Genomic DNA, 57671 nt, shown 5'->3' with positions numbered 1-57671 from the left:
GAAGCCGAGCTGGCGACCATGGAGAAAAAAGGCATGGCGACCGGTTTGTATGCCACGCACCCATTGAACGGGCGTCGTGTCCCTATCTTTGTCGCTAACTTTGTATTGATGGATTACGGCACTGGCGCCGTGATGGCGGTGCCTGCTCACGACCAACGCGACTTCGAATTTGCTCATAAGTACGCGCTGGATATCGAGCCGGTGATCCTCGATGAAAACGGCCATGCGCCCGATTTGTCAGAACAAGCGTATACCGAAAAAGGTAAGCTGTTTAACTCGGGTGAGTTTGACGGGTTAGATTTTAACGCGGCCTTCGATGCGATTGCGAGCAAGCTTGAATCGCTAGGTAAAGGCAAGAAAACGGTTAATTTCCGTTTACGTGATTGGGGCGTCTCTCGTCAGCGTTATTGGGGTGCGCCAATTCCGATGCTGAATACCGAAGACGGTGAGGTTGTTCCTGTCCCAACTGAGCAGCTGCCCGTCATCCTGCCAGAAGATGTGGTGATGGATGGTGTACAAAGCCCTATCAAAGCTGACAAGCAATGGGCACAAACGCAATATCAAGGTAAGCCAGCGCTGCGTGAAACCGACACTTTCGATACCTTTATGGAGTCGTCGTGGTACTACGCACGTTATTGCTCACCGCAAGCGGATCAAATGCTCGACCCAAGCGCCGCCAATTATTGGCTACCGGTCGATCAGTATATCGGTGGCATTGAGCACGCTTGTATGCACCTGTTGTATTCGCGCTTTTTCCATAAACTATTGCGCGATGAAAATATGGTCGATAGCGACGAGCCATTCAAGCAGTTACTCTGTCAGGGTATGGTGCTCGCCGATGCATTTTATTACACCGACGAAAAAGGGGTACGTGTTTGGGTCTCGCCGACTGATGTGACCGTTGAACGGGACACCAAAGGGCAAATTATTCATGCGGTCGACAGCCAAGGGAACGCCGTCACCCACGCAGGCATGACCAAGATGTCAAAGTCAAAGAACAACGGCATTGATCCCCAATTAATGGTGGAAAAATACGGTGCCGATACCATGCGTCTCTTTATGATGTTTGCCGCACCGGCGGACATGACGTTGGAATGGCAAGAGTCTGGCGTGGAAGGTTCACACCGTTTCTTACGCCGTGTTTGGAAACTGGTCTATGAGCACACCCACAAAGGCGACGTTACTGCGCTGGCAGTCGATACGCTCAATAATGATCAAAAAGCCTTGCGCCGTGATGTGCACAAAGCCATCGCCAAAGTCAGTGATGACATGGGCCGTCGTCAGACGTTCAACACCGCCATTGCCGCGATCATGGAGCTGATGAATCGCTTAGTTAAAGCGCCACAGGACAATGAACAAGACCGTGCTGTGTTAGACGAAGCACTCAAAGCCGTGGTATTGATGCTATATCCCATCACCCCGCACATCTGCTTTACGCTTTGGCAGGCCCTGGGCGAAACCGATATCGACAGTGCCGATTGGCCGCAAGCCGATAAAGCGGCCTTGGTCGAGGAGGAAAAGCTAATCATTGTGCAAGTAAACGGTAAGCTACGTGCCAAGATCACCGTGGCCGCCGACGCCGAGAAAGAAGCCGTTGAAGCACAAGCCATGTCAGACGAAAACGTGGTCAAATTTACCGACGGTAAAACGGTTCGCAAAGTCATTTATGTACCAGGGAAACTGGTTAATATTGTTGCTAACTAACAAGGAGCGATGGAGTGGATCTGTTTAACACTGTGCTTCGCTCCCTGCTCGTCGCGATGGTCTCACTGACCATCGCGTCTTGCGGGTTTGCCTTGCGTGGCAGCTATAATTTGCCCGATGAGGTAGACAAAGTGTCATTGACGAGTTTTGACCCCTATGGGGAGCTGACTCGCCAAATGCGCAACGCTTTGCGTCAACATAACGTTCAGATGGTGTCACCCTCTGACGACGTGGCGAATATCGAGTTGCTTAGCGAAAGTGATAGTGCACAAACTTTGTCGCTCTATCAAAACAGCCGAGTAGCAGAGAAAGAGTTTCGCTATGTTGCACGTTATCGTGTCACTGTGCCGGGGAAAGGTAGTTACACCTACAATACGACCTTGAGCCGTAACTTTCTCGATAACCCACTGACCGCGTTGGCCAAGTCAGTCGAGCAAAATAAGTTAGTCGCAGAAATGCGTACCGAGGCGACCCGTCAAATAATGCGTCAACTGTCTCAACTGAAAGGGGATATCGCCGCATTTGAGCGTCAGCAAGCGGAACAAGCGGCATTAGAGCAACTCGAACAGGGAGAGGCGCCCACTGAGCCCAATGTGATCATCGAAACGCGTCAAACTGAAACACAGCCCGCGCAATGATGAGAGCCTATCCAGAACAATTGGCGCAGCAGCTTAATCAGCCACTGCGTCAAACTTACTTAGTCTTTGGCACCGATCCTTTGTTAAAGCTCGAGTCTCGTGATGCCATTTGCCACGCGGCACGCTCACAAGGCTTTGAAGAGCATCATAAGTTTATGATTGATGGGCAATTAGATTGGCAAGAAGTGTTTGACTGCTGCCAAGCCCTCAGTTTGTTTTCCTCTCGGCAGATTATTGAATTGACCTGTCCTGAAAATGGCCTGAGCAGCGCCCAAGCCAAGCAACTGACCGAGCTTGCCAGCTATCTCCATCCTGATATTCTCTTGCTCGTTCAAGGCGAGCGGCTCAATAAAAAGCAAGAAAGTGCCAAGTGGTTTACCACGTTGGCAAAGCAAGCCTTGTATGTGGTTTGCCAAACCCCAGATGCACGTCACTTGCCCCGTTTTATTGAACAGCGCTGCCGCCATCTCGGGCTACAACCCGATCAACCCGCGCTGCAGTTGCTTGCCCAATGGCATGAAGGCAACTTACTCGCGCTGGTGCAAAGTTTACAAATCCTCCACTTACTTTATCCCGATGGTGCCCTTACCTTACCTCGGATTGAGAGTGCGTTGTCGCGGCATCATCACTTCACCCCTTTCCAACTGACCGATGCGCTACTTGCCGGTAAGGCCAATCGCGCGCAGCGTATTATCGAACAACTGCATGCCGAAGGCGAAGAGCCCACCTTGTTACTGCGTTTGATCCAAAAAGAACTCAAACAACTCTATACAATCCAAGAGCAAGGGCAACAAGGGCGACCACTCAACGTGCTATTCGATCAGTTGCGTGTTTGGCAAGCGCGTAGACCCATGATCACCGCAGCACTCAATCGGCTAAACAAAGTGCGTCTCGCCTCATTACTGCACCAGCTCGCTGAGTTAGAGATACAGTTAAAAACCGATTTTGGCAGTGACCCTTGGCCTAATCTGCACTATTTTTGTGCACTTATGTGCCAACCCGCCGAACCTCTGGCGCCCTAGCGTGTCCAAAGGGCTGCCAAGTGATATACTGCCACTGAATACAATCAGCACATACATCGAGGTTCTCTTTGCAAGCTACCGAATTAAAACAGTTTGTCGCCGACAAAGTCGATGAGTTAAAAGCCAGCGATATCGTGACGCTAGACGTACGAGATAAATCCTGCATTACTGACTTTTTAGTGCTTTGTACAGGCAATTCACGTCGCCATGTGGCTTCAATTGCCGATCACGTTTGTGAGCAAGCCCAAGCGGCTGATATTGGCGCCATGGGAACAGAAGGCAAAGATGACAGTGAGTGGGTCGTTGTCGATTTAGGCGACGTCATGGTTCACGTCATGCAAGAAGAACAACGCCAACTTTATCAACTGGAAAAACTCTGGAATTAATCCATGAAAATCCAGTTGATTGCAGTCGGCAATAAAATGCCCAAGTGGGTACAACAAGGCTTTGATGAGTATCAGCGCCGCTTTCCAAAAGACATGCCACTTGAGCTGGTTGAAGTGCCTGCCGGTAAACGCGGTAAAAATGCAGACATTGCCCGCATTTTACAAAAAGAAGGCGAAGCCATGCTCGCTGCGGTGAATCGAGGTAGTCGTATCGTTACCTTAGATATTCCCGGCAAGCCTTGGAATACGCCGCAATTAGCCAGTCAACTCGAAAAGTGGAAACTGGACGGGCGCGATGTCGCCATTTTAATTGGTGGCCCAGAAGGGTTGGCCCCCGACTGTAAAGCAGCCGCTGAGCAAAGCTGGTCACTTTCGCCTCTGACCCTGCCACACCCACTGGTTCGCGTCATCATGGCGGAGAGCCTGTATCGCGCTTGGAGTCTCACCACCAACCATCCTTATCATCGAGAATAACGACAGATGAAGCGCCAACGAGTTGAAATCCGAGACCACAGTACCGAGGCTGCGTTATTTGTGCGCCGCGCTATTGTCTCTTTTGTCGGCATTATGGCGCTTGTTGGAGCGTTGCTCACCAACCTTTATCATATTCAAGTAACCGAGCATCAAGACTACCAAACTCGCTCGAATGATAATCGTATTAAAGTGGTCCCTGTCGCGCCTAACCGTGGCCTCATTTATGACCGCCATGGAAAACTGCTGGCTGAAAACCGCCCGGTTTATCATTTAGAAGTGACCCCCGAGCAAGTCGATGATATGTCGGCAACCTTGGCCAAGCTTAAGCGCTTGTTGTCGCTGGATGACAAAGATATTGCACGTTTTCAACAAGAACGTCGCCGCTCTCGCCGTTTTAATGCCGTGGCACTCAAAACACAACTGACTGACAAAGAGGTCGCGATTTTTTCCGCCCACCAGCATCAATTTACCGGGGTTGAAATCAAAGCCTATCTAAAACGTCATTACCCATATGGCGATGCGTTGACGCACGTGCTGGGTTATGTCGCAAGAATTAATGATCGCGATATTGCCAAGTTGCGACAAAAAGACGTGCTCAATAACTACCGAGCGACGCGTGACATTGGCAAAATCGGGATAGAAAAATATTACGAGTCCGAGTTACACGGAAAAGCCGGCTATCAGGAAGTCGAAGTGAATAGCCGAGGTCGTGTGATCCGGACACTTAAGTACGTTCCCCCTGAGCCCGGTAAAGACTTAATCCTCAACCTCGATATTGATTTGCAGCTGTACGTGCGCGGTATTCTTGGCGATCGCCGTGGTGCAGTGGTGGTGGTTGATCCTAACACCTCCGGGATATTGGCCATGGTATCGACCCCAAGCTATGATCCGAACTTATTCGTCCACGGCATTTCGAGTAAACAGTATCAGCAATTACTCAATAATAAAGATCGTCCACTGGTGAATCGGGCGACCCTAGGCATTTATCCCCCCGCCTCAACGGTGAAGCCTTTTATCGCTGTCTCTGCGTTGGAAGAAGGCGTGATCACGACCCAGACCACCCGCAATGACCCTGGTTATTGGCGCATCCCTAATTCAGACACCCGTCCATTCCGTGACTGGCGTACCTGGGGCCATGGCCGCGTTAATATTGTTCAATCGATTGAAGAATCGGTTGATACGTTTTTCTATCAAATCGCCTACGACATGGGGATTGATAAATTATCATCATGGATGGGTCGATTCGGGTTTGGCCAATACACAGGCATTGATATTCAAGAAGAGAGCAGTGCCAATATGCCTAACCGAGAATGGAAAAGAAGCCGATATCGGCAACCTTGGTACAAGGGTGACACCATTCCGGTTGGTATTGGACAAGGCTACTGGACGGCGACACCCATGCAGATTGTTAAAGCACTTACGGTGTTGCTTAACCGTGGCGAAGTGAAAGCCCCAAAACTATTAATGAAAACCCGCGATGAAACGGGTGAACACAAACCGAAGGCTGAGCCATTTCCACCGATAAAAGGGGTAGAGGACAAGTATTGGGATGTGGGACTAAAAGGCATGCAATTAGTTAATCATGGGCGTAAAGGGACAGCGCGTCGTGCTTTCCGCTCCGCTGAGTATCTATCGGGAGGAAAATCGGGCACCGCTCAGGTCTTTGGCCTAGGCGAAAACGAAGAGTATAACGCCGATGAAATCGCCGAACATCTGCGCGATCATGCGCTATTTATGGGGTTCGCGCCTTTTGAAAATCCCGAAGTCGCGGTATCTATGGTGTTAGAAAATGCCGGTGGCGGGTCAAGCAATGGTGCGCCGATCGCGCGCCGTATCTTCGATCATATTCTAGTGGAAGACAAAGAGACGGAGGAGGAAAAATAATGAGTTCGTTAGCTCAAGCCAGCACCAAACGCTCTTTGTTTGACCGCTTACATCTCGATTTGCCCATGCTGATTGGTGTTTTGTTACTAATGGGCTTCGGGCTGGTGGTCATGTATAGCGCAAGCGGGCAAAGCCTGGCGATGATGGAACGCCAAGCCATTCGCATGACGCTGGCACTTGCCGTCATGTTTGCACTCGCCCAAGTTCCTCCTCGCCACTATGAGTTTTGGTCACCCTATTTATACGCCGTAGGCGTGGTGTTATTAGCGGCGGTATTATTCGTCGGAGAAACCGCCAAAGGGGCACAACGCTGGCTTGATCTGGGTTTTGTTACCTTTCAGCCTTCAGAAATCATTAAATTGGCGGTGCCTTTAATGCTGGCTCGCTTTATTGGTAAAGACCCCCTCCCCCCGAAAATATCTACTTTGCTGATCGCGCTATTCTTGTTGTTGGTCCCTACACTCATGATTGCCAAACAACCCGATTTAGGGACCTCTATATTGATCGCCGCATCCGGCATATTCGTGTTGTTCCTAGCCGGTATCAGTTGGAAAATCATCACCGCTGCTGTCGTCGCGCTTGCCAGCTTTATACCAGTACTTTGGTTTTTCCTGATGCACGATTACCAACGAACACGGGTGCTTACCTTGTTTAATCCTGAATCGGATCCGCTCGGTGCCGGCTATCACATTATCCAATCTAAGATCGCGATAGGCTCGGGCGGTTTAACCGGTAAAGGCTGGCTCCATGGAACACAGTCGCAGCTCGAGTTTCTCCCTGAACGCCATACTGATTTTATTTTTGCCGTCATCGCCGAAGAATGGGGGTTAGTGGGTGTTTGCGTGCTACTGGCTTTATATGTGTTTTTGATTGGGCGAGGGTTAATGTTGGCAAGCCGAGCACAAACCGCCTTTGGCCGTATGATGGCGGGCAGTATTGTGTTGAGCTTTTTTGTTTATGTTTTTGTCAACATTGGCATGGTCAGCGGTATTTTACCTGTGGTTGGGGTACCCTTACCTTTAATCAGCTATGGTGGCACCTCAATGGTCACGCTCATGGCGGGTTTTGGTATTCTCATGTCCATTCATACTCACCGTAAAATGTTATCCAGGGCATAAACATGCGAGCTATTCTTGTTGTTATTACTTCCCTTTTATTCAGCGCCTGTAGCAACCAGCAAGGGCGCTACGATATGCATAATGACAAAGCCCCAGAGCGGGTTCCACAAACCATTCATGTTGAGGACGCACACCCTAAATATGAGCCTTACAGCCTCGCGGGTAATAAGGATTACACGTTAAACGGGCAGTCATACAAGATTTTACGTAAGCCTAAGGGGTATCAACAAGCAGGAATTGCCTCCTGGTATGGAGAGAAGTTTCACGGCCATCGCACCTCCAATGGTGAGGTCTACGATATGTACTCCATGTCTGCGGCGCACAAAACCTTGCCCTTGCCGAGCTATGTCGAAGTCACTAACCAAAACAATGGCAAAAAAGCAGTTGTGCGTGTCAATGACCGCGGTCCTTTTCACAACCAACGCGTGATTGATCTTAGCTATGCTGCAGCGAAAAAGTTGGACGTGTTAAAAACCGGCACTGCGCCTGTCTCACTGCGGCTTATCTCCCCTGAAAAACCCAAGGCAGATGAATGGCACTCCGCCCGGCATCATGCCTATTATGTTCAACTGGCGGCGCTTTCAGATGGTTTAAAAGCCAATCAAACCGCGGAACAATTAGCAAAAAACCATGGTCTACCTACTCATATCGCGCGCCGTGACCAAGTTTATCGCGTACGTTTTGGTCCGTTTTACGACCGTGGCCAAGCACAACAAGCGATGCGCACAGCAAAACAGCACCAATTGCCGGGCGCCTTTATCGTCACCGAGGCACTTGTGAGTACTGACTCATCGGTAACAAGTGCCAAAACAGATAATCAATAAGTTAAAGAAATCGAGCCTGTCGCTCTCTACGCAATTTGGTATAGTGACAAATACAGTATCGACATCGATAACCGACAAAAGTACTAACAATGATGAATAAAACCGTTTTTCGCATACGCGCGCTGCTTTCCGCGGCTGTGCTTACCACAGCGACTGTCCAAGCCGCGCCCGCTGTCATCCCTGATGCACCGCAAATTGCGGCGAAAGGATATGTGCTCATGGATTACCATTCTGGCAAAGTATTGGCAGAATATAATGCTCATGAGCGCCTCAATCCAGCCAGCTTAACCAAAATGATGACCAGCTACGTCATCGGCCAAGAAGTCGAGCGTGGTAACATTTCAATGGATGATGATGTTGTCATTAGCGAAAACGCCTGGGCAAAAAATTACCCTGAATCGTCAAAAATGTTTATCGAGGTCGGCACCACGGTCAAAGCGGCCGATCTAAACCGCGGTATCATCATCCAATCCGGTAATGATGCCTGTGTGGCGATGGCAGAACATGTTGCGGGCTCTGAAGACGCCTTTGTCGATTTGATGAACCGCTGGGGCGAAAGCTTGGGCATGAACAGCTCGCATTTTTCTAATGTGCATGGTTTAGACTCTCAAAATTTGTATACCACCCCCTATGATATGGCGTTACTCGGCCAAGCGCTGATTCGTGATGTGCCAGAAGAGTATCGGATATATAAAGAAAAAGCCTTTACCTACAACGGCATTACTCAATACAACCGTAATGGCTTGCTCTGGGATAAAAGCCTGAATGTCGATGGCATTAAAACGGGCCACACTGATGGGGCCGGTTACAACCTCGTCACGTCAGCGACTGAGGGCGACATGCGCCTTATATCAGTTGTCATGGGGACGAAGAGTGCAAATGCCCGTAAGGCTGAGAGTAAAAAGCTGCTGAACTATGGTTTCCGTTTCTTTGAAACAGTTGCACCGCATAAGGCTAATGAAACCTTTGTCACTGAGAAAGTATGGATGGGTGATACAGACGAAGTCGCGCTGGGCGTCACCGAAGATACCTTTGTCACTCTTCCTCGCGGTAAAGCACGCGATTTGAAAGCGAGCTTTGTTTTAGAACAAACCCTCGAAGCGCCTATCAGTCAGGGCGACGTGGTCGGTAAGTTGTTCTATCAAGTTGATGATGAAGACATCGCTGAATATCCACTGGTTGCCCTCAACGATGTCGAAAAAGGCGGTATCTTTAGCCGTTTCATTGACTACATCGTGATGATGTTCAAAAACTTACTTGGATAACCTCTACTTTACGCCGCCCTCCAACCTCGTGGGCGGCTTGTTTTCTGACTCTTAGCCGATTAGTATTTCGCGTTAATCGTGATCAATCGCACAAACGTGTGTCTTAACAGACATACTGTTAGGAGTTTACATGCAAGAGCAACCAAAATTAAAAGACCTGCTGGAGTTTCCTTGCCAATTTACCTACAAGGTCGTGGGCCAAGCGAAACCTGAGCTACCGGATCAAGTGTTAAGCGTTATTCAACGCCATGCGCCGGGAGACTATAGCCCCGCCGTCAAACCGAGTGCAAAAGGCAACTATCACTCGGTGTCTATTACCATTAAAGCGACCTCCATTGAGCAAGTTGAGACGCTTTATAAAGAACTCAGCGATATTGATATCGTCCGTATGGTTCTTTAATTCAAATACCCACACGACTGGCGGCTTTTAATCACGCCGCCAGGCTCTATAATATCGCCACTGACAACAATATGGGAAATGGGTTTGCAGCACCAACTCGTTGTGAGACACCTCGGCCGTCAACCGTATTCACGTGTTTGGGAACAGATGCGTGACTTCACCGACACACGTGATGAACAGACCCAAGATGAGGTCTGGTTGGTTGAACATGACCCCGTTTTTACCCAAGGGCAAGCGGGAAAAACGGAACATATTTTGGTCCCGGGAGACATTCCAGTCGTACAATCAGACCGTGGGGGGCAAGTTACCTATCATGGTCCCGGTCAGCTGATTGCCTATTTCCTGATTAATCTTAAAAGAAAAAAAGTCGGTGTGCGGGCACTGGTTAGTCATATTGAAAATCTAGTCGTTGACACGCTGGCACACTTCCACGTCGACGCTTACGCGCGACCCGATGCACCTGGCGTTTACGTTAACGATGCAAAAATATGTTCTCTTGGGCTCCGCATCCGTCGCGGATGCTCATTCCACGGATTGGCACTAAACATCAATATGGATTTATCACCATTCCAGCGCATCAACCCATGTGGGTATGCCGGTATGGCCATGACGCAACTGAGCGATCAGGTTGATCACGTCACACTCGCTGACGTCCAACCTGTGCTGGTAGACACTTTAACTCAACAGTTAGGTTACTCTCAGGTTGAGTTTACAACGGAAAGCAGCGATTTATGAGCAAACCGATTCAGATGGAACGCGGCGTTAAATACCGCGACGCCGATAAAATGGCGCTTATCCCGGTCAAAAATATGCAGACCGAGCAAAAAGAAGTGCTGCGCAAGCCTGATTGGATGAAAATCAAGCTCCCGGCTGAAACTGCGCGTATAAAAGAAATTAAAGACGCGATGCGTAAAAATAACCTCCACTCGGTGTGTGAGGAAGCGTCGTGTCCTAACTTGGCTGAGTGCTTTAGCCACGGTACGGCAACCTTTATGATTCTAGGTGCCATCTGTACACGTCGTTGCCCTTTCTGTGATGTGGCCCATGGCCGCCCTGTGGCTCCTGACAGTGAAGAGCCAAAGCATTTGGCACAAACTATCAAGGACATGAAGCTACGTTATGTAGTGATCACCTCGGTGGATCGTGACGATCTCCGCGACGGCGGCGCTCAGCATTTTGTCGATTGCACCCGAGAGATCCGTGCGCTTAACCCTGATATTCAAATAGAGACACTGGTCCCTGACTTCCGTGGTCGTATGGATAAAGCCCTCGATATTTTGCGTGACAATCCACCCGATGTGTTCAACCACAACCTTGAAACGGCACCGCGTTTGTACCGAAAAGCGCGCCCCGGTGCTAATTATCAGTGGTCACTGGATCTGTTGCAAAAGTTTGGCGAAATGCATCCAGACGTACCAACCAAGTCAGGCTTGATGATGGGTCTCGGTGAGACCAAAGAAGAAATTGTTGAGGTGCTCAAAGACTTACGTGCGCATGGTGTCACAATGCTAACGCTAGGACAGTACCTCGCCCCAAGCCGTCACCACTTGCCGGTTGAGCGCTATGTGCCACCAGAAGAATTCGATGAACTAAAAGAAATCGCGTTAGATCTTGGCTTTACACATGCAGCTTGTGGCCCGTTTGTTCGCTCCTCTTATCATGCAGACTTACAAGCAAAAGGCGTTGAAGTGAAATAGTCTTATCGCGTGGGTACATGGTAAATAGTGGGTACACGGATAAATAAGAAAAAGCCGCAAGTGCTGAATGCACTTGCGGCTTTTCTAGTCGGTTATGACTGACTAACTTTCGCCATTATACGCGCGATAAGTAATCAGCCTTACCAACCCATTTATAGGTCGTTAGCTCTTCGAGTCCCATCGGACCGCGGGCATGGAGCTTTTGAGTGGATACCGCCACTTCAGCGCCAAGACCAAACTGCGCACCATCGGTAAAACGCGTTGATGCATTGACATACACAGCCGCCGATCCGGCACCGTTGATAAAGGCTTCAGCCGATTGTAAATCATTAGTCAGTATGGCATCGGAGTGACTCGCGTTATGGGTCCTCATGTGCGCAAGCGCCTGATCCACGTCATCAACAACAGCCACACCCAGTGTCGGCCCTAGCCACTCAGTATCAAAGTCACCCGTTTGTGCTTCACGTAACTGCTCAACACCATCCAGATAGGGTAATGCACTTGATGCGGCAACAACATTCAGCTTATGTTGATTAAACAGCGTGACTAAACGCGAGAACAACTGCGCAGCTACGTCCTTATGCACTAACAAGGTGTCTAATGCATTGCACGCTGATGGGCGATCTGCTTTTGCATTGAGGATCACCTCTGGCGCTCTATCAAGATCAGCACTGTGATCAACATACAGATGACTAATACCAAAACCACCGATAATGACAGGAATGGTACTGTTTTGCTTGCACATTTTATGCAGCCCTGCCCCACCACGGGGAATAATCATATCGACGTAATCATCAAGGGTCAGCAGTTCAGAGACGAGGGCGCGATCAGGCTTATCAATATACTGAACGGACGCGAGCGGAAGGCCCGCTTTTTCTAACCCAGTTTGGATCACATTCACCAGCACCTGGTTGGTTGCGAACGTTTCTTTGCCGCCGCGTAAAATGCTGGCGTTGCCGGTTTTCAAACATAATGCGGCAATATCGATGGTGACATTTGGACGCGCTTCATAAATCACACCAATCACGCCCAGAGGCTCACGTCGCTTGGATAATGACAGGCCATTTTCGAGCAGTTTATGATCGAACTGTTGACCGACAGGATCGGCTAATGCGATGACTTGCCTAACGTCTTTTGCCATATTGGTGAGACGTTCTGGGGTCAGTGTGAGTCTATCCAACATCGCGGCATCCATCTGTGCCTCGCGAGCGGCGGCAAGATCGATTTGGTTTGCGGCTAAAATGGCCGCCTGCTGTGCATCAAGTTCATCGGCAATGATCGCTAACGCCTGGTTTTTCGTCGCGGTCGATGTGATTGCCAGTTGGTAAGCGGCATCTTTTGCCGACTTACCCATCGTTTGTAAGCTCATCTGTTATTCGTCTCTTCTATTCTTCTCTGCTTGGATGTTATTCGTCGATGACCACAAGATCGTCGCGATGCATCGCAACCGGTCCATACTCATAGCCTAAAATATCTGCAATCTGTTGGCTATGTGCGCCGGCAATACGGCGCAAATCACGTGCGGCATAACGACAGATCCCCCGGGCCAGACACTTACCATCAACCGATTCAATACGTGCCACTTCGCCACGGACAAACTCGCCTTTCACAGCGACAATCCCTTTGCTCAACAAACTGCTTCCGTTTTGCGTCACTGCTGTGGCGGCACCGGCATCTACCACGATCTCGCCTGCTGGAGGAGGACCCGCCAAAATCCAACGCTTGCGGCTTTCTAACGGACTGTCTAAGGGTAAAAAGCGTGTCCCCGCATTATCACCGGCGGCAGCTTTTTGGATCACCTCCGGCTTACTGCCTGCTGCAATGGTGACTTCGACACCGGCTCGACGACCAATATCCGCCGCTTGCAGTTTGGTCGCCATACCTCCGGTGCCCAAGCCACCGACACTGCCTCCGGCTAATTTGCGTAAGGTTTCATCAATCGTGTGCACTTCACGAATTAATTCAGCGTCAGGATTCGCGCGAGGATCGGCGGTAAATAGGCCAGGCTGATCCGTTAAGAGCAAAAGCTTGTCAGCATCCGCTAAAATCGCGACCAGTGCCGACAAGTTATCATTGTCTCCAACTTTTATTTCAGCGGTGGCCACCGCATCGTTTTCGTTCACAATCGGGATGATACCGTTATCTAGCAACGCATGAAGCATGTCACGGGCATTGAGAAAACGTTCTCGGTGTTCTAAATCGGCGCGAGTTAATAACATTTGCCCAACCTGAAAGCCGTATAAACTAAACAGGTGTTCCCACGTTTGAATCAAACGACACTGGCCAACGGCGGCAAGCATTTGCTTATTTGCAACCGTATCGGCTAATACCGGATAACCAAGATGCTCTCGCCCTGCTGCAATGGCTGCAGATGAGACGATAATGACCTGATGGCCTTGTTGTCTTAACCTTGCACATTGGCGGACTAACTCAACCATATGTGCTTGATCCAGGCGCGTCGAGCCGCCCGTAAGCACACTGGTGCCCAATTTAACCACGAGAGTTTGCGAGGGAATGTTGGCTGCTAGGCCACCATCTTGAAATGCGTCTTGAATAGTCATGCTTGCCTGATCCACAAAAGCTTAGGTGTCTCTTTTATCAATCCCTTGCTCATTTAACAAGAGCTGGGATCAGGCAATTCACGGTTACTTGGCGCCCGTCAGTTTAGGCTCGGTGAGCGCGGCGCTGGGTGACAAGGATAGATCGAGCTCTTGGTCTAGCAAGGTATACAGCTTGGTATAAAAGTTAGTTAGCGTTTTGTCTACCGCTTCCCTCGCCTCTTGAGGAATTGACTCATTCACCCAATCCCCTTTGTGGTCATAAAGACCAAACCCATAGCGATAATTGAACCCGTCTTCGGTGGGGGCTAACTCAAACCACCATCCCCAGAATTCTCGCGCATCAGGATCTTTTTCCGCATCCACACATACGGACAGGCTATCAAAAAAGTAACGTTCTGGTGCCGATATCCCCTCTCGAAAATAGGGGCCCAAAGCCGTAAATCGCGTTTTTAATCGTCCATGTGAAAGCGTCGTTTTATCGCTCATCGTGTCCTCCAGTGGCACTTTAACGTCCTTGTACATGGTATATCATGCGGTTAACGTTCAGGTGAATGTCAATCCTTCGCTTTCGGCGGTAGATCACACCTTCGATGCGGGCCACCGCCTCTTATGATAGGTTTAAAGCATGTCTGTAAACCATTTGACGGTTTCTGTGAGTGCACGATGATAGCCATCGTGTAATGGCGTGTTTGGGAGGGTAACGGCTTTCCCTCCGCGACTGTATCGCGCGATCAACTGGTTATCTGACTCCGGACACACAGGATCATCTTTTAAGCTTAGCGCGAGAATCGGTACGTCTGTGCGGCGGCCAGTGAGCAGACCTTGATTTTTTAATGACCACGCTTGTAAGCGCGTTTTCAAGGTATCGATAGGCAGCCGGCGTCCTATGCGAGAGCCTAAGGTATCTAGGTACATGGGTGGCATTTTCTTCATTCTTGTCGCATCGGTGAGTAATGCATGCACAATCCCCCCCAGTGACGCACTGGCCTTGATACGATGTGGTTCTAAAAATGCCATCCGTACTGCTGGGTTAGCCCCAAAACGGATACCCATGGTGCCGACGCGATGGTGATCCGCCCATGGCACATCAGCGAGCTTATCAAGCATCGCCGCATGCAAGCGGCTGGTGTCTTCGTTTAAATGCCAGTGGCTGCTGTGGCCCACCGATGGCATATCAAGCGTCAGTACCGCGATATCGGCAGGAGCAAAGTAATCGACAAATAAGCGCCAGAGATCGGTTTGTAAACTATCAAGGCTGCCACTCAAGATCACAACCGGCAAGGTGGCGTCTGTACGTGGTAAATAGAGATACCCTTTTAACGTCTTACCGTCTAATTGCGTTTCGACAGTCTTCACCGTAAACGGCAGTTGTGACATTGCTTTTTCAAACGCTTTAAATGCCAAGGTTTCGGCCTGTAAGGCAAGGTTGTCCCCTTTAAGATGAGGGTAAGCCGCGATACCAAAGTAAGTACACGCCTGAAGCCACTGTTCACTCGCCTGCTCAGCCTTTCCTTCATCCGCCAACACTTTGGCTTTTTTTTGGTGTTGCATCCCTACCGCGGTCCACTCATAGTTCCAATTACCCGCTCGGTAACCTTCAACCGTATCCAATAACGCATCAACAGAACGGGTATTGTCAGAAGAGGCAATACGAGAAAAGATCGCTTCCATTTCGACCGGGTCGACCCCTTGCCAAGTCCACTGACCACGACGACGCATACGGTACCAACTCGATTCGCTGTCACCATCAAATGCCGAGTAATTGGCTTGCTGGCTTTGTTGAACTGCACCAAATAGTGTTGATGTTTCAGTAGCATGTTTGTGTTTAGCAAAAAGCGTCACCGATAGGTTTTGTGATTCTTTCTTGGACACACCCACTCCTAGGCTTTTTTGTAACGTGATGTTAGTTTAAACCATACACATAGCAAGACCATGATTTTCCGCACTTAATCACAGGAATAAAAACGCCGCGTGAAAACGCGGCGTTTTGGCTCAATCCGGTACGCTATTTACGTTGCCAACGGCATTTATTTTGCAATCGGATCAACATAGCTGACCGCCATATCCCAAGGCTGCTCAATCCAAGTATCTTGCGGAATATCAACGACGTAGTCATCAACAAGAGACTTGCCCGCTGGCTTCGCACTCACGGTCACAAAACGTGCTTTGGGGTAGAGTTGACGCACCATTTCAGCCGTCCCGCCCGTATCCACGAGATCGTCAACCACAATAAAACCGTCACCATCACCGGGCGCTTGCTTGACGACACGCATATCGCGTTGATGGTCGTGGTCATAACTGGAAATACAGACTGTGTCGACATGGCGAATACCCAGCTCACGGGCAAGAATGGCAGCAGGGACCAAACCACCGCGGGTAACGGCGATAATACCTTGCCATTGCTCTGCGGGAAGCAACTTTTCTGCCAATTGCCGGGTGTACATCTGCATATTGTCCCAGGTAATAATAAACTTAGTGCTCATGGTGAAAACCTCGTGGCGTCTCTCGCCTTATTTTAATGTCAATGTGGGCAAGTTGCTTTACACTAAGAAGACAAACTTGAGTAAGAACAACCCCGCCAAAATCCAGATACTGACAGGAACTTCTCGCCCTTTGCCCGCAAAGGTTTTTACGGCACAAAACGCAATAAAGCCAAGCCCAATACCGCTTGCTATTGAATAAGTCAGCGGCATCAGCAAACACACCACCACAACAGGCGCAGCCTCAGTCAGATCACGCCAATTAATGCTCACCAAACCTGACATCATCAAGATGGCCACATAAAATAAGGCGCCAGCAGTCGCATAGGCAGGCACCATACCTGCTAACGGTGCAAAAAAGAGCGCCAGTAAAAACAGAATACCAACAACCACAGCGGTCAATCCCGTGCGACCGCCAGCGGCAACCCCTGATACGCTCTCAATGTAAGACGTTGTGTTTGACGTGCCTAAAAGCGCCCCGACTGATGTCGCGGTACTATCTGCCAGTAATGCACGATTTAAGCGCGGTAGTTTACCATCTTTATCCAAAAGTTCCGCGCGCTGTGCCACACCCACTAAGGTTCCTGCAGTATCAAAAAGATCGACAAATAAAAATGCGAACACAATCGACACTAATCCCACTTCAAACGCGCCAGAAAAATCGAGTTGCATAAAGGTCGGCGCTAAACTCGGCGGCGCGGACATCACACCACCGTATGCCACATCACCGGCGATGACACCGATGATCGTGACCGCCAAAATGGCAATCATTACCGCCCCTTTCATTCCTCGGTGCACCAAACCGATGGTCAGAAAGAAACCAAGTGCCGCCATGGCGGGAGCAAAGGCTGTCACATCACCGAGCGCAACCAATGTTGCTGGGTGGTCAACGACAATCCCGGCGTTTTGCAACGCAATGAGCGCCAAAAAAAGTCCGATACCGGCTGATATACCGGTTCGTAGTGCCATTGGAATCGAATTAATGATCCATTCACGCACGCGCAAGACACTCAACAAAATGAAACATAACCCGGAGATAAATACGGCGGCTAACGCAACCTGCCAAGAGTGTCCCATTTGTAAAACCACGGTGTAGGTAAAAAAGGCATTCAGTCCCATCCCCGGCGCCTGTGCGACTGGATAGTTTGCCACAATCCCCATCACTAGACAGCCAACCGCTGCCGCTAGACAGGTCGCGACAAAGACAGCGCCTTTATCCATGCCTGCCTCAGCCAAAATAGAGGGATTGACGAAAATGATATACGCCATGGTTAAAAAAGTGGTGAACCCGGCGATGACTTCAGTACGAAGATCGGTGCCGTGGGCTTTAAGTTGAAATAAACGCTCTAACATCGGTTTTGTCCCAAACTAAAAAGTGATGTATCGCTAGATACCAAAAGGAAAACGTTTGCGTATTTAAAATTGGCGCAAATCTTACCGATCGATCGCTAAAATTTCCAGCGCTAAAATCATTTAGTAGTGACGAGGAGGTAGAGGAAGAGAACATTCTGTGGCAGCGCGTCGATATAACTAGACAAGTACGATTTATAGACAAAAAACTTATAAAAAAAACGCCACACATTGTGTGGCGCCAGAATAAAAGCTTTTGCTTTCTGGATCAGAAATTTCTCTGTAAGAGCGGGGGAATCATAAAACTTACTTGCGGTAGCCGAACGAAGCCGGATACGTAAAACCTTTGGTGTAGACTGACTGCTGATTCCAGTAGTAGCTCGATACCATGCCTTCCATTTTTACCTCTCTCAAGTTTAAACCAATGTTGTTCACATTTATCTCGGTTCCTTGGAGGCGAATGCTCGGGTTCACTCCATGAACAACTGGCAAGCGATGTTGCCAATGTCTAGATAATATACCAAAGGTAATTTATTTACAAGCTTTAAGGTGATGGGAGTCACAAAAAGTTCATATATGTAATTTAATTACAATAATAACGCCTAGTTTGATTGGCATAGCGGGTTTTTATCCATGTCTGTTGCCGTGATAGCGACAGTGATATGCTTGGGTTTGTTTTTCCATTTCAGTGAGACCTGCTGCATAAAAGGTCAACCATAAAATATAATGGAGTTTATCGTGTCTGACATTAGCCAATTATCACCGCGCCCTGTTTGGGCGTTTTTCGACCAAATCTGTGCTATCCCTCATCCTTCTTATCATGAGTCACAGTTAGCCCAGTTTATTATCGATTGGGCAAAGGGACGTGGTTTAGCGGTTCGTCAGGATAACGCCGGTAACCTATTCATTCGTAAACCAGCCACTCCCGGCATGGAGAACCGCAAGGGCGTAGTCTTACAAGCCCACCTCGATATGGTGCCTCAGAAGAATGAAAATACCGATCACGATTTTACCCGCGATCCTATTCGTCCCTATGTGGATGGGGAGTGGGTCACTGCCGATGGCACCACGTTAGGTGCGGATAACGGTATGGGGATGGCATCCTGCCTTGCTGTTCTCGATGCCGATGATATCGAGCACGGTCCACTTGAAGTATTGCTCACCACCAACGAAGAAGCAGGTATGGATGGCGCGTTTGGGCTTGAAGCAGGCTGGCTAACAGGTGACATACTGCTCAATACCGACTCAGAGCAAGAAGGGGAAGTGTACATGGGCTGCGCGGGTGGCGTGGATGCCAGTATGCATTTTCCACTCGAGCGACAAGCGATAGAGGAAGATCTGGCACGCTTTACGATTGGCATTAAAGGATTAAAAGGGGGCCACTCGGGCGTGGATATTCACACGGGCCGAGCGAATGCCAATAAATTATTAGCCCGTTTTCTGAGCCATCATCTTGATGATGTCGACATGAGCCTACTCGCGATACGTGGTGGTACATTACGCAATGCCATTCCTCGTGAAGCGTTTGCCGATATTGCCGTGCCTGCATCGCAAAAAGACGCACTGGCTGGCGCTGTTGACCGGTTCGCGACGCTGCTACAAGACGAGTTAGGCCGCTTGGAAGAGCAAGTGACCTTGGTAATGGAATCCACTGACAATGCAACTAATCCTCTCACACGCGCCGTCCAATCACGTTTATTAGCGGCCTTAAATGCTGCGCCTAACGGGGTAGTGAGAATGAGTGATGATGTCCCTGGCGTGGTCGAAACATCACTTAACCTCGGCGTGATTAATACTGAGGAAGATAAAATTACCGCCTTATTTCTGATCCGTTCATTGATCGACTCAGGCCGTGAAAACGTGCAAAGCATGCTGCAATCACTGGCAAGCTTAGCGAATGTTAATGTCGAGTTTTCAGGCGCCTACCCAGGTTGGAAACCGGATCCCGATTCAGAGATTATGCATATTTTCCGCGATACCTATGAAGGAATCTATCAGCGTAAACCTGACATCATGGTCATTCATGCGGGGCTAGAGTGTGGCCTATTTAAACAGCCCTATCCCAACATGGATATGATTTCATTTGGTCCGACTATCAAGTTTCCGCACTCTCCCGATGAGAAAGTAAATATCGATAGTGTTGGGCACTATTGGCAACAAATGCAGGCGATTTTAAAAGCGATTCCAGTTAAAACGGCCTAGCCGAGTAGACTCAGTTGGGGGGCGGTATCGTCTCCCAACCCAACCGACAAACCAATCAGGCGAATACCTCGCCCTTCCCCTCGATAAAAGGCTTCGTGTAACAAGGTATCAAACAAGGCGCGGTCCAAGGACTCACATCGGTGTGCGACCGTGGTGGTTTGAAAGTCATTAAACTTCATTTTGATCCCTTGCCGGCAAATTCGTCCCCCTGCATCAGCTTTTTCTAATCGCGTCAGCAATTCATCGTATAAACGATCAATCCACGGCAAACAGGCATCAAGCAAGTTTAGATCCTCAGACAAGGTTTTTTCGACTCCGACGGATTTCCGTATACGCTCAACTTGCACCTCACGTCGGTCAATGCCATGAGCACGCTGCCAAAGCACGGAACCAAATTTACCAAAGCGCTGGACAAGCATTGATGGATCCGCGGTTTGAATATCATGGCAGGTAAACAGATTCCATTCATGCAACTTGGTCAAGGTGACCCGTCCCACACCAGGAATAGACTGTAAAGGGAGATCGCGAACAAAGTGTTCAACTTGGTCGGGTGACACCACGCAAATACCATCGGGTTTGTTTTTATCCGACGCTACTTTGGCGATAAATTTAATCGGCGCCACGCCCGCTGAGGCCGTTAATCCTAACTCATGACGAATGTCTCGCCGAATTGCTTCGGCTATTAAGGTTGCAGAATTTTGATAACATTGAGTCTCAGAGACATCGAGGTAGGCTTCATCAAGGGAAAGCGGTTCTATGGTATCGGTATAGCGATGAAAAATAGCATGCAACTGTTGAGAGATGCGACGATATTTCGCCATGTCGCCACGCATCACTGTCAAGCCGGGACACAGCTTTAATGCTTGAGCGGTGGCCATCGCAGAACGTATGCCAAACCGCCGCGCGGGATAATTACAGGTAGCAATGACACCGCGTCCATCGGCAGAGCCACCAATGGCTAAAGGAATAGACTGTAAAGCCGGATTATCGCGCATTTCTACTGCGGCATAAAAACAATCCATATCAATATGAATGATTTTTCTGCTCATGCTCCGGCCTTTTCATCAGAGTTCAGACGGGTTAGCCACGCGCTTTATAAAATGACGCGTTGGCAAAACACGTTAGATGATTTGATTTTTTTTCCACTCACGCGTTTTCTCCGCCCGTGCTTCGCGTTTTTTTCGTGCATCGCACGGCTCTGGGCAGTCACACTCTTTTTCAATACCGATCGCCCCCAAGCCACCACAGCTGCCGCTGATGGTTTTTTGCTGAACGATATAGCCGATCGCCATACCCGCAATGACAAGGAGAAAGATTGCGAAGGTGATAAGAAAGACTGACATAATTGCTCACCTATTATTGGTCGTGATGCTCAGCGCCCTGAGATGCGCTGAGCGAGTAACACGCATTACGCGTGCTTTACATCGTACTGCCTCAACGGCACTGACGCTGTACATAAAGACACTAACGCTGCAAATAAGGTTTAAACGCCTCTGACGCGATTTCTTCAAACCCATCGTCTGTTTTTACTACCATAAATACAGGAATATTCGCTTTGTTGGCTAATTCCATCGCTTTATCTGGCCCAAGTACCATGAAGCCCGTGGCTAAGCCATCAGCCGTCATACAAGACGGATCAAGCACGGTTACTGAGACCAAGTGATGATTGATCGGACGTCCTGTCGCAGGATCGATAATGTGCGAATAACGCATACCATCACTTTCAAAGTAGTTGCGATAGTCGCCAGATGTGGCAACCGCCATATCGCCTGGCTCGACGATCTCTTGTACTGACTGCGCTCCCGCACTCGGTTTCTCAATCGCGATACGCCAAGGCACTTGATCTTGGTTCATACCTTTTAATTGTAACTCACCACCAATCTCAACCAAATAGTTATCGAGTCCTAAATCGCCAAGGTAGTTCGCCACAACATCCACCCCGTACCCTTTCGCAATGGTTGATAAGTCAACATACAAGTCAGGGTTGGTTTTTATGAGTCGACGCCCGTCTACACTAAGGTGTTCTAAGCCCGTCATCGCCATCCGTGACGCTATCTCTTCATCACTGGGAATAGTCTCCGGTCGCTTTTCTGGCCCAAAACTCCAAAGGTTAACCAGTGGCCCCACTGTGACATCAAGCGCGCCTTGGGTAAATTGATTCAGCCGAATCGCCTCGTTAATCACGGTGATTGTCGCTGGAGAGACAGAAACAGGTGAGTTCGCTTGGTGCTGATTGAATTGACTCAATTCGGAGTCTGTTCGGTAAGTCGACATCTGATCGTTGACTGTTTCTAAACGCTGATCGATAGCCGCTTGAACGACATCCTGCGAGGGAGTAGCGTCCGTCGCGATATATTTGATCGAATAATAGGTCCCCATCGTCTCGCCCGTAAGATGCACAAGCTCAGGGGCGCGCTCACAACCGACAAGGCCTGCAACCACGGCAACGACTGTTGCACAGCGTAACCAAAACTTCTTCATAGTGGTGTCCTTCGACATCAGGTTTATACGTAAAATGGCTGGCCCTTGGGCCAGCCATTACAAGGTCAGACAAACAATCAGTGCCTATCCGCCGAAATCATCCAACATGATGTTTTCGTCTTCAACACCAAGATCTTTAAGCAAGCCAATCACGGCAGCGTTCATCATTGGTGGCCCACACATGTAATACTCGCAGTCTTCCGGTGCTTCATGGTCTTTCAGATAGTTTTCATAAAGCACATTATGGATAAAGCCAGTATCACCCTCCCAGTTATCTTCTGGTAGCGGGTCGGACAGTGCGCAATACCAGTTGAAGTTCTCATTTTGCTCTTGGAGCATATCGAAATCTTCAACGTAGAACATTTCACGTTTAGACCGCGCGCCATACCAGAACGTAATCTTACGATCCGTGTTAAGGCGTTTGAGCTGGTCAAAGATATGTGAGCGCATTGGCGCCATACCTGCACCACCGCCGATAAAGACCATCTCCGCGTCAGTGTCTTTGGCGAAAAACTCCCCAAATGGACCCGAGATAGTGCACTTGTCACCAGGCTTTAATGACCAAATGTAAGAAGACATCTGGCCCGGTGGTACGTCTGGGTTACGCGGTGGTGGCGTCGCCACACGTACGTTAAGCATGATAATACCCTCTTCTTCAGGGTAGTTAGCCATGGAGTACGCACGAATAATGTCTTCATCTACCTTAGACTCATAACGGAAAAGGTTGAACTTCTCCCAGTCTTCACGGTATTCCTCAGGAATATCAAAATCCGAGTACTTAATGTGGTGTGGTGGCGCCTCAATTTGAATATAACCACCGGCACGGAAAGGTACCGATTCACCATCTGGAATACGTAATTTAAGCTCTTTGATAAACGTGGCTTGGTTATCGTTAGAAATAACTTCACAATCCCACTTCTTCACACCAAAGATCTCTTCTGGCAGCTCAATCTTCATATCTTGCTTAATAGCAACTTGACACGATAGACGCTCACCTTCACGCGCTTCACCTTTGGTAATGTGATCAAGCTCGGTCGGTAGAATGTCACCACCGCCTTCTTTAATCTTCACACGACATTGACCGCATGAACCACCGCCACCACAGGCAGAAGACACAAATACACCAGCACCAGCCAGTGCGCCAAGCAGTTTTCCGCCTGGCTGAGTGACGATCGCTTTTTCAGGATCGTCATTAATATCGATTGTGATGTCTCCGGTTGGTACCAGCTTCGATTTGGCGAATAAAATCACCATCACCAATGCCAGTATTATCAGAGTAAACATCACCACACCAAGAATAATGTCCATTGACTATTCCTTTCCTCGCAGTTTACCCGGCTTACAGTTGCACACCAGAGAAAGACATAAAGCCCAATGCCATCAGACCTACTGAGATAAAGGTGATCCCTAATCCTCGTAGTGCAGGTGGCACATCTGAATACTTCATTTTCTCGCGGATCCCCGCCAGCGCGACGATGGCTAACATCCAGCCCACACCCGAACCAAAGCCATAAACGACCGACTCGGCGAAGTTGTAATCACGTTGTACCATAAATGATACGCCACCAAAGATGGCACAGTTCACTGTAATCAACGGTAGGAAAATACCGAGTGCGTTGTAGAGCGGCGGGAAGAACCGATCCAATACCATCTCCAAGATTTGTACCAAAGCAGCAATAACACCGATAAAGGTCACAAAGTTCAGAAAGCTCAGATCCACCCCTTTAACCAACGCATCTTCACGTAGGATAAGGTTGTAAACCAGGTTGTTAACCGGTACCGAAATAGTCAGTACCACCACAACAGCGACACCGAGGCCGAACGCCGTTTTCACTTTCTTAGACACCGCCAAGAAAGTACACATGCCGAGGAAGAATGCCAACGCCATGTTCTCAATAAAGATTGAGCGCACCAGCAGGCTTAGATAGTGTTCCATGTGCTGTTACTCCTTCGCTTCAACTTGTTCTGGTTTGAAGGTACGCACAATCCAAATCAAAAAGCCGATGAGGAAGAATGCAGAGGGGGCTAACAGCATCATGCCGTTAGGCTGATACCAACCACCTTCGCTGACAACCGGCAGGATTGATACGCCAAAGACAGAGCCAGAGCCCAGAAGCTCGCGGAAGAAAGCCACTGTCATCAGAACAAAACCATAACCCAACGCGTTACCAATACCATCCATGAATGACGGTAATGGCGATGACTTCATTGCATAGGCTTCTGCGCGTCCCATCACGATACAGTTGGTGATGATCAGCCCCACGAAGACCGAAAGCTGCTTAGAGATGTCATAAACAAACGCTTTCAGCGTTTCGTCAACCACGATAACTAATGAAGCGATGATCGCCATTTGAACGATGATACGTACACTATTAGGAATGTGGTTGCGAATCAGCGACACGAAAAAGTTCGACATTGCGGTAACGAACATCACCGCCAGTGTCATGACAAAGGCTGTCTGCATCTGCGTAGTCACCGCTAGTGCCGAACACACCCCGAGAACCTGTAAGGCAATCGGGTTGTTGTCTAGCACCGGCGATAGCAGATTTTTCTTCAGTTCTTTCGCTTCAGCCATTGGTCAGGCCTCCCTCACGAACTTTTGCTAAGAACGGGCCGAAACCCTGCTCACCTAGCCAGAAATTAAATTGATTCTGAACACCGTTACTGGTCAGCGTTGCACCAGAAAGCGCGTCAATGCCGTGCTCGCTTCCTTCAGGTGCGCCGCCTTTGACGATTCGAATGGCTGGCTCGCCTTGCTCGTTGAACAGTTTTTTACCATCCCACTTCGCGCGCCATTTCGGGTTTTCGACCTCGCCACCTAAGCCAGGGGTTTCACCTTGCTCATAGTAAACGATATCAGCAACCGTGTTACCATCCGGCTCAACCGCGACAAACGCGTACATCATACTCCATAGGCCTGAGCCTTTTACGGGGAGAATGAGGCGCTGTACGTCACCAGCATCATTTTTTACGACGTAGACTTTAGCAACATCAGCACGACGGCCAATGTCTGCTACATTCTCTTCACCGCTTAGCTTTTTCGAGAGGCTAGGATCTTTCGCGGCTGCGCGCTGATCATAATCAGCTGCATCAGCAACATTGACGGCATCCGGGCTGACATAGTCGCCCTTTTCAAGGCTGACTAAGCGCGCTTCAATATACTTGTTGTAAGCATCGTTAATCGCACTCTTACCACCCGCCACATCGACACCTGCGACCGAAAGGATGTTCTTTTGTACGTCTAATTTTGCGTTCATTTGTTGCAAAGGACGTAACGCCACCGCTGCACCAGACACCACGATTGAGCACACTAAGCTCAACGCGATAACAACGATCAGCGTCTTTTTAATACTATCGTTACTACTTGCCATTACGAGCCAGTCTCCGTTTGATGTTGCCCTGAATCACCAAGTTATCAAAGAGAGGTGCAAACAGGTTAGCGAACAAGATCGCCAGCATCATACCTTCTGGATATGCTGGGTTTACCACACGAATGATCACTGCCATGGCACCGATCAATGCGCCATACCACCATTTCGCTTTATTGGTAAACGCAGCAGATACCGGGTCTGTTGCCATGAACATCATACCGAATGCAAAACCACCCAGCACCAAGTGCCAGTAGAACGGCATGCTGAACATCGGGTTGGTATCTGAACCAATCAGATTAAACAAGGTCGCCGCAACGGCCATGCCCAAAAAGGTACCCAAGATGATGCGCCATGACGCGATCCGCATGTATACCAAGGCTGCACCACCAACTAAGATGGCAATGGTCGAGACTTCACCAATTGAACCTGGGATATTACCAATAAAGGCATCCATCCAAGTCATGGTTTGACCACTCACATTGTGCATCAGTGCTGATTGGCCACCGGTATACCATTGACTGAGCGCGGTTGCACCTGAGTAACCATCGGCTGCGGTCCATACCAAATCACCCGAGATCTGTGCTGGATAGGCAAAGAACAAGAACGCACGACCTGCCAATGCTGGGTTTAAGAAGTTACGACCCGTTCCGCCAAAGATCTCTTTTGCAACGACCACACCAAAGGTGATACCGAGCGCGGCTTGCCATAATGGCAATGTCGGCGGCACGATGAGGGCAAACAAAATGGATGTAACAAAGAAACCTTCGTTCACTTCGTGTTTACGCACGATGCAGAAAAGTACTTCCCAGAAACCACCCACAATAAAGACGGTGGCATAAATAGGCAGGAAGTAGGTGGCACCGAGAATGGTTTTGGTCCCCCAGCTTGCAGCCGCTAGCGGCCCAGCGATGGACTCGGTTAACCAATAATGCCAGTTTCCACTAATGACTTGCGCAAGCTGATCGCCTGAATACAAGTCCATCAAGCCCATAATCGCTTGGTTACCTGTGTTGTACATCCCCCAGAACATCGCTGGGAACACCGCAAGCCAAACCATGATCATGATGCGTTTCAAATCGATACTGTCACGCACATGCGCGCCGGCTTTGGTCACCATACCTGGCGTGTATAAAATGGTCGCAACCGCTTCATACAAGGCAAACCACTTTTCGTGTTTACCGCCTGGCTCAAAGTGTGGCTCGATTTGCTCTAAAAAGTTTTTCAGGCTCATCTGTTACCCTTCCTTCTCAATTTTTTCCAGGCTCTCGCGGAGCATTGGACCAAATTCGTACTTGCCTGGGCAGACAAAGGTACAAAGGGCCAAATCTTCAGGATCTAACTCCAGCGCGCCTAGCTGTTGCATGCTATCTGTATCGCCGGCACAGATATCACGCAGCAACATGGTTGGCTCGATATCTAGCGGCATCACTCGCTCATAATTACCGATCGGCACCATGGAACGATCACTGCCATTGGTGGAGGTGGTTAAATTGAAAAGCTGACCTTTAAACAAATGGCCAAGATAAGCGCGCGTCACTGAGAAGCGATTTTTACCGGGTGCTAGCCAGCCAAATAGTTCTTTCTCGTTACCTTCGCGAAGTACCGAGACCTGCATATGGAAACGACCTAGATAGGCATGTGGGCCAGTAGCTTTGGTACCAGATAACACAGAGCCAGAAATCACACGGCTTTCGCCAGCCATTAGCTCGCCATCTACCAGCTCATCGAGATTAGCGCCAAGCTGGGTACGAATGAGGCGTGGCTGACTGACCATAGGACCCGCAATAGACACAACACGGTCCGTATGGATTTCACCGGCTAGGAATAGATGCCCAAACGCAATCACATCTTGATAGTTGAGATGCCACACCTGCTTTTCCATATCAACAGAACGCAAGTAATGGATATGGGTACCAACCAGTCCTGCTGGGTGAGGACCAGCAAAAACGTGTTGTTCGACATTAGATTGCTTGCTGGTTGGGAGCTCAACGTCCGCTTTGCACACAAAGACAGATTTGTCCGTGAGGCGCGATACGACGTCTAAACCAGCCACGAAGGCCTCTTTTTGTTCATCAATGATCACTTTAGGATCCGCGGCGAGCGGATTGGWGTCCATTGCGTTAACAAAAATAGCTTCGGGTTCAGCATCAATCGCTGGAGAACGGCTGAACGGTCGGGTGCGGAGCGCGGTCCACATCCCAGACTCAACCAGTTGATCAACAACGGCTTGACGGTCTAGCGAGGCTAATTGCGACGCTTCGTACTTATTGAAGGTAACTTGCTCATTTCCATCGACTTCAATGACGACAGACTGAAGAACACGCTTGGCACCGCGATTGACTTCAACCACTTTACCAGCTGCGGGCGCAGTAAATTTGACGCCAGGGTTTTTCTTATCTTCGAAAACCACTTGGCCTTTCTTCACTACATCACCCACTCGCGCATGCATAGTGGGGCGCATTCCAACGTACTCTTCGCCAAGCAAGGCGACTTTCTTGATGGCTGGACCATCACTTATCACCTGAGTAGGAGTCCCTGCGATGGGGATATCCAAACCCTTTTTTATTGTAATCATACGCACTTGCACTACATTAACGGGAAAAAGAATTCTGTTATTGCGCAGTTAAAGACACGACTTTCGACTGAATGGCGGCCTAAAGGCACACCGTCGCAACATCCTGCTAACCATTTCATCACACAAAGGCAACCTAGGTTAGTCTTTAAGCACGATATTCTATCACTAACCCCAGCACTGATTCTATGGATATTGTCACTAGGGCGTGGCAATTATCCATACCTGTACAAACAATGCGCGTTGTAACTTCACAGTTTTACTGTTGTTTTTTTACGCGTTGCAGACAGCTGTTGACCGAGACAGTCACGGATTAACACTTGTCTGGCCGTAATCAATACCAAGCAGACACCAGGCCTTTATGTAAGAAATTGTTGCCATGAGGTAAAAGATAAAATCATGTCCACTCTCACTGGTCTAAGACGCATTCACGTCACCACCCCGACATGCCGGAGAGTCAGGCGCTTGGGTCTGCGCTTGCCATTCTTGCGGTGAATAGGTGTGAATCGCAAGCGCGTGAACCTCACCCGCCAATTCATCCGCGAGTGTGCTATTCACCGCTCTATGGCGCTGAATAAGCCGCTGGTCGCTGAATAGCTCCGAGACAACCACCACCTTGAAATGACTTTCCGCGCCTTCAGGCACATTGTGCATATAACTTTCGTTGTGTACCTCAAGGTGGGCCGGCGTGAAAGCCCGCGTCAGTTTTTCTGTTATTTCTGTTTCAATTTTCATGACGTCCCCAAAATCTCCGGGCGACCTGCCCAGATTTTAGCCGTTATTGATAAAATTGCGAATCGAGTGATGGATCAAGCAACGACAGGCAGTTTGCCCTCGTTTACATTGCAGTTATCGCTTGAGTGCGACAATATACGCAGTCCGTAACCCCCGATGCAAACGCGCCAATGAAAACACTACTCCCGATTCCAGGTAGCGAATCAGCCTTGACGCTACACCGTTACCCGCAGCGAAAAAATGAGACGCTACAAGCCTTCGATGCCGCCGATGAGTATATGATTGCGCACGCGAGCACATGGTCAGTAGGTAAAAATGCGCGAATATTGATCATTAATGATCAATTTGGCGCACTCAGTTGCTGGGCCAGCCAGCAAGGATTTGATGTTTTTCAAGTCAGCGATTCGGTTATTTCGCAGCAAGCGACGATTGAGAATCTGGCACACAATGATCTCGCGGGTATCACTCAGCTTACCAGCTTAGATACCTTACCGGCGGATATCGATGCGGTGATGTTACGCGTACCGAAAAGCAGTAAAATGCTCACTTGGCAACTTCAGCAACTCGCTAGTGTCACTGATGCGCATACGCTTGTGCTAGCGAGTGCTAAAGCGAAAGAGATCCATACCTCGACCCTTAATCAGTTTGAGCATTGGCTGGGGGCAACAACCACCTCGCTGGCGAAGAAAAAAGCGCGTTTGATTTTTACCACACCGACCAAGCAACTGGTACCGCAGCCCGATCCGGTCAACGATGTCGACGTACCAGAATTCTCGATGCGACTGGCTAACTGGCCCAATGTTTTCTCGGCCAAGAAACTCGATATTGCCGCGTATTTAATGCTGCCGCACATTCCGAGTCAGGCACATTTAAAACGCATTGTCGATTTAGGCTGCGGTAACGGCGTATTGGCATTACAAGCGGCACGAAATAATCCAGCGGCGTTCATTTATGCGGTCGATGAAAGCCATATGGCCGTCGCCAGCGCAAAACACAATCTGAATCGCCATGATATCGACTCACGCCGTTTTCTCTGTGAGGCCAGAGATTGCCTCACCGGTTTTGAGCATACAGATATCGATCTTGTGCTCTGTAACCCACCCTTCCACCAGCAGCAAACCATTACCGATCATATTGCTTGGCAAATGTTTTGTGACGCAAAACGTGTTCTGACCACGAATGGCGAGCTTTTAGTCATTGGCAATCGTCATCTCGGCTATCATACTAAGCTTAAACGTCTTTTTGGTCATGTCACTGTCGTTGCGTCGAATAAAAAATTCGTTATTCTCAAGGCAGTCAATGCCTAATATTAAGAAAAGGAAGCCGAACCCCATGAAAAAACTGATTATTGCTATCGCTGTATTAGTCCTTGCTGGCTGTTCGACACCCCGTGAGCCACAGCTGACTATCGCACCCTCTCCGGCGTCATCCAATCAGCAGCAAGTCAACAATCTTCCGGTCGTGGTGAAGAGTAAAGACTTACGTACCGCACAATTCGTTGCGGTTATCGATAGCGGTCGCTCCAATGTCAAACCGCTGCACGCCAGCCAGAATTTGCGTGTGGTATTAGAAGACACGCTGTCTCGTCAACTGTCATCACAAGGGTTTCGAGTGGTTGCCAATGGCCCGGGAGTGTTGCGCCTCGACATTCTTGATGCCTTAGTCCGAGTCAAACACACCGTGTTTAAACATGACATGGAAGCATCGGTCCAATTACAGCTCGTTGCTGAATCCCCTGAGGGTCGCTTTGTTAAGCGTTATACCGGGAAATCGACGCAAAGCGGTGTAAGCAGTGCATCACCTGATGATATAGAACTGGCGCTGAATAACTTGCTTGAAGCGGTGTTACAAGACATTGCCGACGACGAGCAACTCCTTGATCATATGAAAGCACACTTTTAAGCATGGTATGTCGTTCGCTTCTCTGGATTCTTGTGCTGGTCATCACGCCAGTGCAAGCCAGTGTCATGGTTAAAGTCGAAACCACCTTGGGTGATTTTGCGGTAAAACTAAACCCACAAAAAGCGCCTAAAACCGTGGCCAACTTTTTGCGTTATGTTGACGATGGCAGTTATGTCGGGACGCAGTTTCATCGCGTGATCCCACGATTTGTCGTGCAAGGCGGCGGGTTTGATAAAGCCCTGAATCGCCGACCAAGCTACGAGCCGGTAGACAATGAATCATCTAACGGTTTGAAGAATCGGCGAGCGACAATCGCCATGGCACGTACGCAAGAGCCCGACTCCGCCACCCGGCAGTTTTATATCAACATCCGTGATAATGGCTTTTTAGACGCCACGCCCAATAAAGTGGGATATACGGTTTTTGGTCGAGTCGTGGAGGGCTTTAATACGCTCCAAACGATGACCGAGCAACCCACAGTGACCGTCCCGAGCAAACGCATGCAAGATGTACCGCAACAGCCGATTGTTATCACCAATATCTACCGGATGTCCTCTCAATAGCGACAAGTAGGCTAACCACTATGCTGTCATCCAAGTTCAAAACGACATTGGCGCCCTACGCCGATCGTCGTTTACTTTTTGTTTTCTTAATGGGTTGCTGTAGTGGCTTTCCCTGGGTGTTGATTGGCTCCAACTTAAATGGTTGGTTGGCCGACGAAGGCCTATCACGCACCGCGATTGGTCTATTTGGTTCGGTTTTCGTCCTGTATGCGGTCAACTTTTTATGGGCGCCATTACTCGACCGCATTAAGATCCCTTTTCTATCTCAGCGCTTGGGTCAGCGCCGCAGTTGGATTTTTTCGACTCAAGCTATTATGTTGATTGCCACCTTGGCGTTGTCACAACTTGACTTACAAGGGCTTAAAGCGGTCGACCCTTGGGTTACTACCGTGGTGTTATCCTCACTTATCTTTGCGATTGCATTGGCCTCTTCCACCCAGGATATTGCCATTGACGCCTTTCGGATTGATAACTTTGCTGAACATGAGACTGACAAGTTCCCGCTAGCATCAGCGATGTCTGTGATTGGTTGGTGGACCGGCTATTCGGTGCCAGGTTATGTTGGCTTTGTTAACGCCGATGCCATCGGTTGGAATCATGTTTATGTGATCATGGCAGGCTTTATCGGCTTAATGGCATTGGCGACGCTGTATGTGAAAGAACCAGAAAGTGACCGCGAACAGCGCCAAGATGCCGCCACTCGCCACTATTTGGCGCAAGGATACAGTGGCTTGCGTGCGTGGCTGGCGGTCACCGTGGTCGAGCCCTTTGCCGAGTTTTTCCGTCGCAATGGGGTGAAAGTAGCATTAACCCTGTTGCTGTTTGTATTTTTATTCAAACTGGGTGAAGCCTTCCTCGGACGGATGTCGATCGTGTTTTATAAAGATGTTGGCTTTACCAATGAACAAATTGGTTACTACTCCAAACTTGTCGGTTGGGGCCTCACCGTGGTCTACACCCTGATTGGTAGTTATATCAATTTGCGTTTCGGGGTGATTAAAGGGCTGTTTATTGGTGGCGTGGCCATGGCCTCCAGCAACCTGATGTTTGCCTGGCTGGCGATGGTTGGGCCCAACGAGCACCTGCTGCTGGGCGCAATCTTAGTCGATAACTTTACGTCAGCGTTTGCAACCATTGCGTTCGTGTCATTCTTAACCTTCTTAACGGGTCGTGCGTTTTCAGCCACTCAGTACGCCCTCTTAGCGTCGTTGGGAAATCTAGGCCGCACCACGGTCGCCTCCTTTAGTGGCATGATGGTAGACTGGTTGGATAGCTGGTCAACATTTTTCGTAATAACCGCTCTAATGGTGATTCCTGGGCTGGTCATGCTGATCTATATTGGCAGGCAATTCCGCCAATCCTCGTCACAAAACAATCAAGCACCTGGACACTGCCCAGATTCACGTCGCAACTGACCCCACGTATCACAGTGGAGTGCAAAGTTTTGCTCTCCACTGTCGTCTAATTATTAATAAAGATCACATAAAACTGTCATGTAAACCGTTACAACTTGCAGCTGATCACAGCCTATTTGTGTGTCTATATTTATTGCATTCTTTATAGTGAACTTAATCAATATACTGCTCTTAATGAACGCATACCGCGTAATTAACACCCAGCAGAGGCAGTCACTATGAAAAAATCCCTACTCGCACTCGCCGTTATCGCCGCAAGCAGCGTATCTGTTGCCAATGCCGCCGATTACTCCGATGACATTTACAAAAATGATCATAAATGGCTTCAGTTTAATGCTATGTATGCCATCGATGAAAAAGCACAGTTCGACTTTGGCGAAGGTACAGAGAAAGACCATAACTACCTAGAAATGGAGTTTGGCGGCCGCAAAGGCGTGGTCGATCTTTATGGTTATGTCGATATTTTTGACTTGGGTGAAGACGATAGCAGCAACAACAATAAAAAGGGTCAGTCCAAGCTGTTCATGAAGCTCGCACCCCGCTTCTCGATTGATGGAATCACCGGGCAAGATTTGTCATTTGGCCCCGTACAAGAAGTCTACTTCTCGACCTTGTTTAACTGGGATGGGGGTAACGATATTGTTAATAATTCATTCTGGGGGGTTGGTGCCGATGTTGAACTGCCTTGGTTTGGCAAAGTGGGCATGAACCTTTATGGCTTGTATGACATCAACAAAAAAGATTGGAATGGCTATCAATTCTCGACCAACTGGTTTAAACCTTTCCACTTCTTTGACAACGGCAGCTTCCTGTCTTACCAAGGTTATATCGATTACCAATTTGGTGGTGACGAAAACTTTAAAGGCAATGATATCGAGACGACTCATGGCGGCGCGATGTTTAACGGCCTATACTGGCATTCAGATAATTACGCCCTTGGTTATGGCCTAAAAGCTTACAACGATGTGTACTTACTCAAGGATGGTGGCAAACCGAGTTTAAACGTAGATAGCTCAGGCATTTCTCACTACCTAAACGCCACCTACAAATTCTAACTGACTAGCGCGTCGGCCCTCGTCGGCGCGCTGCTTTCCTGCTTTGCCCTTCATCCTCTATGGTTATGATACACTGAGGTTTTAACCAAGCAGGCGATGTGATGAGGATTACCCTAATTGGTGCTGGCGCCATTGGCACATTATGGGCGGTGAAACTAACCCAAGCAGGACATAGCGTTAATCTGGTCACGCGAGACCACGCAAGTGAACGCACCCTTTCTTTAGACGGCGCATTGTTCACCTTACCCGCCAACCAAACCGCTTTGATGCAACAAAGCGATCTCTGGTTAGTCTGCACCAAAGCCTATGATATCCAAGCCGCATTGCTTCCCTATCTATCCTATTTACACCCAGAGACTCTGGTTGTACTTATGCATAATGGAATGGGACCACATCAATGGCTGGCAACACAGTTACCTGACGCCCAACCTCTGCTGCTTGCTACCACATCTCATGGTGTCTGTCGCACCCGTACCGGTGATTGTCAGCACACCGGGCATGGACCAACCGCTATTGGGCCAGGTAATCAAGCCGGCCATGCCTGCACCTTTATTGCTGAGGTGTTTGATCATGCCCTTCCCACCGCGACGTGGAAGCGCGACATTTTTCAGTCACTTTGGTATAAACTGGCGATCAACAGCGTAATTAATCCACTGACCGCGGTGCATGGCATTCAAAATGGTGAGTTGCTCAAAGTTGACTACGATCCTATCATTCGCGAACTGTGCCAAGAGTTAGCCAATGTGATGCGCGCTGAAGGCGTCCACACCTCTGTGACAGAGATCCGCCAACAGATTGATACCGTGGTAAAAGCAACCGCAAACAACTATTCATCCATGAATCGTGATGTCTTCTATCAACGTCCGACAGAGCTCGAATACATTACCGGTTATGTGTTGCAGCGCGCGGCCGAACACCACATATCGGCCCCGCATCATCACCAGCTCTATCAGGCGGTACAACAAGGTCAACGGCATAAGGAATCCTCATGAGTCAACAACGTCTCCTCATTTGTATGGCCCCCGGCAGCGAAGAAATAGAAGCAGTCACCGTGATTGACGTGATGCGACGAGCGGGGTTTGACGTGACTGTCGCCAGTGCGGCACCTGATGGAACGCTCACCCTCACCGGCTCTCGTGGGGTGGTGATCGTCTGTGACACCACACTCGCCGCGGTGGCCGATCAACCATTTGATTGCGTGGTTTTACCAGGTGGCATCGACGGCGCACAATGTTTAGGTGACAGCACGCTGGTAACAGAGATCATTAAGCAGCAGCAAAGCGATCAGGCTTGGGTCGCGGCGATTTGTGCGGCGCCGGCTTTAGTTCTTCAACGCCACCAGCTGTTCCCTCGATCTCATATGAGCTGCCATCCGAGTGTCAGTGAGCAGATCCCCGAACAATGGCTCAGTCGGCGCCGAGTGATGACCGATTATGATCACCGTTTAATTACTAGTCAGGGACCCGGCTCAGCGATGGAGTTCGCGATTGAAATCGTGCATGTACTTGGCGGCAAAAAGCTGGCCTGGCAGGTCGCTGAGCCTATGATGCCGTTGCCTCAATTGCATTATGAGAAAAAATTCAGCGAAGGATAAATCGGCTCAGCGCCTAATCGCAAACAGGCAGCCGATTGGGCTGCCTGTTTTTTACGTTCACAATGATTAAACCCGATAGACTTTCACATTATCAAAGCCCATATCTTTGAGGTACAGGGCTTGCAGTCGACTCATTACGCCACGTTCACAATAGAGCAAATAGGTTTTACTTTGGTCAAGATCACCGAACTGCGTCGCCAACTTAAAGAAGGGAATATGAGCGACGTTCGCACCTTCAACCTTAAGTGGTTTGTCTTCTTGCTCTTCGCGGCTGCGAATATCTAAAACGACGGAATCTTTTTCAACCTCGTTGACCCATTCCGCTTCTGGCGCTTTCTCTTTGCTTAGCGCTTCAATGGCACGGATATCCATGATCGTTGCCTGATCAACCGCTTGTTCTAATAAGCTAAAGTCAAACTTTGACTCCTCATGCTCTAACTTGGCTTTTTCCGCTTTGACCGTGGGCTTTTTCGAAATCACCCCACAGTACTCAGGCATGGTTTTAGCAAAATCTTCGGTGCCAATTTTGCGTGCTGTATCAATAATATCTTCTTTGTCCCAGTTGATCAGCGGGCGCAAAATCAGGCTATCAGTGACGTTATCAATCATGCGCAAGTTAGTGAGTGTCTGACTAGATACTTGGCCCAAAGCCTCGCCAGTTACCAAGGCCTGAATACCGAAGCGCTCTGCGACCATGCTCGCCGCACGCACAAACATGCGTTTCAACACCACGCCCATCTGACCGTTATCAACGTTTTCGAGAATGCTATTAACCACCGGCTCGAAATCAATCGAAATAAATTTCACTTTAGCCGAGGAACCAAATTTATTCCAAAGGTAGTGAGAAACCTGCTGCACACCCGTTTCATGAGATTTGCCGCCAAGATTAAAAAAGCAATAATGAACCTTACTACCACGTTTTATATGCAGGTAACTCGACACCCCTGAGTCGAAGCCGCCCGATATCAAGCTCAGTACGTCTTCTTGCGTACCCAGCGGGAAGCCGCCTAAGCCGGTATGACGATGCTTCACCAAGTTCAGCTTATCGTGGTCAACTTCCATCATCACGGTTACGTCAGGCTTTTTCAGCTGTACGCTTGCCGACGGAACAGCTTGGTTTAACCCACCGCCCACATAGCGTTCAAGCTCAATAGAACTAAAGTCATGCTTGCCGCGGCGTTTGGCTCGGACACAAAAGGTTTTTCCTTCAATTTGATCACGCACACCCTCTAAAGTGAGTGTATAAATATGATGCAAATCGTTAAACAGTGTCTGCTCTACCTCAAGCACAGTTTGGACGCCAGGCGTGTTAGTTAGCACATCCAGCACCAGCTGACGCTCGTCCGGTTGTTTTAATGTCACCTCAATGTGATCCCGACGGTTATATACCGCCGTATTACCAGTTCGACGCTTTAGAATATTACGAATATTGCATTCGAGGATTTTAGTAAAACGCTTTCTGACTGACTCGCTTTTGACGATCACCTCAGGGTGAATTTTAACAATAAACTTCATAACCGGTTCGATACAGCTGGAAATAAAGCCGCGGATTATACAATAACCAAGGCGCCGCTGAAACCGGCTATTTTTGTGTCTATTAAACGGCAATAAGGCGACGCTCACGCATCGGAATCGATAAGTCGTGACCGTCGCAGAGGATGTTAAGGGATGGGATCAGCCACATCATCAGCAGAGATCTCGTCTGAAAAGCTCGGTTTCCCTTGCATCACAGCGATTTCTACACGCCGGTTGGCGGCTCGGTTGTCGGGAGAGCTATTCGGAGCTCGTGGCTGGGTGTCGGCCAAGCCTTCTACCTTCATCCGCAAATGGTTAAAGCCGGGCACTTTTTCCATTTCCTGTGCCACTGAGACCGCACGCTGTGCGGAGATGTCCCAGTTAGATCGATATAGCTCAGACTCTAGCGGTGTGCTGTCGGTATGGCCTGACACTTTAATTTCTCCAGGAACATCTTTTACCAACTGCGCAATTTGGCGCACCATGGGGCGGAACTTAGGCTGCAAAAACGCAGAATTGGGAGGAAACGCCCCCTTTTCTTGAACGCGGATAACCAGCTGCTGACCTAGGTTTTCAACCTCGATAGCGCCTTCTTCTATCTCGCGCTGCAACGCCTGCATCAAGGCTTTTTGTAACTGCTCGAGTTGCTCTTGCATCCGTTGTTGTTCAAGCTGTGAAGCAACCTGAGCACTCGATCCACCTTCTTTGTCAGAGGTTGTCCGCTGAGATCCGCCAGAGCGATCATCTTGCCCCTCTTGAAAGTCCAAAGTGCGCTGCGTCATGTCAATGGTTTGCTGCATGATCACTTCAATGGGCGTCGGCTCTGGGCGGCCAGGGCGAAACTCTTGTGCAATCACACTGGTCCCTTTAGGAATATCTTTCACCTCAAGGACGTTTTGTACCCCAAACGCAAATTTCATCGAGCCAGCGATTTGCTTAAATTTGAGCACGTCCATTTCTGAAAAGGACAACAGAAGGACGAAAAAGCACATGAGCAGTGACATCAAGTCTGCAAACGTCCCCATCCAAGGCGGTAAGCCGGGAGGCGGGCATTTGCATTCCTCTTCTTCTTCTTGCTGTTGTGCCATGAGGACTCCTTAAATCTCGCTATTTTTGATGTTCAACGCAGACGCTTTAATTATCGACATCCACTGCACGCTTGCCTTCATTGAGGTAATTTTTCAAAAAGCCATCAATCACACGTGGGTTTTGACCATCYTGAATCGCGAGTAAGCCGTCCATAATAAGACGACGGTTTAACTTCTCTTGTTCTTTGCGTAGTGCGAGCTTGTTGGCAATCGGGGTCGCCACCATATTTGCCAGCATCGCCCCGTACATAGTCGTCAGCAAAGCCACTGCCATTGCCGGGCCGATGGCCTTAGGATCATCCATGTTAGAAAGCATGGCAACCAGACCAATCAAGGTCCCGATCATCCCCATTGCTGGGGCGACATCCGCTAACGCGTTATAAAAACCAATACCGTGATCATGCCGCTCTTCCGTCAAGCTGATATCTTTCTTCAAGGTGGCACGGACCACATCCGCATCATGGCCATCAACGAGCAAGTCGACACCTTTTTGCATAAACGAGTTATTCACTTCCATTTCTTCGAGGGCGAGAAACCCGCCTTTACGAGCAGCATCTGCCATTTCGATAATCTTGGCAATCAAATCTTCCGGGTCATCAGACTTAAACATAAAAGCCTTACCCGCGATTTTAAAGCTGCCAAAAAATTGCCCCATCGTGTATTTGGTTAAGACAACAAATAGACTGCCCCCGATAACGATCAACACAGATGGAACGTCAAAATACATGTTCATGGTGCCGCCCAGCAGCATCGCCATGACAACGAATGCGAACGAACCAAGCATGCCGATGAGCGTCGCTATATCCACGTCAGTCTCCCTTAACTACCATTAAGTCATTGTTGTTCATTTTCAGGGTATTGGTTATATCGGCAACCAATCCTTTAGGTTTAGCGTAAATCCGTCAATATTAATAAGGATAACATGCCATTTACCGCTTGGGGTAAGAACACAAAATCGGCCTCTGCGGTTTGACCACTTTTCACCGCTGAGTTACCGTCTAGCCTTTCTTTTCTAATTTTATGGCATCATGGCTGTGAAGAAACCAGAAAATATGACCTTTGAGGACACGCTCAAAGAGTTAGACAGTATCGTTGGCGCGTTAGAGTCCGGCGAACTGCCGCTTGATACGGCAATGAAACGCTTCGAGCGTGGTATCACCTTAACCCGTCAAGGGCAAAAAACCTTGGCGGACGCCGAGCAACGGGTCGAGATCTTGCTTTCGCAAGAAGACGATGGGCCACTGACTGAGTTTTCCCCCCAAGACGATGACTAGTACTGTTGCAAAAGATACGCTGCGCGAGACGCAAACGCGAAGTAACCGACAACTTGAATCCTGGCTTTATACCCTAGACCATCAGGAACAACCTCTTATTCAAGCGATGCGCCATGGCTTGTTATTGGGAGGAAAACGGATTCGCCCGTTTTTAACCTATGCGACGGGGCAACTTTTCGGTATACCGCTTGCGCAGCTCGACACACCCGCAGTAGCAGTAGAATGTATTCATGCTTATTCATTAATCCATGACGATTTACCGGCGATGGACAACGACAGTTTGCGCCGTGGTCAGCCGACTTGTCATGTTGCATTCGATGAAGCGACGGCGATTCTCGCCGGTGATGCGCTACAAACACTGGCTTTTACCGTGCTTGCTGAAGGTGAACTCAATCCAAATGCCCAACCATACCGTATCGATATGGTGAAAGTATTGGCCAATGCAAGCGGCGCATCCGGGATGTGTCTGGGTCAATCACTTGATTTAGCCGCAGAAGGCCGAGCCGTTGATTTATATGCCTTGAAGCAAATTCATCGTAATAAAACCGGTGCACTCATTAAAGCGGCGGTACGATTGGGGGCCTATGCGGCTGGGGAGACTGGGGTGAAACACCTCGGATCGTTAGACCGATTTGCGGATGCTATCGGGCTCGCATTCCAAGTTCAGGATGATATTTTGGACATCACCAGCGATACGCAAACGCTTGGAAAGCCTCAAGGTTCCGATGTGAATGCGGAGAAGAGCACCTACCCTGCTTTACTGGGGCTGGCTGGCGCGCAAGAAAAAGCGACGCAACTTTACCAAGAAGCACTACACGCCTTGGAGGCGATCCCCTACAATACCGAGCAACTGGAAGTTTTTGCCCGATATATCATCGAGCGCAACAACTAGCATGATTAATAAAAGCGCCGAACCATTATGACATTGGATATATCAAAATACCCAACCCTCGCGCTTGCTGATACGCCTGAAGAGTTACGCACCTTACCGCGTGACCACTTGCCTCAGTTGTGCGAGGAGTTACGTACCTATTTACTTAACACAGTGAGCCATTCCAGCGGCCATTTTGCCTCAGGGCTGGGAACGGTGGAACTCACTGTGGCGCTGCATTATGTCTATAATACGCCATTTGACCATCTTGTTTGGGATGTAGGGCATCAAGCTTACCCCCACAAAATCTTAACCGGACGGCGGGAGCAGATGCCCACGATCCGGAAAAAAGATGGCCTTCACCCCTTCCCTTGGCGAGAAGAAAGCCCTTACGATGTGCTGTCAGTCGGGCACTCTTCGACCTCAATCAGCGCAGCACTCGGGATGGCTATCTGCGCGGAAAAAGAAGGGCAGAACCGGCGCGTAGTCAGTGTGATTGGCGACGGCGCCATCACCGCGGGGATGGCTTTTGAAGCCATGAATCACGCTGGGGATGTGAAGCCCGATATGTTGGTCGTACTGAATGACAATGAGATGTCTATCTCAGAAAATGTCGGCGCCTTGAATAATCATTTTGCGCAATTGCTTTCTGGCAATGTCTATACCAGCATTCGCGAAGGCGGCAAAAAAGTGCTCTCCGGCGCCCCCCCGATTAAAGAATTGGTACGTCGTGCGGAAGAACACCTCAAAGGCATGGTCGTGCCTGGCACCATGTTTGAAGAGTTAGGCTTTAATTACATTGGTCCGATTGATGGGCACGATGTCGAAGAGCTGGTCAAAACCCTTAAAAATATGCGCCACCTAAAAGGTCCGCAATTTTTACATGTGATGACCAAAAAAGGCAAAGGTTACGCGCCGGCAGAAAACGATCCGATTGGCTATCATGCTGTCCCCAAGTTTGATCCGAGCGTGCATACGTTACCTAAGTCTAAGCCTTCCAGCCCCAGCTTTTCCAATGTGTTTGGTGATTGGCTTTGTGATATGGCCGAACAAGATGACAAATTGTTAGCCATCACGCCAGCCATGCGAGAAGGGTCTGGCATGGTCCGCTTTTCTAAGGCACACCCAGATAAATATTTTGATGTCGCTATCGCGGAACAACACTCGGTAACGCTTGCCGCGGGTATGGCGATTGGCACCTATCATCCGGTGGTCGCGATTTATTCGACCTTTCTACAACGCGCTTATGATCAGCTCATTCATGATGTCGCGATCATGAATCTTCCGGTGTTATTTGCGATTGATCGCGGTGGTATTGTCGGCGCCGACGGTCAAACTCACCAAGGTGCGTTTGATTTAAGTTACTTACGATGCATCCCAAATTTGGTTGTCATGACGCCCAGTGATGAAAACGAATGCCGTCAAATGCTGTATACCGGTCATATTCATGATGGTCCCGCCGCAGTGCGATACCCACGAGGCAGCGGGATGGGCGCTGTTATTGAAGATAAAATGCAAGCTATCCCCGTGGGTAAGGGTGTGGTCAAACGTCAAGGCGAGTGCATCGCGATCCTTAACTTTGGTACCTTGCTGCCAAGCGCATTAGAAGCGGCAGAAGCGCTCAATGCAACGGTTGTCGATATGCGCTTTGCTAAGCCTCTTGATCACACACTGATCGAGGAGATGGCAAAAGCCCATGACTGCTTGGTAACCGTGGAAGAGAATGCGGTAGCGGGCGGCGCTGGCTCTGGCGTCATTGAAACATTGATGGCGCAAGGCACGGTGAAACCCGTCCTGCAAATAGGCTTACCCGATCGTTTTATTTCGCAAGGCACACAACAAGAAATCCATGCCGATATCGAATTAGACAGCACCGGCATTGAAGCCCAAATCCGGCGCTACCTCGCTAAGCTAGGTTAAGCTAAGCCCCTGAAACTAAAAAAACCGCTAGTACTTAGCGGTTTTTTTGTTTTTCCAAACGATTAATTTGATGACTTGGCGTCTGGCTACTTGGCTTCTGACGACTTAATGGCTTGGTTACTTAATGACCTAGTTACTTAGTTACTTAGTGCCAAAAAGTTACTTAGTGCCAAAAATCTTATCGCCAGCATCGCCCAAACCAGGAACAATATAGCCGTTATCATCTAACTTCTCATCAATGGCAGCAGTATAAAGCTCCACATCAGGATGTGCTTTTTTCAGTGCTTCGATCCCTTCAGGCGCTGAGACCAAAACCAAAACCTTAATTTGCTGACAGCCCTGCTCTTTCAACAAATCGATCGTCGCAATCATAGAGCCACCGGTTGCTAACATCGGATCCACGACCAAGGCCATTCGCTCATCGATGTTGCTCGCCAGCTTATGAAAATAAGGCACAGGTTCAAGGGTTTCTTCGTCACGATAGACACCCACGACACTGATCCGCGCGCCAGGAACGTGCTCTAAGACACCATCCATCATACCGAGTCCAGCACGAAGGATAGGCACCACAGTCACTTTTTTACCTTTAATTTGGTCGACATCAACCGGGCCATCCCAGCCATCGATCGTCACTTTTTCTGTATCGAAGTCTGAGGTGGCTTCATAAGTCAACAGGCTACCTACTTCGGTGGCAAGCTCACGAAACCGCTTGGTGCTGATATCACGTTCACGCATCAAGCCGATTTTATGTTTGACTAACGGGTGCCTTACTTCCACGACCTTCATCTTAGACTCCTTACAAAAAACAAATTCTCGGTAGTATACATGAAAGTAATTTGCTAGCGTAGAGATAGCGCTTGATATATCGTTTAGAATCTCACCAAACTGCTTACGCAAACGTTTTCCTTTCACTGAATGCGCTGATAGAATAGCGCCGACTTTTGATTTCCAACTCCGGCGAGGAATTGCAGTGAGCGGTAAACAATCATCTCTTAGCTATAAAGATGCAGGTGTCGACATTGATGCCGGCAACGCACTGGTCGATCGTATTAAAGGTGTGGTGAAACAAACACATCGCCCTGAAGTGATGGGAGGACTAGGCGGTTTTGGTGCACTTTGTTCATTGCCAACCAAATACAAAGAGCCCGTACTGGTGTCTGGTACGGATGGCGTTGGAACCAAGCTACGCCTTGCATTGGACGCGAATAAACATGACACAATTGGCATCGATTTGGTGGCGATGTGTGTCAACGATCTGATTGTGCAAGGCGCAGAGCCGTTATTTTTTCTTGATTACTATGCCACAGGAAAGCTCGACGTCGACGTCGCTGCCAATGTCGTGACCGGAATCGCACACGGCTGCCAACAAGCCGGCTGTGCCTTGATCGGCGGCGAAACCGCTGAAATGCCGGGAATGTATAGTGGCGACGATTATGATGTCGCTGGCTTTTGTGTCGGGGTGGCGGAAAAGTCGGCGCTGATTGATGGCAGCAATGTCGGCGATGGCGATGCACTGATTGGCCTTGCGTCCAGTGGTCCGCACTCAAACGGTTATTCCCTGATCCGTAAAATCCTCGATGTGAGCCAAGCGGATCTCAGCACGCCATTGGCCGGTCAACCGCTTATCGAACATTTGTTGGCACCGACCCGTATTTACGTCAAATCTGTCTTAGCGCTGCAGGAGCAAACCTCAATTCACGCGGTGTCGCATATCACAGGTGGCGGTTTTTGGGAGAACATTCCCCGCGTATTACCTGCAGGGACAAAAGCAGTGATCGACAATAACAGCTGGCAGTGGCCTGCAATTTTTGACTGGCTGCAAGAAAAAGGCAATGTCAGCGATTACGAAATGCTACGTACGTTTAATTGTGGTGTTGGCTTGGTCATTGCGCTACCACAAACCGAAGCAGAGAAAGCAATTGCTTTACTCAATGAAGCAGGAGAAACCGCTTGGCAACTGGGTCATATTGCCCATGCAAACGCTAATGAAGCGCAAGTGGAGCTCACAGAATGAAACGCATTGTTGTGTTAATTTCTGGTAGTGGCTCAAACCTGCAAGCGCTCATTGATCAGTTTCATCAGGGGCATCAGGCACGCATCGTTGCTGTTATCGCCAATAAAGCAAACGTGTATGGCCTAACACGTGCCGAGCAAGCCGATATTCCCGCTCAGGTCGTTGCTAATACAGCGTATGCCAGCCGCGAAGACTATGACGCGGCTTTGGTTCGGGCTATCGATGTTCATCAACCCGACTTAGTGGTATTGGCTGGCTTTATGCGTATTTTAACCCCAGGTTTTGTCAGCCATTACGCAGGGCGGATGCTGAATATTCACCCATCACTGCTCCCTAAATACACGGGACTACATACCCACCAGCGCGCGATTGATGCTGGCGACAAAGAGCATGGGACGTCGGTACATTTTGTCACGGAAGAACTTGATGGTGGGCCTGTGATATTACAAGCTCGCGTCCCTATCTTTGCCGATGATGAGATTGATTCCGTCGCCGCCCGTGTTCAACAACAAGAACACCGAATCTATCCATTAGTGGTTAAATGGTTTATTGATGGACGGCTTAAAATGGAAGCTGGGAAAGCTTGGTTGGACAATCAACCACTCGGTCCTTCAGGCCATGCAGCTGACGATTGACCGGCATTGCGATGAACAGGCGCCTCGGCGCCTGTTCGATCATGATGTGGCGACGCTCGCTTGGTTCGAGCAATAGACCTCGCCAAAGTGGAACACGCAGTACTCCCCTTCTTGCATCTTATGCCAGCTCTCATTATTGGTCAGCGGCTGCGTCGCAATCACTGAAACAATATCATCCGGCGTTGTCTGCTCGTGAAAATCAACTGTCATTTCTTGATCGATCAAACTCGCTCGACCAAATGGCGCACGACGTGTAATCCAATGCAGATTATTGGTGCAATACGCCATCACATAATCGCCATCGCTAAACAGCATATTATATACGCCAAGCGCGCGCAGTCGGTCACAGCGTGAAGCAATAAAATCAAACACCTCACACATGTTGTCCGGTTGCTTTGGATAATGCTTAAACAGCTCGTTTAACAACCAACAAAAGGCCTTTTCACTATCGGTCTCTCCCACGGGTTTGAAATGTCCCGTCTCGAGACTTTCAAACCCAGAGAGTTGGCCATTATGGGCAAAGGTCCAATGGCGTCCCCAAATTTCTCGCGTAAAAGGATGTGTGTTTTCCAAGCTCACGCCGCCTCGGTTCGCTTGACGAATATGACTAACGACCGAACAGCTTTTGATCGGATAACTGGTTACAAGCTCCGCGACTTTAGATTGACTGCTGGGGGCCGGATCTTTAAAGGTACGAAATCCTTTACCCTCATAAAAAGTAATCCCCCAACCATCACGATGCGGACCTGTTTTTCCGCCCCGTTGAATTAAGCCGGTAAAACTAAAACAGATATCCGTAGGGACGTTGGCACTCATGCCAAGCAACTCACACATTCTTTCGTCTACCTCTGCGAATTATGCTGCCATTTCCTTTTCCACCAATTGGATCAGAATATGGATAATTTTGATATGAACTTCTTGAATGCGATCAGCATAACCAAAGTGTGGAACCCGAATTTCGATGTCCGCTAGCCCGGCCATTTTGCCGCCATCTTTTCCCGTTAGCATGATTGTTTTCATGCCCTTTTTCTGAGCCGCTTCCATCGCGTTTAAGATGTTTCCTGAATTCCCCGAGGTCGATAGGCCAAACAGAACGTCCCCCTTCATACCCACGGCTTCAACATAACGGGAGAAAACATACTCGTAGCCAAAGTCGTTGGAGACACAGGAAATATGACTCGGATCGGAAATGGCAATCGCCGGGTAGCCTGGACGGTTTTCGCGGTAACGCCCGGTGAGTTCTTCAGCAAAATGCATCGCATCACAATGTGAGCCACCATTACCACAAGACAACACCTTGCCGCTGGCCTTAAAACTATCAGCAAGGAGTGTCGCCGCTTTTTCAATCTGCTGGATGTTATTGTCATCACTCAAAAATGCGGTTAACACATCGGCTGCTTCTGAAAGCTCACCGCGAATAAGATCTTGGTACATGGCACCTTCCCACTGTTAACAAATATCACGCCCATTAGGCATCAGTCAGTTCAACTGTCAGTGTACCCGTATCGTTTTAGGGCTGTCGACTACCGTTATCATCCAGCAAGCGAGCTCGGTCACGTTTGCTTGAATGGCAACCTATCTTTCCATTTGTGCAATAACTGCAGTGAAGATTTTCTGACCTTGCAGGCCAGGTCACACCGTATGATTTTACAATTATTTAATTTTTTGGTTACATTGAGTGGTACGACCTCTTACCACGACGCGTAAGAGCCTAATTAAACCGAAGGAGATGACGTGATGGCAACAGGGTTATATATCGTCGCCATGCTAATACTGGCCGGCGTACTCGCATACCATCGTGCTAAGTTGCTGGTATCGACTGCCGTACTGGCAGCCGGATTAGTTGTAGGGACAGTCATAGGGAGTGTGGGGCAAATTACTTGGTTAATTTTTGCCGTCATTGCTCTACCACTAAATATTGTGACATTTCGTCGCAATTGGCTGAGTAAGCCTGCATTTAAAGCCTTTAAATCCGTGATGCCAGAAATGTCAGCAACGGAGAAAGAAGCGATCGACGCAGGCACCGTCTGGTGGGAAGCCGATTTATTCCGCGGCGCCCCGGATTGGAACAAATTGCATGATATTCCGGCCCCCACACTTAGCGCTGAAGAACAAGCCTTCCTCGATGGACCTGTCAATGAGGTCTGTCGCATGGTTGATGACTACCAGGTCACGCACGAGCTTGCCGATCTTCCCGAAGAGGTGTGGCAGTATCTGAAGGACAATAAGTTCTTCGCCATGATCATCAAAAAACAATATGGTGGCCTAGAGTTTTCCGCATATGCACAGTCTTTAGTACTGCAAAAACTGTCGGGGGTTTCTGGTGTACTGTCGTCAACCGTGGGTGTTCCTAACTCGCTCGGCCCTGGTGAACTACTTCAGCATTATGGTACCGAGGATCAGAAAGACCACTACCTCCCTCGCCTTGCCCAGGGTAAGGAGATCCCTTGTTTTGCATTAACCAGCCCAGAAGCCGGTTCGGATGCGGGCTCTATTCCAGACTACGGCGTAGTGACCAAAGGCGTTTGGAACGGTGAAGAAGTCCTGGGAATGAAAATCACCTGGAACAAACGCTATATCACGCTTGCACCGGTAGCGACTGTCTTAGGCTTGGCATTTAAGCTACGCGACCCCGATCATTTACTCGGTGATCAAGACGAGCTCGGCATCACTTGCGCATTGATCCCAACCGATATGGAAGGTGTGCAAATTGGTCGCCGCCATTTCCCATTGAACGTGCCTTTCCAAAATGGCCCGACTCAAGGTAACGAAGTCTTTGTTCCGATGGACTTTATTATTGGCGGGCAAAAAATGGCCGGTCAAGGCTGGCGCATGTTGATGGAGTGCCTGTCTATTGGTCGCGGTATCACGCTGCCTTCAAATACCACGGGTGGGCTTAAATCGGCTGCACTTGCAACCGGCGCTTACGCACGTATTCGTCGTCAGTTCAAATTGCCAATTGGCAAAATGGAAGGGATCGAAGAGCCGCTGGCTCGCATCGCGGGTAATGCCTATGTTATGGATGCCGCGAGTGCGTTGACCGTGACAGGGATTGATGCAGGCGAAAAACCCTCTGTTATCTCGGCAATCGTCAAATATCACTGTACTCACCGTAGCCAGCAGAGCGTCATTGATGCGATGGATGTTATTGGTGGTAAAGGCATCTGTTTAGGGCCGAAAAACTATTTGGGCCGGAATTACCAGGGCTCACCGATTGCTATCACCGTGGAAGGTGCGAATATTCTGACCCGCTCAATGATTATCTTTGGCCAGGGGGCGATTCGTTGTCACCCATTTGTCTTAGATGAGATTCGTGCGAGCGAGAATAGCGATCAGCAAGCGGCACTTGCAGCATTTGACAAAGCACTGTTCGGTCACGTCGGCTTTGTATTTAGCAATGTTGCTCGCACCCTTTGGCTTGGTTTAACCGATGGACGTTTCTCGAAAGCACCACGCAAAGACGCGACACGTCGTTACTACCAGCAGATGAATCGCTACAGCTCTGCGCTGGCACTGCTTGCTGATGTCTCTATGGCGGTATTGGGCGGTAACCTGAAACGTAAAGAGCGCTTATCGGCGCGCTTGGGGGATGTGCTTAGCCAGCTCTACTTAGCATCCGCGACCATGAAGCGTTACGCTGACGAAGGCTACCAGACCGAGGATCTTCCTTTGGTTCATTGGGGCATGCAAGACGCGATGTACCAAACAGAGCAAGCATTGGATGGTTTCCTCGCAAACTTCCCGAATCGTGTGATTGCCGGGTTAGTAAGAGCCTTGGTGTTCCCTCTTGGTAGAGGACGCCGCCAGCCGGGTGATCGTCTGGATGGTAAATTGGCAGTGATTTTACAATCACCTAGTGCGACGCGTGACCGGATTGGTCGTGGTCAATTCTTTGAGCCAGGCAATGCGATCGGCAATATCGAGAAAGCGTTGCATGACATCCTCAAGGCTGAGCCTATCCATAAGAAGGTCTGTGACGGTCTTGGCGAGAAGTTGCCGTTCATGTTCCTGGATCAAGTAGCCGATAAAGGGTTACACGCTGGCGTCATTTCCGAGCAAGAAGCCGACTTGCTGCGAGAAGCCGAGCAAGGTCGACTCGAAACAATCAATGTCGATGACTTTGATCCTGCAGAGTTACCTGCCGCGTCAGTCAAAGAAAACAAGATGCATAATGCGGCATAACCGCACTGTATTTTGAGCGCACCGCTAAAAGAGAGGGATTTCCCTCTCTTTTTTTATCCTTAACCACGGCTAAATTTTATCATTCGCCACGGTTAAACATTTTTATTCGATCCATCGATATCCAGCTCATCCGTCTCTTCACTTGCCTCCTTTGACTCCGCGTCTTTATCGGGTGGCGGAGCTTCAAGCTCTTGCGCGGCTTCAGCTAATTTTCGTGCTTTACGCTTTTTCAGCACAAACCAGGTTGCGGCGCCAATCAAGATGACAAGCAAATTACCTAAGCCAATAATAATGAGAGACGTTGTACGTGCTTCAGCCTGCTCTCTTTCTCGTCTCCGTGCCTCGGCGGCCTCCATCATTGCCTGCTCACGCGCTTCGCGCTCTGCTTCAGCTTGTTCTAGCGCTTCGTAATCTGTAACAGCAAAAGTTTGCTCTGGTAAGGGGAAAACCAGGGAGCGACCCGACAATTGGTCTGTCGCGTATAGAGTTGAGCGCCATTTATATTGCCCAGGCGTACTCGCATAAGGAATATCGAGCGAGAGTGTCTCTGACTTTTCCTCACTATTTTTTTGATAAACCGTTGTCTTGCCTTCGGTATCAGTAAACTTGGCATGAACAGACACGCTGCCGGGCTCAATGCTAGCTTGTTCCATTTGGATAGTTAACTGATGCGGCTCATCATCTATTTGGCTTTGCTTAAAAGTCGCCATGAGTGGCGTCGGGTAAACGAGGACTTCTTGCTCAAGGGTACGAAAGAAGATCCCATTTCCCGATGTCACACGTGCTCGATACTTACCTGGCATCACATCAATAGGAAGCGAAACAGTAAAGATCCCATCATTAGGCGCTTCATCCAGCCCTGTTCCATCATCACTAAACTGGCCGAGTGATTTTGGCTGAGGACGTTGGTCAGGATTAAGCGAGGCAGGATCGTCAACAAACTCAGAAAAACTAACGGTGAGATCCACACGCCGAATAAAGTCTCGCAGATTAAGGGGGTCATCACCTAACATTAATCGTGCGGTGAATTTAATCGCTTCACCTTGATAAAGCCGACTGGGCAAATCTTCCACTTTCATGCGCAAGTCGCTCAGCACTTTCACTTTGTTATCAGGGCTAACGCGACCAATGGCTTGCCACGGCCCGGGCATCGGACCGCTAATCGATACAATGTCCATATCAGCCTCTTGATGCCAAGAGACATTATCGGGATGCCGCCATGCATAATATTTGCTTCCGTCAGGCCGAACCAAGACCACGGGCATGCTGGGTTTTTCTCGATAAATGACAAACGCAGCACGCTCAATCGTGGGGTCAACGCGAAAGCGGTTTTCCAGCAGCCGGATTTCTTGCTCGTTGGCGTGTGCCAATAAAGGGAAACAAAAACAAACTGCCCACCACCGCTTTCTCATGCCTGCTCCTACTGCCGCCAAAGACAGCTGCCGTTTTGTTCAATAAAGTCTAACCGCGCTTCATGCGCACTCATTTCATCGGCCGATGCAGGGATGACCTTTAGCGATTTCTGACGCTTAACCGTTCTCGGCGCCATTGGGCTTGCATTATCAGTGTCGGTCCCTGCATTAAAGGATAAATCTGTTTGTCCACCCGTCATTAACAGATAGACGTCAGCTAGTATCTCCGCATCCAGTAAAGCCCCGTGTAATGTGCGCCTTGAGTTATCAATGCCATAGCGATCACACAATACATCCAAGTTATTACGTTTGCCTGGGAAGATTTTCTTCGCCATTGCCAAGGTATCTGTGACTGTGCAAATCTCATTGGTTCGCACCGATACCCCGAGGTTTTTAAACTCATGGTCCATAAACCCCACATCAAAGGGCGCATTATGAGCAATCAACTCAGCACCTTGAATAAAGTCGACGAAGGCCTGATGCACGTGCGTATAGGCAGGCTTATCTGCTAAAAATGCATCAGTAATACCATGCACTGAAATCGCTTCAGGGTCGATCGCGCGCGTGGGTTTGATATAGGCATGAAAGTGCCGACCGGTGAGTTTGCGATTGATAATCTCAACGGCACCGATTTCTATAATATTGTGACCTCGGTAGTGAGGCCCACCTTCGCGGTTCATACCTGTGGTTTCGGTATCTAACACGATGAGACGATCGTAATTCGCTTTCATGGCAATAACTGTGTCAAACTTGGCTCAGATGAATAGCCTATAGTATCAAAGATGACCAAGCAGGTAGAAATTTTCACAGATGGTTCATGCCTCGGTAACCCAGGTCCTGGGGGGTATGGTGTGGTAATGCGCTATAAGCAGCATGAAAAAACGCTGAGTGCTGGGTTTACCCTCACCACCAACAACCGCATGGAGTTGATGGCCGCGATTGTCGGGTTACAAGCGTTAAAAGATTCCTGCGAAGTGGTTCTGACCACGGACAGCCAATACGTTCGCCAAGGAATTACCCAGTGGATCCATAACTGGAAAAAGCGCCAGTGGAAAACGGCGGATAAGAAGCCGGTTAAAAATGCCGACCTGTGGCAGCAATTAGATCAGGTGGCAGCCAACCACCAGATCACGTGGAACTGGGTAAAAGGCCACGCCGGTCACCCTGAAAATGAACGTTGTGATGAGCTCGCGCGTCAAGCCGCTAACCAACCAACCGAAACAGACGAAGGCTATCAGCCTCCTGCATAAAAGCATGGTGCGCTAACCGCCGTTAGGTACAACTCCCCCTAGCGGCGATACCGCTTGCTTTAGTTTCCAACGGGGCTTAATCGGTTTAAGTGGATAACTGCGTTTTCGCGCCATAATAAGATAAATAGATCCTAACGCGGGCGTTATCATACTGGCGCTACTTTCAACCCACGCATGGCGAGCGTTGGGGCGTTGTGTTGGCCATAGACCCATTTGATGTGCGGTAATGATTTCATAGTTCATGACACTTAACCAATCTTTGACGCGCAGCGGTGAAAACATTCGTCCTCCCCAAGGTAGGCGCTGATGTCGACCTCTAATCAGCTTTTTCATCCCCAGGAGACTGGTTGGATTAACGCCAGAAAGAATCAAACAACCATCGTCAATCATCACGCGATCGACCTCTCTTAGTAATCGGTGCGGGTCGTCGCTATAATCAAGTTGGTGTGCGAGTAAACAGACATCAAAGGACTTTTGGATAAACGGTAAGGCATAGTGGGCAGCCGTGAGGTTACGCATCGGATTGTGTTTATCGACACAGACTTGGTGTTGAATGTTACACTGTTTACTAACTAGCTCGCAGCTTAATCCACCTAATTTAAGCAAATGGTAGCCGAATAAAGTAGGCAGGCACTCATCCAGCCGAGTTTGCAATTGGGTGCGCGCCCAATCACCGTAGGCAATCTGGTCCCATGTATAGGGATAGTCAAACTGATGTTCAATGCGCGCTGGTTTCATTATTAAGGCTCATTCTATCGCTGGAGAACCCAATGCTTCACGTCAAAAGCATACCTGCATTTAACGATAATTACATATGGCTCATTATTAGTGAAGATAATCGATGCGCCGTGGTCGATCCCGGTGAAGCAAGTCAGGTTATTGACTATCTCAAAGCAAATACGTTGACACTGTCTTGTATTCTTATCACACATCACCACTGGGATCATACGAATGGTATTGAGGAGCTTGTCCGTTTCGCACCCAGCGCCCAAGTTATCGGACCGGAGATCAAACCTATCCCGCGCTTAAGTATGGCAGTGGGAGATGGCGATCAGATTGATGTTTTCGATCATCGATTTTTAGTGGTCGGAGTTGAAGGACATACTGATGATCACATCGCTTTTGTTGGCGATGGGAAGCTGTTTTGTGGTGATGCGCTATTCTCTGCTGGCTGTGGCCGCTTGCTTGGGGGCACCGCAGCACAAGCGCTAAATTCGCTTAAGAAGCTAGCCTCCTTGCCGATTGAAACAGAGGTCTATTGCGCCCACGAGTATACCGCTGCCAATGTTGCCTTCGCACTCACTGTCGAACCTGAAAACGATGATCTCCATTTGTATCGCGAAGAAGTCAACCGATTACGCGCTCAGGAAAAACAAACACTACCGAGCACCATTGGACGCGAAAAACGTATCAATCCGTTTTTGCGCATTCATGAGCCAAGCGTAATTCAAGCGGTCAGCGGGCGTGCGCAAAATAACACTGAATTAGAAGTTTTCCGCGCGTTACGTCAGTGGAAGGACGAATTTTGAGCTGAGTCTCTTGTCATCAGTGAGACCAGCCCCTATCATCATCGGCTATTTTGGACGAAGGTTTTTATGCCATGAAGTACCGTTTAGTTTTATTGAGCACACTGTTGCTGAGCGGCTGTCAGTCAACGGGTGACACTCAAGACACGGATACCGCCCACAAAGCGCCTCCTATTGCGGGCCAGAAGGCTTCATCTGCGCCCACAGAGACCGCAGTAACACCAGAGAAAGCGGTACCTAACCAACCCACGGTACTCTCACCGCAAAAACAAGAGGATGTTTGGCAGCGGATCAGTATGCAACTCTCCTTGCCTGTCCCAAATAATGCATCGGTGAGGCGGTATCGAAATTGGTATTTAAACTACCCTAATCACCTCGCAACCGTGACTGAGCGCGCGACGCCCTTTTTACACCTTATTGTTGAAAAAGTAGAAGCTCGTAATATGCCACTCGAGCTGGCACTGCTGCCTGTTGTTGAAAGCTCGTTTGATCAGTTTGCCTATTCTCATGGTAGAGCCGCGGGCTTATGGCAGTTTGTTCCTGCTACGGGGCGACGCTTTGGCTTAGAACAAAACTGGTGGTATGACGGCCGACGTGATGTGGCCCAATCAACCGATGCCGCACTTGATTACCTCGAGTACTTGCACGGCATGTTTGATGGCAACTGGTTACACGCAATCGCGGCGTACAATTCCGGCGAAGGGCGCGTATCAAGAGCGATCCGACGTAACGAGCAGCGCGGAAAACCGACCGATTTCTGGCACCTTGATCTTCCTAAAGAGACCAGCAGTTATGTGCCCAAACTCATCGCACTGGGTGACGTGCTGCGCAATAAAAACAAATACGGTTTAGATCTCCCTGAAATCCCTAACCAACCAGTGTTAACCATGGTCGATCCGGGTATGCAAATGGATCTCGCGTTAGCAGCTAACTATGCGGGTTTGACTGTGTCAGAACTGCAAAGCCTTAATCCAGCCTATAACCACTGGGCAACGTCTCCATCGGGCCCAACTCACCTTTTACTGCCGAATGATAAGGTGGCGCGCTTCAATACCGAGCTCGCGAAAAATAAGAATCAGGGACTTCGTGTCGAACGCTATGCGGTTAAGTCGGGCGATAGCCTAAGTGAGATAGCAGACCAGTATAATACCACGGTAAAAGTACTCAAACGCGCGAATCAGTTACGCTCATCACGCATTCGTGTGGGTCAACGCTTAATGATCCCGGTATCGCTCAAAGATGAGTCTCAATACACGCTAAGTGCTCCTCAACGGTTGGCCGCCTTGCAGGCTGCCGAGCGTGATGGTTATAAGCGTACTCACACAGTACGTCAGGGAGATAGTTTTTGGACGATTGCGCGTCGTTATGACGTGGATTATCGCCAACTCGCGAAGTGGAACGGCATGAGTCCTCGCGACACCTTAAGCATTGGTCAACAGCTCGTTGTGTGGGATAAAGAAAACAATGCACAACGTATTCGCACAATCACCTACCGTATTCGCCAAGGTGATTCACTGAGCACGATTGCACATCGATATAAGGTATCCGTGTCAGATTTAATCAAATGGAACCAACTGCGCCAGAACGCATATATCCAACCGGGACAACAGTTGACACTTCATATTGATATTTCACGGAGTAGTGGCTCATGATGCAAGCCTCAACCAATCCATTTTATGCCTTACGTGACACCGTACTCCGACCAAGTGCGTGTTTCGCCGCACTAAGTCAACGACCAGCGTGGGGCTGGGTTGCTTATTTACTAATGTGCTTGAGCGCGATTGCGTTTTGGAGTGCTTATTTTGATCACACGGATGTATCAACCCTTCAGCAAGCACTGGCTCAACAGCTGTCCATGCCTCAAGCAGAAGCGGAAAAGTGGTTACAACGAGAAACACTCCTAGCCTCTGAAGTATTGGGAGATTGGTTTGGTCGTGCCGCGGCAATTTTTGCCTTAGCCCTTTGGTTCCGGTTATCCACCAAGCAAGAGGCACCTAACTTTGGCTATCGTCACTGGTTAGCGGCATCCTGCTTTATTTTCCTGCCGGCAGTCATTGGTGATTTAGCAAGCTATACCAATATGACACTCGCACCGAGCTTTATCCTTCCGGCTCATGCTGATCTCAATAGTCTGAATGGCCTGCTCAAGCTACCGCTGACATCACCCTGGACAGCCTGGGCAGCCAGTTTACCCTTGCTCCTACCATGGTACTGGGTCCTCAGTATTACCGCTATTGGTACCTGGACACCATTAAATCAAGGTAAAGCCATTGTTGTCGCCACTCTCCCCTGGGTAGCTGTTTTCGGTGGCTGGGCGATCATCATTGCTGTGAGTTAATCCATTACAGCTATGGGTTAATGCATCACACGCGACGAGCGCTCACCCTAGCACCTTAAGTTGTGCCTCCATCGCCGCATGATCGGAGGCACCATTATCAATCGCACTGGCCTGCTCCACGGTCAATCCGCGATAGAATATATGATCCAACGGCAGCCCAAACTTAGTCATCCGCTGGTCCGGTTGAAAATGCATTTCTTGTAAAGACAAACGCGACACCATCGCTCTGACTGCTTCTAATCGCCGTTGCGACCACGTATTAAAATCCCCTGCCAAGATAATCGGTCCATCAACACGTAACAAGGCTTGCTCAAGCGCTGCTAATTGCTTTTTATAAGCCGCCATCGCGTAAGTGAAGTTAATGCTATGAATATTGACCACAGCCAGTCGCTGACCATTGGAAAGCTGATACTCACTGTACAGTGCACTTTTGGGCAAGCGTAAATAGGGCTCTACCGCTGTATAAGCGCAGCTATGGAGAGGATTAACCTGAGAAAGATTCATAACCCCAGCGACCGCATCTTGCATCGCAAACGCATAGGCTTGATCATAATGAAGTGATGACTGTGTAATCCAGCGCGCGAGTTGAGGGCCAAAACTCGCTTCCTGTAATAGCATAAGACGATGCGGATCTCGATACTGCGTCAATGCTGTATCCCATTGTGGCCGCTGCTGTTTGTAAATGTTCCAAACCAGCAAAGAGAAATGGCCTTGTTCATCCAGCGGTAATGAATGGGTATAATCAACACATTGGCGATAAATACCAGAGACAGTGTGTAACTGTGACCCATCGGGGACAGTAAAGTAACCATTGACACCCACTATGGCCGTTGGGACTAAAATGGCGCTTCCCCAGGCCACTACCTTGCCAATACGTCGTTTCATTACTTAATTACCACCATAAAGCTCACCACTGAAAGTATAGGTTGCCCCTACATCGGGCGCCGATTTTGCGATCGTTAATGCCTAAATACAAGTGATAAACACACCTTATCACTTGCCGCACACTTGATGTCAGAGATAGGATAGAAAAGCAATGATAACAAGGTGTATTCATGGAGCGACGCCTATGCTCAATAATCTATTTGTTTACGGTACTCGTTGTCCAGACGAAGAGAACCACCACCTGCTCGCTGATATGAAAGGGAGCTGGCACAAAGCCAGCATACAAGCAATACGCACCGACCGTGGCTGGGGATCGGCAGCAGGGCACCCAGGGATCGAGTTAAGTGATAACGCAAAGGACAGAGTAAAAGGCTGGTTATTTAAAGCTGACGATCTTTCAACGAGATTAGCGCAGATCGATCAATTTGAAGGCGCGGGCTACCAACGAGTGATTGTTGAAGTGGAATATAAACATACAAGCGGAGAAGACACCAAGCATACCACCGCCTTCACTTATGAACTCTGTTTTAGTCATCAGCCTAATACGACTGGGCCAAGCCAATTCGTCGCCAAAAACGACTAATAAGTGTTCTTACTCATAAACACAAAAAATCACCAATAAGCCAGTGTATCGAGTGATACTTGTATAAAAAAAAGCACCGACATAAGTCGGTGCTTTTTAGGTGGCAGGGGTAGAGGGATTCGAACCCCCAACACGCGGATTTGGAATCCGCTGCTCTGCCAGTTGGAGCTATACCCCTATAAGTAGTGGCGGAGTGGACGGGACTCGAACCCGCGACCCCCGGCGTGACAGGCCGGTATTCTAACCAACTGAACTACCACTCCGCACCAATTCTTTTTCATCAAAGTCTTACACTTAATTGCTTTGATGCTTAAATTTTTGCTAACTAAGGCCTAATACTAAGCGCTAATTAGATTATCTTGTTTGATGCGATGAGGATTTTGAATCGAGACGCGCAGTGTATGCCAATACATGAGCATCGCAGATATCAAAAGCATCGAGCTATCAACAAGATAAGCAATGAGAGCCTGGCGATGTCCTACTCT

General features: G+C 49.1%; 58 protein-coding genes and 2 tRNA genes (1 of these 60 running past the window's edge). 31 read left to right on the top strand and 29 right to left on the bottom strand.

Annotated features, from left to right (window positions below; all coding sequences use genetic code 11):
- The 12 genes from leuS to lipA all read left to right on the top strand — a co-directional run.
- Window positions 1-1704, top strand: partial view of a leucine--tRNA ligase gene (gene leuS, locus BZG81_RS09290; RefSeq protein ID WP_077660742.1) — the 3' portion only. The gene continues 873 nt to the left of window position 1, outside the view; 1704 of the gene's 2577 nt are visible here — the last part of the coding sequence; its start codon lies off the left edge, out of view; its stop codon occupies window positions 1702-1704.
- A gap of 14 nt (window positions 1705-1718) precedes the next feature.
- Window positions 1719-2342 (top strand): LPS-assembly lipoprotein LptE, encoded by a 624-nt coding sequence (locus BZG81_RS09285; RefSeq protein ID WP_077575950.1) that lies wholly within the window; start codon window positions 1719-1721, stop codon window positions 2340-2342.
- On the top strand, window positions 2342-3364 hold the full coding sequence (gene holA, locus BZG81_RS09280; protein WP_077677228.1) for a DNA polymerase III subunit delta: 1023 nt from the start codon (window positions 2342-2344) through the stop codon (window positions 3362-3364). Before BZG81_RS09285 ends, holA begins: the two co-directional genes overlap by 1 nt.
- A 68-nt stretch (window positions 3365-3432) precedes the next feature.
- Entirely contained in the window at window positions 3433-3750 is a 318-nt protein-coding gene (rsfS, locus tag BZG81_RS09275) for a ribosome silencing factor (RefSeq protein ID WP_077660741.1), read from the top strand.
- 3 nt (window positions 3751-3753) lie between these two features.
- Window positions 3754-4224: a 23S rRNA (pseudouridine(1915)-N(3))-methyltransferase RlmH gene (gene rlmH, locus BZG81_RS09270; protein WP_025744459.1), complete on the top strand. Its 471-nt coding sequence runs from the start codon at window positions 3754-3756 to the stop codon at window positions 4222-4224.
- A gap of 6 nt (window positions 4225-4230) precedes the next feature.
- Window positions 4231-6108 (top strand): penicillin-binding protein 2, encoded by a 1878-nt coding sequence (mrdA, locus tag BZG81_RS09265; protein ID WP_077677222.1) that lies wholly within the window; start codon window positions 4231-4233, stop codon window positions 6106-6108.
- Window positions 6108-7226 (top strand): rod shape-determining protein RodA, encoded by a 1119-nt coding sequence (gene rodA / locus BZG81_RS09260; RefSeq protein ID WP_077461618.1) that lies wholly within the window; start codon window positions 6108-6110, stop codon window positions 7224-7226. The genes mrdA and rodA overlap by 1 nt, the downstream gene beginning before the upstream one ends.
- Before the next feature lie 2 nt (window positions 7227-7228).
- Complete coding sequence (locus BZG81_RS09255; protein ID WP_077677221.1) at window positions 7229-8050, top strand: septal ring lytic transglycosylase RlpA family protein; 822 nt, start codon at window positions 7229-7231, stop codon at window positions 8048-8050.
- 92 nt (window positions 8051-8142) lie between these two features.
- Window positions 8143-9315 (top strand): serine hydrolase, encoded by a 1173-nt coding sequence (locus tag BZG81_RS09250; RefSeq protein WP_077660772.1) that lies wholly within the window; start codon window positions 8143-8145, stop codon window positions 9313-9315.
- A 130-nt stretch (window positions 9316-9445) separates the two neighbouring features.
- Complete coding sequence (gene ybeD / locus BZG81_RS09245; protein WP_025744456.1) at window positions 9446-9715, top strand: DUF493 family protein YbeD; 270 nt, start codon at window positions 9446-9448, stop codon at window positions 9713-9715.
- 78 nt (window positions 9716-9793) lie between these two features.
- Window positions 9794-10450, top strand: coding sequence for a lipoyl(octanoyl) transferase LipB (gene lipB, locus BZG81_RS09240; RefSeq protein WP_037367580.1), 657 nt, complete (start codon window positions 9794-9796; stop codon window positions 10448-10450).
- Window positions 10447-11412: a lipoyl synthase gene (gene lipA / locus BZG81_RS09235; protein ID WP_077575954.1), complete on the top strand. Its 966-nt coding sequence runs from the start codon at window positions 10447-10449 to the stop codon at window positions 11410-11412. The genes lipB and lipA overlap by 4 nt, the downstream gene beginning before the upstream one ends.
- Window positions 11413-11527: 115 nt before the next feature.
- Here the strand turns inward: lipA and BZG81_RS09230 are convergent, their stop codons facing one another.
- From BZG81_RS09230 to BZG81_RS15855, 7 genes are all read right to left on the bottom strand, one after another.
- The gene (locus BZG81_RS09230; protein ID WP_077669012.1) at window positions 11528-12781 is read right to left on the bottom strand and encodes a glutamate-5-semialdehyde dehydrogenase; all 1254 of its coding nucleotides are present in this window, start codon (window positions 12779-12781) and stop codon (window positions 11528-11530) included.
- 37 nt (window positions 12782-12818) lie between these two features.
- Complete coding sequence (proB, locus tag BZG81_RS09225) at window positions 12819-13973, bottom strand: glutamate 5-kinase (RefSeq protein WP_077461622.1); 1155 nt, start codon at window positions 13971-13973, stop codon at window positions 12819-12821.
- An 84-nt stretch (window positions 13974-14057) separates the two neighbouring features.
- On the bottom strand, window positions 14058-14459 hold the full coding sequence (crl, locus tag BZG81_RS09220) for a sigma factor-binding protein Crl (protein ID WP_077461623.1): 402 nt from the start codon (window positions 14457-14459) through the stop codon (window positions 14058-14060).
- A gap of 132 nt (window positions 14460-14591) precedes the next feature.
- Entirely contained in the window at window positions 14592-15845 is a 1254-nt protein-coding gene (frsA, locus tag BZG81_RS09215; protein WP_077461624.1) for an esterase FrsA, read from the bottom strand.
- A gap of 155 nt (window positions 15846-16000) precedes the next feature.
- Window positions 16001-16456 (bottom strand): xanthine phosphoribosyltransferase, encoded by a 456-nt coding sequence (gpt, locus tag BZG81_RS09210; protein WP_025744451.1) that lies wholly within the window; start codon window positions 16454-16456, stop codon window positions 16001-16003.
- 57 nt (window positions 16457-16513) lie between these two features.
- The gene (locus BZG81_RS09205) at window positions 16514-17806 is read right to left on the bottom strand and encodes an NCS2 family permease (protein WP_021024131.1); all 1293 of its coding nucleotides are present in this window, start codon (window positions 17804-17806) and stop codon (window positions 16514-16516) included.
- Between the two features lie 303 nt (window positions 17807-18109).
- Complete coding sequence (locus BZG81_RS15855; protein WP_269087431.1) at window positions 18110-18238, bottom strand: hypothetical protein; 129 nt, start codon at window positions 18236-18238, stop codon at window positions 18110-18112.
- Between the two features lie 303 nt (window positions 18239-18541).
- On the opposite strand from BZG81_RS15855, the gene BZG81_RS09200 reads away from it, so the two are divergent.
- Window positions 18542-20005: an aminoacyl-histidine dipeptidase gene (locus tag BZG81_RS09200; RefSeq protein ID WP_101494536.1), complete on the top strand. Its 1464-nt coding sequence runs from the start codon at window positions 18542-18544 to the stop codon at window positions 20003-20005.
- On the opposite strand, the gene dinB is transcribed toward BZG81_RS09200, so the two are convergent.
- From dinB to bolA, 10 genes are all read right to left on the bottom strand, one after another.
- Window positions 20002-21054, bottom strand: a complete 1053-nt coding sequence (gene dinB / locus BZG81_RS09195; protein ID WP_021024133.1) for a DNA polymerase IV — start codon at window positions 21052-21054, stop codon at window positions 20002-20004. The two genes, BZG81_RS09200 and dinB, sit on opposite strands and share 4 nt — an antisense overlap.
- Before the next feature lie 72 nt (window positions 21055-21126).
- Window positions 21127-21348: a (Na+)-NQR maturation NqrM gene (nqrM, locus tag BZG81_RS09190; protein ID WP_077661497.1), complete on the bottom strand. Its 222-nt coding sequence runs from the start codon at window positions 21346-21348 to the stop codon at window positions 21127-21129.
- 121 nt (window positions 21349-21469) lie between these two features.
- Window positions 21470-22486 (bottom strand): FAD:protein FMN transferase, encoded by a 1017-nt coding sequence (locus BZG81_RS09185; protein WP_077669010.1) that lies wholly within the window; start codon window positions 22484-22486, stop codon window positions 21470-21472.
- 84 nt (window positions 22487-22570) lie between these two features.
- Window positions 22571-23794, bottom strand: coding sequence for an NADH:ubiquinone reductase (Na(+)-transporting) subunit F (gene nqrF / locus BZG81_RS09180; RefSeq protein ID WP_077577236.1), 1224 nt, complete (start codon window positions 23792-23794; stop codon window positions 22571-22573).
- Between the two features lie 31 nt (window positions 23795-23825).
- Window positions 23826-24422 (bottom strand): NADH:ubiquinone reductase (Na(+)-transporting) subunit E, encoded by a 597-nt coding sequence (nqrE, locus tag BZG81_RS09175; RefSeq protein ID WP_021024137.1) that lies wholly within the window; start codon window positions 24420-24422, stop codon window positions 23826-23828.
- 6 nt (window positions 24423-24428) lie between these two features.
- Window positions 24429-25061: an NADH:ubiquinone reductase (Na(+)-transporting) subunit D gene (locus BZG81_RS09170; RefSeq protein ID WP_021024138.1), complete on the bottom strand. Its 633-nt coding sequence runs from the start codon at window positions 25059-25061 to the stop codon at window positions 24429-24431.
- Window positions 25054-25857: a Na(+)-translocating NADH-quinone reductase subunit C gene (locus BZG81_RS09165; protein WP_077677220.1), complete on the bottom strand. Its 804-nt coding sequence runs from the start codon at window positions 25855-25857 to the stop codon at window positions 25054-25056. Before BZG81_RS09165 ends, BZG81_RS09170 begins: the two co-directional genes overlap by 8 nt.
- Window positions 25847-27088: an NADH:ubiquinone reductase (Na(+)-transporting) subunit B gene (locus BZG81_RS09160; RefSeq protein ID WP_077677219.1), complete on the bottom strand. Its 1242-nt coding sequence runs from the start codon at window positions 27086-27088 to the stop codon at window positions 25847-25849. Before BZG81_RS09160 ends, BZG81_RS09165 begins: the two co-directional genes overlap by 11 nt.
- Window positions 27089-27091: 3 nt before the next feature.
- Window positions 27092-28432: a Na(+)-translocating NADH-quinone reductase subunit A gene (locus BZG81_RS09155; protein WP_077677227.1), complete on the bottom strand. Its 1341-nt coding sequence runs from the start codon at window positions 28430-28432 to the stop codon at window positions 27092-27094.
- Between the two features lie 414 nt (window positions 28433-28846).
- A complete protein-coding gene (gene bolA / locus BZG81_RS09150; protein WP_077461629.1) occupies window positions 28847-29164 on the bottom strand; it encodes a transcriptional regulator BolA in 318 nt (105 codons plus the stop codon).
- 170 nt (window positions 29165-29334) lie between these two features.
- Between bolA and BZG81_RS09145 the strand changes: the two genes are divergently transcribed.
- The 7 genes from BZG81_RS09145 to BZG81_RS09115 all read left to right on the top strand — a co-directional run bounded on the left by BZG81_RS09145 (window position 29335) and on the right by BZG81_RS09115 (window position 35693).
- Window positions 29335-30471, top strand: a complete 1137-nt coding sequence (locus tag BZG81_RS09145; RefSeq protein ID WP_077669009.1) for a methyltransferase — start codon at window positions 29335-29337, stop codon at window positions 30469-30471.
- Between the two features lie 25 nt (window positions 30472-30496).
- On the top strand, window positions 30497-31066 hold the full coding sequence (locus BZG81_RS09140) for a YajG family lipoprotein (RefSeq protein ID WP_021024144.1): 570 nt from the start codon (window positions 30497-30499) through the stop codon (window positions 31064-31066).
- Between the two features lie 2 nt (window positions 31067-31068).
- The gene (locus BZG81_RS09135; protein WP_077647091.1) at window positions 31069-31629 is read left to right on the top strand and encodes a peptidylprolyl isomerase; all 561 of its coding nucleotides are present in this window, start codon (window positions 31069-31071) and stop codon (window positions 31627-31629) included.
- 20 nt (window positions 31630-31649) lie between these two features.
- Window positions 31650-33044 (top strand): AmpG family muropeptide MFS transporter, encoded by a 1395-nt coding sequence (locus BZG81_RS09130; protein WP_077677218.1) that lies wholly within the window; start codon window positions 31650-31652, stop codon window positions 33042-33044.
- A 218-nt stretch (window positions 33045-33262) separates the two neighbouring features.
- Window positions 33263-34099, top strand: coding sequence for a nucleoside-specific channel-forming Tsx family protein (locus BZG81_RS09125; RefSeq protein WP_077677217.1), 837 nt, complete (start codon window positions 33263-33265; stop codon window positions 34097-34099).
- A 101-nt stretch (window positions 34100-34200) separates the two neighbouring features.
- Window positions 34201-35091: a ketopantoate reductase family protein gene (locus BZG81_RS09120; protein ID WP_077677216.1), complete on the top strand. Its 891-nt coding sequence runs from the start codon at window positions 34201-34203 to the stop codon at window positions 35089-35091.
- On the top strand, window positions 35088-35693 hold the full coding sequence (locus BZG81_RS09115; RefSeq protein ID WP_077577242.1) for a DJ-1 family glyoxalase III: 606 nt from the start codon (window positions 35088-35090) through the stop codon (window positions 35691-35693). Before BZG81_RS09120 ends, BZG81_RS09115 begins: the two co-directional genes overlap by 4 nt.
- Window positions 35694-35759: 66 nt before the next feature.
- Here BZG81_RS09115 and thiI read toward each other — a convergent pair whose 3' ends face one another.
- From thiI to pomA, 3 genes are all read right to left on the bottom strand, one after another.
- Window positions 35760-37208: a tRNA uracil 4-sulfurtransferase ThiI gene (thiI, locus tag BZG81_RS09110; RefSeq protein ID WP_077677215.1), complete on the bottom strand. Its 1449-nt coding sequence runs from the start codon at window positions 37206-37208 to the stop codon at window positions 35760-35762.
- Between the two features lie 146 nt (window positions 37209-37354).
- Window positions 37355-38296: a flagellar motor protein MotB gene (locus BZG81_RS09105; protein WP_077677214.1), complete on the bottom strand. Its 942-nt coding sequence runs from the start codon at window positions 38294-38296 to the stop codon at window positions 37355-37357.
- A 46-nt stretch (window positions 38297-38342) separates the two neighbouring features.
- On the bottom strand, window positions 38343-39104 hold the full coding sequence (pomA, locus tag BZG81_RS09100; RefSeq protein WP_077677213.1) for a flagellar motor protein PomA: 762 nt from the start codon (window positions 39102-39104) through the stop codon (window positions 38343-38345).
- A gap of 220 nt (window positions 39105-39324) precedes the next feature.
- On the opposite strand from pomA, the gene xseB reads away from it, so the two are divergent.
- From xseB to dxs, 3 genes are read left to right on the top strand one after another with little or no spacing between them, the layout of a single operon-like run.
- Window positions 39325-39570: an exodeoxyribonuclease VII small subunit gene (xseB, locus tag BZG81_RS09095; RefSeq protein ID WP_077461639.1), complete on the top strand. Its 246-nt coding sequence runs from the start codon at window positions 39325-39327 to the stop codon at window positions 39568-39570.
- Window positions 39563-40462, top strand: a complete 900-nt coding sequence (gene ispA / locus BZG81_RS09090) for a (2E,6E)-farnesyl diphosphate synthase (protein WP_077677212.1) — start codon at window positions 39563-39565, stop codon at window positions 40460-40462. Before xseB ends, ispA begins: the two co-directional genes overlap by 8 nt.
- 27 nt (window positions 40463-40489) lie before the next feature.
- Window positions 40490-42361 (top strand): 1-deoxy-D-xylulose-5-phosphate synthase, encoded by a 1872-nt coding sequence (dxs, locus tag BZG81_RS09085; protein ID WP_077677211.1) that lies wholly within the window; start codon window positions 40490-40492, stop codon window positions 42359-42361.
- Window positions 42362-42520: 159 nt separating this feature from the next.
- Here the strand turns inward: dxs and upp are convergent, their stop codons facing one another.
- Complete coding sequence (upp, locus tag BZG81_RS09080) at window positions 42521-43147, bottom strand: uracil phosphoribosyltransferase (protein WP_021024156.1); 627 nt, start codon at window positions 43145-43147, stop codon at window positions 42521-42523.
- Between the two features lie 184 nt (window positions 43148-43331).
- On the opposite strand from upp, the gene purM reads away from it, so the two are divergent.
- Window positions 43332-44375 (top strand): phosphoribosylformylglycinamidine cyclo-ligase, encoded by a 1044-nt coding sequence (purM, locus tag BZG81_RS09075; RefSeq protein ID WP_077577244.1) that lies wholly within the window; start codon window positions 43332-43334, stop codon window positions 44373-44375.
- Window positions 44372-45010: a phosphoribosylglycinamide formyltransferase gene (gene purN, locus BZG81_RS09070; RefSeq protein ID WP_021024158.1), complete on the top strand. Its 639-nt coding sequence runs from the start codon at window positions 44372-44374 to the stop codon at window positions 45008-45010. The genes purM and purN overlap by 4 nt, the downstream gene beginning before the upstream one ends.
- 39 nt (window positions 45011-45049) lie before the next feature.
- On the opposite strand, the gene BZG81_RS09065 is transcribed toward purN, so the two are convergent.
- Together BZG81_RS09065 and lpcA are read right to left on the bottom strand one after the other, a co-directional pair.
- Window positions 45050-45844, bottom strand: a complete 795-nt coding sequence (locus BZG81_RS09065; protein WP_077461644.1) for a class II glutamine amidotransferase — start codon at window positions 45842-45844, stop codon at window positions 45050-45052.
- Window positions 45845-45865: 21 nt separating this feature from the next.
- Window positions 45866-46444 carry a D-sedoheptulose 7-phosphate isomerase gene (lpcA, locus tag BZG81_RS09060; protein WP_021024160.1) on the bottom strand — a complete coding sequence of 193 codons (579 nt, stop codon included), beginning with the start codon at window positions 46442-46444 and terminating at the stop codon, window positions 45866-45868.
- Window positions 46445-46747: 303 nt separating this feature from the next.
- Between lpcA and fadE the strand changes: the two genes are divergently transcribed.
- Window positions 46748-49192, top strand: a complete 2445-nt coding sequence (gene fadE, locus BZG81_RS09055) for an acyl-CoA dehydrogenase FadE (RefSeq protein ID WP_077661485.1) — start codon at window positions 46748-46750, stop codon at window positions 49190-49192.
- Between the two features lie 92 nt (window positions 49193-49284).
- On the opposite strand, the gene BZG81_RS09050 is transcribed toward fadE, so the two are convergent.
- Window positions 49285-50604: a TIGR03503 family protein gene (locus BZG81_RS09050; RefSeq protein WP_077677210.1), complete on the bottom strand. Its 1320-nt coding sequence runs from the start codon at window positions 50602-50604 to the stop codon at window positions 49285-49287.
- 8 nt (window positions 50605-50612) lie between these two features.
- Entirely contained in the window at window positions 50613-51335 is a 723-nt protein-coding gene (dnaQ, locus tag BZG81_RS09045; protein WP_021024163.1) for a DNA polymerase III subunit epsilon, read from the bottom strand.
- 51 nt (window positions 51336-51386) lie between these two features.
- Here dnaQ and rnhA point away from each other — a divergent pair, with 51 nt between their 5' ends.
- Window positions 51387-51854 (top strand): ribonuclease HI, encoded by a 468-nt coding sequence (rnhA, locus tag BZG81_RS09040; protein WP_021024164.1) that lies wholly within the window; start codon window positions 51387-51389, stop codon window positions 51852-51854.
- 12 nt (window positions 51855-51866) lie between these two features.
- Here rnhA and BZG81_RS09035 read toward each other — a convergent pair whose 3' ends face one another.
- Complete coding sequence (locus tag BZG81_RS09035) at window positions 51867-52592, bottom strand: class I SAM-dependent methyltransferase (protein WP_021024165.1); 726 nt, start codon at window positions 52590-52592, stop codon at window positions 51867-51869.
- 32 nt (window positions 52593-52624) lie between these two features.
- Between BZG81_RS09035 and gloB the strand changes: the two genes are divergently transcribed.
- From gloB to BZG81_RS09020, 3 genes are all read left to right on the top strand, one after another.
- A complete protein-coding gene (gloB, locus tag BZG81_RS09030; RefSeq protein ID WP_021024166.1) occupies window positions 52625-53383 on the top strand; it encodes a hydroxyacylglutathione hydrolase in 759 nt (252 codons plus the stop codon).
- Window positions 53384-53454: 71 nt separating this feature from the next.
- Complete coding sequence (locus BZG81_RS09025) at window positions 53455-55032, top strand: lytic transglycosylase (protein ID WP_077677209.1); 1578 nt, start codon at window positions 53455-53457, stop codon at window positions 55030-55032.
- Window positions 55029-55718: a YIP1 family protein gene (locus BZG81_RS09020; protein WP_241827380.1), complete on the top strand. Its 690-nt coding sequence runs from the start codon at window positions 55029-55031 to the stop codon at window positions 55716-55718. Before BZG81_RS09025 ends, BZG81_RS09020 begins: the two co-directional genes overlap by 4 nt.
- A 42-nt stretch (window positions 55719-55760) precedes the next feature.
- Here the strand turns inward: BZG81_RS09020 and BZG81_RS09015 are convergent, their stop codons facing one another.
- Complete coding sequence (locus tag BZG81_RS09015) at window positions 55761-56603, bottom strand: endonuclease/exonuclease/phosphatase family protein (RefSeq protein WP_077461649.1); 843 nt, start codon at window positions 56601-56603, stop codon at window positions 55761-55763.
- A gap of 184 nt (window positions 56604-56787) precedes the next feature.
- On the opposite strand from BZG81_RS09015, the gene BZG81_RS09010 reads away from it, so the two are divergent.
- Window positions 56788-57186: a gamma-glutamylcyclotransferase family protein gene (locus BZG81_RS09010; RefSeq protein WP_158011838.1), complete on the top strand. Its 399-nt coding sequence runs from the start codon at window positions 56788-56790 to the stop codon at window positions 57184-57186.
- A gap of 101 nt (window positions 57187-57287) precedes the next feature.
- Here the strand turns inward: BZG81_RS09010 and BZG81_RS09005 are convergent.
- Both BZG81_RS09005 and BZG81_RS09000 read right to left on the bottom strand, forming a co-directional pair.
- Window positions 57288-57364 (bottom strand) — tRNA-Trp (locus BZG81_RS09005).
- Window positions 57365-57372: 8 nt separating this feature from the next.
- Window positions 57373-57449, bottom strand: a tRNA-Asp gene (locus BZG81_RS09000).
- Between the last annotated feature and the right edge of the window lie 222 nt (window positions 57450-57671).

The sequence above is a fragment of the Salinivibrio sp. MA607 genome (assembly GCF_001996245.1).
GTDB lineage: Bacteria > Pseudomonadota > Gammaproteobacteria > Enterobacterales > Vibrionaceae > Salinivibrio > Salinivibrio costicola.
The sequence above is the reverse complement of the archived record's forward strand: the minus strand, read 5'-3'. Positions and strand labels throughout refer to the sequence as shown.

Coding starts and splice junctions, on each gene's coding strand:
- thiI (WP_077677215.1), bottom strand. CDS start 37,208: ATGAAGTTTATTGTTAAAATTCACCCTGAGGTGATCGTCAAAAGCGAG.
- rodA (WP_077461618.1), top strand. CDS start 6,108: ATGAGTTCGTTAGCTCAAGCCAGCACCAAACGCTCTTTGTTTGACCGC.
- BZG81_RS09020 (WP_241827380.1), top strand. CDS start 55,029: ATGATGCAAGCCTCAACCAATCCATTTTATGCCTTACGTGACACCGTA.
- BZG81_RS09145 (WP_077669009.1), top strand. CDS start 29,335: ATGAAAACACTACTCCCGATTCCAGGTAGCGAATCAGCCTTGACGCTA.
- BZG81_RS09160 (WP_077677219.1), bottom strand. CDS start 27,088: ATGAGCCTGAAAAACTTTTTAGAGCAAATCGAGCCACACTTTGAGCCA.
- BZG81_RS09115 (WP_077577242.1), top strand. CDS start 35,088: ATGAGTCAACAACGTCTCCTCATTTGTATGGCCCCCGGCAGCGAAGAA.
- BZG81_RS09050 (WP_077677210.1), bottom strand. CDS start 50,604: ATGAGAAAGCGGTGGTGGGCAGTTTGTTTTTGTTTCCCTTTATTGGCA.
- nqrM (WP_077661497.1), bottom strand. CDS start 21,348: ATGTCAGTCTTTCTTATCACCTTCGCAATCTTTCTCCTTGTCATTGCG.
- BZG81_RS09165 (WP_077677220.1), bottom strand. CDS start 25,857: ATGGCAAGTAGTAACGATAGTATTAAAAAGACGCTGATCGTTGTTATC.
- mrdA (WP_077677222.1), top strand. CDS start 4,231: ATGAAGCGCCAACGAGTTGAAATCCGAGACCACAGTACCGAGGCTGCG.
- xseB (WP_077461639.1), top strand. CDS start 39,325: ATGGCTGTGAAGAAACCAGAAAATATGACCTTTGAGGACACGCTCAAA.
- purN (WP_021024158.1), top strand. CDS start 44,372: ATGAAACGCATTGTTGTGTTAATTTCTGGTAGTGGCTCAAACCTGCAA.
- gloB (WP_021024166.1), top strand. CDS start 52,625: ATGCTTCACGTCAAAAGCATACCTGCATTTAACGATAATTACATATGG.
- BZG81_RS09230 (WP_077669012.1), bottom strand. CDS start 12,781: ATGAGCTTACAAACGATGGGTAAGTCGGCAAAAGATGCCGCTTACCAA.
- lpcA (WP_021024160.1), bottom strand. CDS start 46,444: ATGTACCAAGATCTTATTCGCGGTGAGCTTTCAGAAGCAGCCGATGTG.
- BZG81_RS09015 (WP_077461649.1), bottom strand. CDS start 56,603: ATGAAACGACGTATTGGCAAGGTAGTGGCCTGGGGAAGCGCCATTTTA.
- ispA (WP_077677212.1), top strand. CDS start 39,563: ATGACTAGTACTGTTGCAAAAGATACGCTGCGCGAGACGCAAACGCGA.
- nqrF (WP_077577236.1), bottom strand. CDS start 23,794: ATGGACATTATTCTTGGTGTGGTGATGTTTACTCTGATAATACTGGCA.
- lipA (WP_077575954.1), top strand. CDS start 10,447: ATGAGCAAACCGATTCAGATGGAACGCGGCGTTAAATACCGCGACGCC.
- BZG81_RS09135 (WP_077647091.1), top strand. CDS start 31,069: ATGGTATGTCGTTCGCTTCTCTGGATTCTTGTGCTGGTCATCACGCCA.
- rnhA (WP_021024164.1), top strand. CDS start 51,387: ATGACCAAGCAGGTAGAAATTTTCACAGATGGTTCATGCCTCGGTAAC.
- BZG81_RS09130 (WP_077677218.1), top strand. CDS start 31,650: ATGCTGTCATCCAAGTTCAAAACGACATTGGCGCCCTACGCCGATCGT.
- upp (WP_021024156.1), bottom strand. CDS start 43,147: ATGAAGGTCGTGGAAGTAAGGCACCCGTTAGTCAAACATAAAATCGGC.
- bolA (WP_077461629.1), bottom strand. CDS start 29,164: ATGAAAATTGAAACAGAAATAACAGAAAAACTGACGCGGGCTTTCACG.
- BZG81_RS09185 (WP_077669010.1), bottom strand. CDS start 22,486: ATGAAGAAGTTTTGGTTACGCTGTGCAACAGTCGTTGCCGTGGTTGCA.
- nqrE (WP_021024137.1), bottom strand. CDS start 24,422: ATGGAACACTATCTAAGCCTGCTGGTGCGCTCAATCTTTATTGAGAAC.
- BZG81_RS09140 (WP_021024144.1), top strand. CDS start 30,497: ATGAAAAAACTGATTATTGCTATCGCTGTATTAGTCCTTGCTGGCTGT.
- BZG81_RS09205 (WP_021024131.1), bottom strand. CDS start 17,806: ATGTTAGAGCGTTTATTTCAACTTAAAGCCCACGGCACCGATCTTCGT.
- BZG81_RS09010 (WP_158011838.1), top strand. CDS start 56,788: ATGCTCAATAATCTATTTGTTTACGGTACTCGTTGTCCAGACGAAGAG.
- BZG81_RS09170 (WP_021024138.1), bottom strand. CDS start 25,061: ATGGCTGAAGCGAAAGAACTGAAGAAAAATCTGCTATCGCCGGTGCTA.
- dxs (WP_077677211.1), top strand. CDS start 40,490: ATGACATTGGATATATCAAAATACCCAACCCTCGCGCTTGCTGATACG.
- ybeD (WP_025744456.1), top strand. CDS start 9,446: ATGCAAGAGCAACCAAAATTAAAAGACCTGCTGGAGTTTCCTTGCCAA.
- dinB (WP_021024133.1), bottom strand. CDS start 21,054: ATGAGCAGAAAAATCATTCATATTGATATGGATTGTTTTTATGCCGCA.
- BZG81_RS09025 (WP_077677209.1), top strand. CDS start 53,455: ATGAAGTACCGTTTAGTTTTATTGAGCACACTGTTGCTGAGCGGCTGT.
- proB (WP_077461622.1), bottom strand. CDS start 13,973: ATGACTATTCAAGACGCATTTCAAGATGGTGGCCTAGCAGCCAACATT.
- BZG81_RS09035 (WP_021024165.1), bottom strand. CDS start 52,592: ATGAAACCAGCGCGCATTGAACATCAGTTTGACTATCCCTATACATGG.
- rlmH (WP_025744459.1), top strand. CDS start 3,754: ATGAAAATCCAGTTGATTGCAGTCGGCAATAAAATGCCCAAGTGGGTA.
- BZG81_RS09125 (WP_077677217.1), top strand. CDS start 33,263: ATGAAAAAATCCCTACTCGCACTCGCCGTTATCGCCGCAAGCAGCGTA.
- BZG81_RS09250 (WP_077660772.1), top strand. CDS start 8,143: ATGAATAAAACCGTTTTTCGCATACGCGCGCTGCTTTCCGCGGCTGTG.
- fadE (WP_077661485.1), top strand. CDS start 46,748: ATGGCAACAGGGTTATATATCGTCGCCATGCTAATACTGGCCGGCGTA.
- BZG81_RS09120 (WP_077677216.1), top strand. CDS start 34,201: ATGAGGATTACCCTAATTGGTGCTGGCGCCATTGGCACATTATGGGCG.
- BZG81_RS09105 (WP_077677214.1), bottom strand. CDS start 38,296: ATGGCACAACAGCAAGAAGAAGAAGAGGAATGCAAATGCCCGCCTCCC.
- gpt (WP_025744451.1), bottom strand. CDS start 16,456: ATGAGCACTAAGTTTATTATTACCTGGGACAATATGCAGATGTACACC.
- holA (WP_077677228.1), top strand. CDS start 2,342: ATGAGAGCCTATCCAGAACAATTGGCGCAGCAGCTTAATCAGCCACTG.
- lipB (WP_037367580.1), top strand. CDS start 9,794: ATGGGTTTGCAGCACCAACTCGTTGTGAGACACCTCGGCCGTCAACCG.
- BZG81_RS09255 (WP_077677221.1), top strand. CDS start 7,229: ATGCGAGCTATTCTTGTTGTTATTACTTCCCTTTTATTCAGCGCCTGT.
- BZG81_RS09065 (WP_077461644.1), bottom strand. CDS start 45,844: ATGTGTGAGTTGCTTGGCATGAGTGCCAACGTCCCTACGGATATCTGT.
- dnaQ (WP_021024163.1), bottom strand. CDS start 51,335: ATGAAAGCGAATTACGATCGTCTCATCGTGTTAGATACCGAAACCACA.
- crl (WP_077461623.1), bottom strand. CDS start 14,459: ATGAGCGATAAAACGACGCTTTCACATGGACGATTAAAAACGCGATTT.